Origin of the sequence: Streptomyces sp. NPDC053048, from assembly GCF_044547045.1 — a bacterium.
Lineage (GTDB): Bacteria > Actinomycetota > Actinomycetes > Streptomycetales > Streptomycetaceae > Streptomyces.
Window position 1 is genome coordinate 112,289 of sequence record NZ_JBITZS010000004.1, and the last position, 55,540, is coordinate 167,828.

Annotated in this window: 53 protein-coding genes (2 of these 53 cut by a window edge); 22 read left to right on the forward strand and 31 right to left on the reverse strand. The window is 73.2% G+C overall.

The genetic code is table 11. The features are described 5' to 3' along the window. Positions 1-1,397, reverse strand: the 5' portion of a protein-coding gene (locus ACIG36_RS11640) for an NAD(P)/FAD-dependent oxidoreductase (RefSeq protein ID WP_399925604.1). It extends 43 nt beyond the left edge of the window; the window shows 1,397 of its 1,440 coding nt (coding positions 1-1,397); it begins with the start codon at positions 1,395-1,397; its stop codon lies off the left edge, out of view. A 176-nt stretch (positions 1,398-1,573) separates the two neighbouring features. Between ACIG36_RS11640 and ACIG36_RS11645 the strand changes: the two genes are divergently transcribed. Together ACIG36_RS11645 and ACIG36_RS11650 are read left to right on the forward strand one after the other, a co-directional pair. Continuing rightward, entirely contained in the window at positions 1,574-2,386 is an 813-nt protein-coding gene (locus ACIG36_RS11645) for an aldolase (RefSeq protein WP_399925606.1), read from the forward strand. Between the two features lies 1 nt (position 2,387). Further along, positions 2,388-3,281, forward strand: a complete 894-nt coding sequence (locus ACIG36_RS11650; RefSeq protein ID WP_399925608.1) for a dihydrodipicolinate synthase family protein — start codon at positions 2,388-2,390, stop codon at positions 3,279-3,281. Between the two features lie 17 nt (positions 3,282-3,298). On the opposite strand, the gene ACIG36_RS11655 is transcribed toward ACIG36_RS11650, so the two are convergent. Beyond that, positions 3,299-3,874, reverse strand: a complete 576-nt coding sequence (locus tag ACIG36_RS11655) for a helix-turn-helix domain-containing protein (protein WP_399925610.1) — start codon at positions 3,872-3,874, stop codon at positions 3,299-3,301. A 239-nt stretch (positions 3,875-4,113) separates the two neighbouring features. Between ACIG36_RS11655 and ACIG36_RS11660 the strand changes: the two genes are divergently transcribed. The 4 genes from ACIG36_RS11660 to ACIG36_RS11675 all read left to right on the forward strand — a co-directional run bounded on the left by ACIG36_RS11660 (position 4,114) and on the right by ACIG36_RS11675 (position 9,156). Continuing rightward, the gene (locus ACIG36_RS11660) at positions 4,114-8,025 is read left to right on the forward strand and encodes a helix-turn-helix domain-containing protein (RefSeq protein WP_399925612.1); all 3,912 of its coding nucleotides are present in this window, start codon (positions 4,114-4,116) and stop codon (positions 8,023-8,025) included. Positions 8,026-8,176: 151 nt separating this feature from the next. Further along, complete coding sequence (locus tag ACIG36_RS11665; RefSeq protein WP_399925614.1) at positions 8,177-8,377, forward strand: hypothetical protein; 201 nt, start codon at positions 8,177-8,179, stop codon at positions 8,375-8,377. Positions 8,378-8,527: 150 nt separating this feature from the next. After that, the gene (locus ACIG36_RS11670; protein WP_399925616.1) at positions 8,528-8,755 is read left to right on the forward strand and encodes a hypothetical protein; all 228 of its coding nucleotides are present in this window, start codon (positions 8,528-8,530) and stop codon (positions 8,753-8,755) included. Continuing rightward, complete coding sequence (locus tag ACIG36_RS11675; protein WP_399925618.1) at positions 8,725-9,156, forward strand: hypothetical protein; 432 nt, start codon at positions 8,725-8,727, stop codon at positions 9,154-9,156. The genes ACIG36_RS11670 and ACIG36_RS11675 overlap by 31 nt, the downstream gene beginning before the upstream one ends. 186 nt (positions 9,157-9,342) lie before the next feature. Here the strand turns inward: ACIG36_RS11675 and ACIG36_RS11680 are convergent, their stop codons facing one another. Next, entirely contained in the window at positions 9,343-9,696 is a 354-nt protein-coding gene (locus ACIG36_RS11680; RefSeq protein WP_399925620.1) for a calmodulin, read from the reverse strand. 366 nt (positions 9,697-10,062) lie between these two features. Here ACIG36_RS11680 and ACIG36_RS11685 point away from each other — a divergent pair, with 366 nt between their 5' ends. Beyond that, the gene (locus ACIG36_RS11685) at positions 10,063-10,590 is read left to right on the forward strand and encodes a GNAT family N-acetyltransferase (protein WP_399925622.1); all 528 of its coding nucleotides are present in this window, start codon (positions 10,063-10,065) and stop codon (positions 10,588-10,590) included. A 146-nt stretch (positions 10,591-10,736) separates the two neighbouring features. On the opposite strand, the gene polX is transcribed toward ACIG36_RS11685, so the two are convergent. From polX to ACIG36_RS11700, 3 genes are all read right to left on the reverse strand, one after another. After that, on the reverse strand, positions 10,737-12,461 hold the full coding sequence (gene polX, locus ACIG36_RS11690; protein WP_399925624.1) for a DNA polymerase/3'-5' exonuclease PolX: 1,725 nt from the start codon (positions 12,459-12,461) through the stop codon (positions 10,737-10,739). A 309-nt stretch (positions 12,462-12,770) separates the two neighbouring features. Then, complete coding sequence (locus ACIG36_RS11695; protein WP_399925625.1) at positions 12,771-13,526, reverse strand: acyltransferase; 756 nt, start codon at positions 13,524-13,526, stop codon at positions 12,771-12,773. 31 nt (positions 13,527-13,557) lie between these two features. Beyond that, positions 13,558-14,904, reverse strand: coding sequence for a flavin monoamine oxidase family protein (locus ACIG36_RS11700; protein WP_399925627.1), 1,347 nt, complete (start codon positions 14,902-14,904; stop codon positions 13,558-13,560). A gap of 147 nt (positions 14,905-15,051) precedes the next feature. Between ACIG36_RS11700 and iscX the strand changes: the two genes are divergently transcribed. Further along, a complete protein-coding gene (gene iscX, locus ACIG36_RS11705) occupies positions 15,052-15,246 on the forward strand; it encodes a Fe-S cluster assembly protein IscX (RefSeq protein ID WP_399925629.1) in 195 nt (64 codons plus the stop codon). Positions 15,247-15,340: 94 nt separating this feature from the next. Here the strand turns inward: iscX and ACIG36_RS11710 are convergent, their stop codons facing one another. The 3 genes from ACIG36_RS11710 to ACIG36_RS11720 form a co-directional block, all read right to left on the reverse strand. Continuing rightward, a complete protein-coding gene (locus tag ACIG36_RS11710; protein ID WP_399925631.1) occupies positions 15,341-16,042 on the reverse strand; it encodes a VC0807 family protein in 702 nt (233 codons plus the stop codon). Between the two features lie 87 nt (positions 16,043-16,129). Beyond that, complete coding sequence (locus ACIG36_RS11715) at positions 16,130-17,356, reverse strand: cytochrome P450 (RefSeq protein ID WP_399925633.1); 1,227 nt, start codon at positions 17,354-17,356, stop codon at positions 16,130-16,132. A gap of 147 nt (positions 17,357-17,503) precedes the next feature. Further along, complete coding sequence (locus ACIG36_RS11720; RefSeq protein WP_399925635.1) at positions 17,504-18,469, reverse strand: GlxA family transcriptional regulator; 966 nt, start codon at positions 18,467-18,469, stop codon at positions 17,504-17,506. Between the two features lie 229 nt (positions 18,470-18,698). On the opposite strand from ACIG36_RS11720, the gene ACIG36_RS11725 reads away from it, so the two are divergent. Continuing rightward, complete coding sequence (locus tag ACIG36_RS11725; protein WP_399925637.1) at positions 18,699-19,748, forward strand: questin oxidase family protein; 1,050 nt, start codon at positions 18,699-18,701, stop codon at positions 19,746-19,748. Here ACIG36_RS11725 and ACIG36_RS11730 read toward each other — a convergent pair. The 5 genes from ACIG36_RS11730 to ACIG36_RS11750 are packed head-to-tail and all read right to left on the reverse strand — an operon-like array spanning position 19,714 to position 25,028. After that, the gene (locus ACIG36_RS11730) at positions 19,714-20,661 is read right to left on the reverse strand and encodes an NAD-dependent epimerase/dehydratase family protein (RefSeq protein ID WP_399925639.1); all 948 of its coding nucleotides are present in this window, start codon (positions 20,659-20,661) and stop codon (positions 19,714-19,716) included. The two genes, ACIG36_RS11725 and ACIG36_RS11730, sit on opposite strands and share 35 nt — an antisense overlap. Continuing rightward, positions 20,658-21,773, reverse strand: coding sequence for a cytochrome P450 (locus ACIG36_RS11735; RefSeq protein ID WP_399925641.1), 1,116 nt, complete (start codon positions 21,771-21,773; stop codon positions 20,658-20,660). The genes ACIG36_RS11730 and ACIG36_RS11735 overlap by 4 nt, the downstream gene beginning before the upstream one ends. Then, positions 21,770-23,257 carry an AMP-binding protein gene (locus tag ACIG36_RS11740; RefSeq protein ID WP_399925643.1) on the reverse strand — a complete coding sequence of 496 codons (1,488 nt, stop codon included), beginning with the start codon at positions 23,255-23,257 and terminating at the stop codon, positions 21,770-21,772. Before ACIG36_RS11740 ends, ACIG36_RS11735 begins: the two co-directional genes overlap by 4 nt. Then, entirely contained in the window at positions 23,257-24,000 is a 744-nt protein-coding gene (locus ACIG36_RS11745; protein ID WP_399925645.1) for a glycosyltransferase family 2 protein, read from the reverse strand. The genes ACIG36_RS11740 and ACIG36_RS11745 overlap by 1 nt, the downstream gene beginning before the upstream one ends. After that, positions 23,997-25,028 (reverse strand): 3-oxoacyl-ACP synthase III family protein, encoded by a 1,032-nt coding sequence (locus tag ACIG36_RS11750; RefSeq protein ID WP_399925647.1) that lies wholly within the window; start codon positions 25,026-25,028, stop codon positions 23,997-23,999. The genes ACIG36_RS11745 and ACIG36_RS11750 overlap by 4 nt, the downstream gene beginning before the upstream one ends. A 234-nt stretch (positions 25,029-25,262) precedes the next feature. Here ACIG36_RS11750 and ACIG36_RS11755 point away from each other — a divergent pair, with 234 nt between their 5' ends. Continuing rightward, a complete protein-coding gene (locus ACIG36_RS11755; protein WP_399925649.1) occupies positions 25,263-26,372 on the forward strand; it encodes a WD40/YVTN/BNR-like repeat-containing protein in 1,110 nt (369 codons plus the stop codon). Between the two features lie 24 nt (positions 26,373-26,396). Here the strand turns inward: ACIG36_RS11755 and ACIG36_RS11760 are convergent, their stop codons facing one another. The 4 genes from ACIG36_RS11760 to ACIG36_RS11775 all read right to left on the reverse strand — a co-directional run bounded on the left by ACIG36_RS11760 (position 26,397) and on the right by ACIG36_RS11775 (position 30,545). Then, a complete protein-coding gene (locus tag ACIG36_RS11760) occupies positions 26,397-28,184 on the reverse strand; it encodes a choice-of-anchor A family protein (protein WP_399925651.1) in 1,788 nt (595 codons plus the stop codon). A gap of 149 nt (positions 28,185-28,333) precedes the next feature. After that, positions 28,334-29,038, reverse strand: a complete 705-nt coding sequence (locus tag ACIG36_RS11765) for a L,D-transpeptidase (RefSeq protein WP_399925653.1) — start codon at positions 29,036-29,038, stop codon at positions 28,334-28,336. A gap of 119 nt (positions 29,039-29,157) precedes the next feature. Next, entirely contained in the window at positions 29,158-29,484 is a 327-nt protein-coding gene (locus tag ACIG36_RS11770; RefSeq protein WP_399925655.1) for a putative quinol monooxygenase, read from the reverse strand. A gap of 146 nt (positions 29,485-29,630) precedes the next feature. Continuing rightward, entirely contained in the window at positions 29,631-30,545 is a 915-nt protein-coding gene (locus ACIG36_RS11775) for a LysR family transcriptional regulator (protein ID WP_399925657.1), read from the reverse strand. A gap of 95 nt (positions 30,546-30,640) precedes the next feature. Here ACIG36_RS11775 and tdh point away from each other — a divergent pair, with 95 nt between their 5' ends. Together tdh and ACIG36_RS11785 are read left to right on the forward strand one after the other, a co-directional pair. Continuing rightward, complete coding sequence (tdh, locus tag ACIG36_RS11780) at positions 30,641-31,681, forward strand: L-threonine 3-dehydrogenase (protein ID WP_399925659.1); 1,041 nt, start codon at positions 30,641-30,643, stop codon at positions 31,679-31,681. A gap of 31 nt (positions 31,682-31,712) precedes the next feature. Further along, complete coding sequence (locus ACIG36_RS11785; protein ID WP_399925661.1) at positions 31,713-32,894, forward strand: glycine C-acetyltransferase; 1,182 nt, start codon at positions 31,713-31,715, stop codon at positions 32,892-32,894. A gap of 166 nt (positions 32,895-33,060) precedes the next feature. On the opposite strand, the gene ACIG36_RS11790 is transcribed toward ACIG36_RS11785, so the two are convergent. The 4 genes from ACIG36_RS11790 to ACIG36_RS11805 all read right to left on the reverse strand — a co-directional run bounded on the left by ACIG36_RS11790 (position 33,061) and on the right by ACIG36_RS11805 (position 36,426). Next, positions 33,061-33,240, reverse strand: a complete 180-nt coding sequence (locus tag ACIG36_RS11790) for a hypothetical protein (RefSeq protein WP_399925663.1) — start codon at positions 33,238-33,240, stop codon at positions 33,061-33,063. Between the two features lie 15 nt (positions 33,241-33,255). Continuing rightward, positions 33,256-33,996, reverse strand: coding sequence for a hypothetical protein (locus tag ACIG36_RS11795; RefSeq protein WP_399925665.1), 741 nt, complete (start codon positions 33,994-33,996; stop codon positions 33,256-33,258). Between the two features lie 127 nt (positions 33,997-34,123). Then, positions 34,124-35,104 (reverse strand): DUF998 domain-containing protein, encoded by a 981-nt coding sequence (locus ACIG36_RS11800; protein ID WP_399925667.1) that lies wholly within the window; start codon positions 35,102-35,104, stop codon positions 34,124-34,126. A 101-nt stretch (positions 35,105-35,205) separates the two neighbouring features. Next, on the reverse strand, positions 35,206-36,426 hold the full coding sequence (locus ACIG36_RS11805; RefSeq protein WP_399925669.1) for a DUF418 domain-containing protein: 1,221 nt from the start codon (positions 36,424-36,426) through the stop codon (positions 35,206-35,208). A 283-nt stretch (positions 36,427-36,709) separates the two neighbouring features. Here ACIG36_RS11805 and ACIG36_RS11810 point away from each other — a divergent pair, with 283 nt between their 5' ends. The 7 genes from ACIG36_RS11810 (at position 36,710) to ACIG36_RS11840 (ending at position 42,331) form a co-directional block, all read left to right on the forward strand. After that, a complete protein-coding gene (locus ACIG36_RS11810; protein WP_399925671.1) occupies positions 36,710-37,093 on the forward strand; it encodes a hypothetical protein in 384 nt (127 codons plus the stop codon). Next, positions 37,090-37,860, forward strand: a complete 771-nt coding sequence (locus ACIG36_RS11815) for a transcriptional regulator (protein WP_399925673.1) — start codon at positions 37,090-37,092, stop codon at positions 37,858-37,860. The genes ACIG36_RS11810 and ACIG36_RS11815 overlap by 4 nt, the downstream gene beginning before the upstream one ends. Before the next feature lie 97 nt (positions 37,861-37,957). Further along, a complete protein-coding gene (locus ACIG36_RS11820; protein WP_399925675.1) occupies positions 37,958-38,350 on the forward strand; it encodes a roadblock/LC7 domain-containing protein in 393 nt (130 codons plus the stop codon). Positions 38,351-38,478: 128 nt separating this feature from the next. Next, a complete protein-coding gene (locus tag ACIG36_RS11825) occupies positions 38,479-38,853 on the forward strand; it encodes a hypothetical protein (RefSeq protein ID WP_399925677.1) in 375 nt (124 codons plus the stop codon). A 215-nt stretch (positions 38,854-39,068) separates the two neighbouring features. Then, the gene (locus ACIG36_RS11830; protein ID WP_399925679.1) at positions 39,069-39,680 is read left to right on the forward strand and encodes a hypothetical protein; all 612 of its coding nucleotides are present in this window, start codon (positions 39,069-39,071) and stop codon (positions 39,678-39,680) included. Positions 39,681-39,763: 83 nt separating this feature from the next. After that, positions 39,764-41,278 carry a hypothetical protein gene (locus tag ACIG36_RS11835; RefSeq protein ID WP_399925681.1) on the forward strand — a complete coding sequence of 505 codons (1,515 nt, stop codon included), beginning with the start codon at positions 39,764-39,766 and terminating at the stop codon, positions 41,276-41,278. A 195-nt stretch (positions 41,279-41,473) separates the two neighbouring features. Further along, on the forward strand, positions 41,474-42,331 hold the full coding sequence (locus ACIG36_RS11840) for a geranyl diphosphate 2-C-methyltransferase (RefSeq protein WP_399925683.1): 858 nt from the start codon (positions 41,474-41,476) through the stop codon (positions 42,329-42,331). Between the two features lie 21 nt (positions 42,332-42,352). On the opposite strand, the gene ACIG36_RS11845 is transcribed toward ACIG36_RS11840, so the two are convergent. Beyond that, positions 42,353-43,225: a hypothetical protein gene (locus ACIG36_RS11845; protein ID WP_399925685.1), complete on the reverse strand. Its 873-nt coding sequence runs from the start codon at positions 43,223-43,225 to the stop codon at positions 42,353-42,355. Continuing rightward, a complete protein-coding gene (locus ACIG36_RS11850) occupies positions 43,218-43,868 on the reverse strand; it encodes a hypothetical protein (RefSeq protein ID WP_399925687.1) in 651 nt (216 codons plus the stop codon). Before ACIG36_RS11850 ends, ACIG36_RS11845 begins: the two co-directional genes overlap by 8 nt. A 407-nt stretch (positions 43,869-44,275) precedes the next feature. On the opposite strand from ACIG36_RS11850, the gene ACIG36_RS11855 reads away from it, so the two are divergent. Then, a complete protein-coding gene (locus tag ACIG36_RS11855) occupies positions 44,276-44,911 on the forward strand; it encodes a 50S ribosomal protein L25/general stress protein Ctc (protein WP_399925689.1) in 636 nt (211 codons plus the stop codon). 3 nt (positions 44,912-44,914) lie between these two features. On the opposite strand, the gene ACIG36_RS11860 is transcribed toward ACIG36_RS11855, so the two are convergent. Further along, complete coding sequence (locus ACIG36_RS11860; RefSeq protein ID WP_399925691.1) at positions 44,915-45,238, reverse strand: DUF6087 family protein; 324 nt, start codon at positions 45,236-45,238, stop codon at positions 44,915-44,917. Between the two features lie 202 nt (positions 45,239-45,440). Here ACIG36_RS11860 and ACIG36_RS11865 point away from each other — a divergent pair, with 202 nt between their 5' ends. Next, positions 45,441-46,157: an MBL fold metallo-hydrolase gene (locus ACIG36_RS11865; protein WP_399925693.1), complete on the forward strand. Its 717-nt coding sequence runs from the start codon at positions 45,441-45,443 to the stop codon at positions 46,155-46,157. On the opposite strand, the gene ACIG36_RS11870 is transcribed toward ACIG36_RS11865, so the two are convergent. The 3 genes from ACIG36_RS11870 to ACIG36_RS11880 all read right to left on the reverse strand — a co-directional run bounded on the left by ACIG36_RS11870 (position 46,148) and on the right by ACIG36_RS11880 (position 49,708). After that, positions 46,148-47,392, reverse strand: coding sequence for a cytochrome P450 (locus ACIG36_RS11870; protein ID WP_399925695.1), 1,245 nt, complete (start codon positions 47,390-47,392; stop codon positions 46,148-46,150). The two genes, ACIG36_RS11865 and ACIG36_RS11870, sit on opposite strands and share 10 nt — an antisense overlap. Then, positions 47,389-48,927 carry an FAD-binding oxidoreductase gene (locus ACIG36_RS11875; RefSeq protein ID WP_399925697.1) on the reverse strand — a complete coding sequence of 513 codons (1,539 nt, stop codon included), beginning with the start codon at positions 48,925-48,927 and terminating at the stop codon, positions 47,389-47,391. The genes ACIG36_RS11870 and ACIG36_RS11875 overlap by 4 nt, the downstream gene beginning before the upstream one ends. Positions 48,928-49,042: 115 nt before the next feature. Next, entirely contained in the window at positions 49,043-49,708 is a 666-nt protein-coding gene (locus ACIG36_RS11880) for an SDR family NAD(P)-dependent oxidoreductase (RefSeq protein WP_399925699.1), read from the reverse strand. Between the two features lie 139 nt (positions 49,709-49,847). On the opposite strand from ACIG36_RS11880, the gene ACIG36_RS11885 reads away from it, so the two are divergent. After that, entirely contained in the window at positions 49,848-50,522 is a 675-nt protein-coding gene (locus ACIG36_RS11885) for a TetR/AcrR family transcriptional regulator (protein ID WP_399925701.1), read from the forward strand. Between the two features lie 13 nt (positions 50,523-50,535). Here ACIG36_RS11885 and ACIG36_RS11890 read toward each other — a convergent pair whose 3' ends face one another. From ACIG36_RS11890 to ACIG36_RS11900, 3 genes are all read right to left on the reverse strand, one after another. Beyond that, positions 50,536-50,892 (reverse strand): nuclear transport factor 2 family protein, encoded by a 357-nt coding sequence (locus tag ACIG36_RS11890; protein WP_399925703.1) that lies wholly within the window; start codon positions 50,890-50,892, stop codon positions 50,536-50,538. A gap of 74 nt (positions 50,893-50,966) precedes the next feature. After that, positions 50,967-52,205, reverse strand: coding sequence for a cytochrome P450 (locus ACIG36_RS11895; protein ID WP_399925705.1), 1,239 nt, complete (start codon positions 52,203-52,205; stop codon positions 50,967-50,969). Beyond that, positions 52,202-55,540 carry the 3' portion of a type I polyketide synthase gene (locus tag ACIG36_RS11900; protein WP_399925706.1) on the reverse strand. The gene runs 690 nt beyond the window's last position, so the window shows 3,339 of its 4,029 coding nt (coding positions 691-4,029); its start codon lies off the right edge, out of view; it ends in the stop codon at positions 52,202-52,204. The genes ACIG36_RS11895 and ACIG36_RS11900 overlap by 4 nt, the downstream gene beginning before the upstream one ends.

Genomic DNA, 55,540 nt, shown 5'->3' on the forward strand with positions numbered 1-55,540 from the left:
CACGGGGCGGGGCCGAACAGGACGGCACGGGCGACGGACGGTGCGAACAGGGCCGTGACCGGGGAGGTCAGGGACAGCACGCTGCGGAAGGCCTCGCCGACGACCGGGTCCCCTGTGGCACGGGCCTGCACGCGCCGCAGGTACCAGTCGGCCGGCCGGTCGACGGCGCGCGGGCGCAGGGCGTTGCCCGTGGCGCCCGGCATGTTCTTGTCGGCCCCCGCCGATATGTCCCAGGCCTGGCGGACGGCGCCGAACAGGGCCTTCTGGACGCGGAGCGTCGTGGGCACCCGGCGCCGGTCGGCCAGGGCGTCGCGCAGGACGACGGCGCTGAGCGCGGCCACCGACATGCCCTGCCCGTAGACGGGGTTGAAGGAGCACAGGGCCTCGCCGATGGCCAGGAAGCCGGCCGGGCGGCGGCCGGGACGGTCGTAGCGGCGGCGGATGTTGGACGTCTTGCGGAAGCCGTGGATGGGGGTGTCCGGTTCGGCCTTGAGCAGCCAGTCGTGCAGGACCGGGTGCGGCAGGCGGGCCGCGAAGTCGATGAACCCGGCCTCGTCGGTGGGCGGTTCGGCGCCGCGCAGCCCGGAGAGGATGACCGACCAGCGGCCGTTCTCCAGGGGCAGCAGGATGCCGCCCTGGAGCTGGGTGGGGTTGGGGACGACGTAGATGCCGCGGTAGTCGGGCTCCTCGTCGCGGCCGGAGGAGCGGTAGAAGCGCGTGGCGTAGGCGAGTCCGGTCTCGAGCGTCTCCTCGTGGGGCGGTTCGGCGCCGAGGCCGGTCAGCCACACGGAGGCGCGCGAGGAGCGGCCGGAGGCGTCCACGACGAGGTCGGCGGCCAGTTCGCGGGTGCCCTCCGTGCCCGTCCGCCCGCGTTCGCGCAGGCGGACGCCCCGCACGCGGGCGGCGGTGCCGAGCAGTCCGGTGACCTCGGCGCCCTCGACGGTGGTGATGCGGGGGCCGCTCAGGACGCGGCGGCGCACCAGCCAGTCGGTCAGCGGCCGGGAGCCGGTGAGGATGTGGGTGGTGGCCCGGGTTCTGCGGTACCAGTGGCCGGCCTGCCACTGCATGACGTCGGTGGGCATGGCCACGCGCGGGGCGCCGTGTTCGCGCATCTCGTCGAGGATGCCCGGCAGCAGGCTCTCGAGCGCGCGCTGGCCGCTCTCGAGCATCACATGGGTGTGCCGGTCCTGCGGCACACCCGGGCGGGTCCCGGGGCCGTCGGGGAAGCGGTCCCGCTCCACGAGGGTGACCTTGTCGGCGTGCGCGCCGATCACGTGCGCCGCGAGGAGGCCCGCGAGTCCGCCGCCGATGACGACGGCGTGCCGGGGCGCCCGCCCGCCACCGGCGCGCGGGGCCTCCTCGTGTGACGCGACGTCCGCTCCCGTTGTGTTCTCCATGCCCACCCCATCCGGTCGTTCGGGCCCGTCGACTGCCCGTGCGGGCCACCGTACCGGTCGTGGCGCCGAGTTGGTCGCGGGCCCGGGAACGCCGACGGGATGTCAGGGGGCCTCGACGAGATGACACATGGTGTCCTAAAGTGCATGACGTTTCATCGGCAAAGGAGGAACGACCCATGACCGGCACACTCCGCACCCCGAAGGCCGAACTCGCGGCCCTCGCCCACCGGACGATGCGCGAGGTGATCCCCGACAACGACTTCACCCCCCGCCAGAAACTCGCCCTGACCTGCCGCATCCTCTTCGACGGCGGCCACGACTCCGGCCTCGCGGGCCAGATCACCACCCGCGCCGAGCGGCCCGGCACCTACTGGACGCAGCGCCTGGGCCTGGGTTTCGACGAGGTGACCGAGGACAACCTGCTGCTCGTCGACGAGGACCTGCGCGTCCTCGAGGGCACGGGCATGGCCAACCCGGCCAACCGCTTCCACAGTTGGGTCTACCGCGCCCGGCCCGACGTGGGGTGCGTCATCCACACCCACCCGGCGCACGTCTCGGCGCTGTCCATGCTGGAGAAGCCGCTGATGGTCTCCCACATGGACACCTGCCCGCTCTACGACGACTGCGCGTTCCTCGAGGAGTGGCCGGGCATCCCCGTGGGCAACGAGGAGGGCGAGATCATCTCGGCCGCCCTCGGCGACAAGCGGGCCCTGCTGATGGCCCATCACGGGATGCTCGTGACCGGCCGCACCGTCGAGGAGGCATGCGTCCTCGCCCTGCTGTTCGAGCGCGCCGCGCGGCTGCAGCTGCTCGCGGCCGCCGCCGGCACCATCCGGGAGATCCCCGCGCACCTGGCCAGGGAAGCGCACGACTGGATCTCGGTCGACAAGCGGAACCAGGCGTCGTTCGCCTACTACGCCCGCCGCGCGCTGCGCACGCACCCCGACTGCCTCACCACGGCCCCCGCTGACGCGAAGGACGGTTCCTGACATGGCACTCAACCGGCTCGAGGGCATCATCGCCTACCCGGTCACTCCCTTCGACCGCCGGACGGGCGAGGTGGACACGGCGACGCTCGGCACACTGATCGAGCATCTGATCGACGCCGGGGTGCACGCCGTCGCACCGCTGGGCAGCACCGGCGAGAGCGCCTACCTGTCGGACGACGAGTGGTGCGAGGTGGCCGAGTACACGGTCAAGACCGTCGCCCGCCGGGTGCCGACGGTCGTGGGGATATCCGACCTGACCACCCGTGGCGCGGTCCGGCGGGCGCGGTTCGCCGAGCAGGCGGGCGCCGACGCGCTGATGGTCCTGCCCATGTCGTACTGGAAGCTCGGCGAACGCGAGGTCACCGAGCACTTCGCCGCCGTCGCGGACGCCGTGGGCATCCCGGTGATGGTCTACAACAACCCGGCGACGAGCGGCGTCGACCTCTCCCCCGAGCTCATCGTGTCCCTGTGGCGGCGGATCGAGAACGTCACCATGGTGAAGGAGAGCACCGGCGACATCGGGCGGATGCGCCGCATCCACGAGCTGTCCGAGGGCGGCCTGCCCTTCTACAACGGTTCCAACCCGCTCGCCCTCGAGGCCTTCGCGGCGGGCGCCGCCGGCTGGTGCACGGCGGCCCCCTGCCTGGCTCCCGACGCCGTGATGGCGTTCCACCAGGCCGTACACGCCGGTGACGACGCCACGGCCCGGACGCTGTTCGAGCGGCTGGCGCCCCTGCTGCGGTTCGTCGTGGAGGGCGGGCTGCCGCGCACCGTCAAGGCCGGGCTGGCGCTGCGCGGCCTGGACGCGGGCGAGCCGCGCAGGCCGCTGCTGCCGCTCGGGCCGGAGGAGGCCGGCCGGCTGGCGCGGCTGCTGGAGGCGGACCCGGGCGCGTAGGCTCGGGCGGCCGCGGCTCAGGGCAGGGGCGCGACCGATCCGTCGGCGGTGCCGGCGGAGTCGTCGTGGATGACCACCAGGACGACGGCGCGCTCCCGCCCGACGCTGCGGGAGCGGTGCGGCACCTCGGCCTTGAAGTAGACGCTGTCGCCGGTGCCGAGGGCCACGGTCCGGTCGGGGAAGGCCAGTTCGACCTCGCCCTGGTGGACGAAGAAGAACTCCTCCCCCGGATGGGACTTGAACGACGCGTCGTCGAAGTCCGGTGGCGGATACATCACGAAGGGCGCGAGCGCCTTTCCGCTCACCCCCACCGCGATGCCCTCGTAGGCGGTGGCGGATCCGGTGCCGGCGGCGACGGGTGTGCGCTCGTCCGCGCGCACGACGGTGATGAGCTCGGGTTCGACCTCGTCCGAGAAGAGCCGGCCGACGTCCACGTTCAGCGCCTGGGCGAGCTTCATCGCGGTGGAGATCGAGGGCACGCTCAGCCCCCGTTCCACCTTCGACAGATAGCTCTTGGTCAGCCCGGTCCGCGCGGCCAGGGCATCCAGGCTCAGCCGGTTCTGCTTGCGCAGCACCCTCAGACGGCTGCTCATCGGGTGTCCCCCGTCCACGAACGCATGCCTCATTATCCCCGGCGCCGCCGCCCACCCGGGCTGCGGGCGCCGCGGGGCGCGACGGTGGGGTCGAGGCGATCAAGCCAGTGCACGGCGACCCACTCGAAGGACCGGTTTTCGGCGCCGTCGGAGCCCGGCTCGGCCCCCGGAGGGGTCGTAAGGGACAAGCTGTGACAACTGGCCCGTCATTGAACGCCACACACCGAAGGAACACCTCCATGCGCCAACGGGAAGACGACGCCGACCGCGCGCCGGTGCCCGCCGCCACCGTCGCTCCGGGTGAGCAGCTGCGCCGGCTGCGGCAGGAGCGCGGGATGTCGCTGGCCGGGCTGTCCGATCTGGTGCACTACACCAAGAGCTATCTGAGCCGGGTCGAGACGGGCGAGAAGCCGATGACGCCGGAGGTCGCGCGCCGGTGCGAGGGGGCGCTGCGCGCGGACGGGCAGCTGTCCGGGCTGGTGGCGCGGGCGGCGGAGCGGCGCGGCACGCGCGGGGCGGCGCTCGAGGTCTGCCCGTACCGGGGGCTGACGGCGTTCGGGACCGCGGAGGCGGGCTGGTTCTTCGGGCGCGAACGCGCGACGGCGGCGCTGGTGCACCGCCTGACCGAGCGGCTGGACGGTTCCGGGCCGACGGCGGTGGTGGCGGCGTCCGGTACGGGCAAGTCCTCGCTGCTGCAGGCGGGGCTGGTGCCCGCGCTGCGCCGCGGTGTGCTGCCGGTGAACGGTTCGAGCCGCTGGCCGGTGCTCGTCATGCGGCCCGGCGAACGGCCGCTGGAGGAACTGACGGCCCGGGTGGCGGAAGCCACCGGGGCCGGTACCGACGCGGCGCGGCTGCGGGAGGCCCTGGACGAGGGACCACGCGCCTTCGCCGGAGCCGTCCACACCGCGCTCAACGACGGGCGGCGCGACGAACGCGCGGGCGCGGGCACGCTCCGCAGGCGCGGCGGCGGGCGGACGCCGGGCGCGGAACCGGTGCGACTCGTACTCGTCGTCGACCAGTTCGAGGAGGTCTTCACCCTCTGCCCGGACGCCCGGGAGCACACGGCGTTCGTCCGCGCCCTGCACGCCCTCGCGACCGGCCCGGCCGTCGCGGGCGGCCGGCACGGCGGCTCGGCGGCGCTCGTGGTGCTGGGCATGCGGGCCGACTTCTACGGCCGTTGCCTGGCCTTTCCCGAACTGGCCGCCGCCCTGCGGGACGGCCAGCTGCCCCTGGAACCCATGCGGCCGCGCGAGATCCGGGACGCCGTGGTGCGGCCCGCCCGCGCCGTGGGCCTCGAGCTCGAACCCGGACTCGTGGAGATCGTCCTGCGCGACCTGGGCGCCGAGGCCTGCGGCGAGGGCCACGGGGACGGCCACGAGCCGGGCGCGCTGCCGCTGCTGTCCCACGCGCTGCTGGCGACCTGGCAGCGCCGCCGGGAGCGCACGCTGACCGTGGAGGGCTACCAGCAGGCCGGAGGGATCGCCGGGGCGGTCGCGGCGACAGCGGAACGGGCCTACGCGCGGCTGTCCCCGGACCGGCAGGAAGCGGCGCGCTCCCTCCTCCTGCACCTGGTGCGCGTCGACGCGGAGGGCAGGTCCGCGCGCCGCAGGGTGCCGCGCGAGCTGCTGGCGCGGCAGGCCGGGTCGGGGGCCGGGGCCGCGCTGGAGGTGGTGGAGGAGTTCACCCGGGCCCGGCTGCTGACCGCCGACGCCGACCGGGTCACCCTCGCCCACGAAGCGGTACTGCGCGCCTGGCCCCGGCTGCGGGAGTGGATCGAGACCCACGCCGCCCTGCTGCACGGCCGGCAGCAGCTGAGCGCCGCCGCCGAGCAGTGGGACGCCGAGGGCCGCGATCCGGCTCTGCTGCCGCGCGGCAGCCGGCTCACGGCCGTACGGGAGCTCGCCGGCCATCCCGTCGCCCCGGTGAGCGACGTCGAACAGGCCTTCGTGGACGCGGCGACCGCGCAGGCCGCCGCCGAGCTGGAGACCGAGCGCCGCCACACCCGGCGGCTGCACCGGCTGCTGGCCTGCCTGGCCGTGCTCCTGGTCCTGACCCTGGCCGGGGGCGCGCTGGCCTTCCACCAGAGCCGGCAGGCGCTCGCGGAGCGCGGCGCGGCCCGCGCCGCCGAACTCGCCTTCCGGGCCGCCTCGCTGAGCACCTCGCGCCCGGAGGTCTCGATGCTGCTGGCGACCGCCGCCTGGCGGCAGGCGCACACACCGGCCGCGGCCGGCGCGGTGCTCAGCTCGCAGGCGCAGTCCTACGCCGGGCGGCTGACGGGGCACCACGGGCCGGCGCTCGCCGTCGCCTGGCAGGCGGGTGGCCCGCGCGGCGGCAGGCTGCTGTCGGCCGGGGCGGACGGCACCGTCCGCGAGTGGGACACCACCCGGACCCGGCAGACGCGCGTCGTGGCGCGCGCCGGTGAGCCGGTGCGCGCGCTGGCCGTCGCACGCAACAGCGATCTGGCGGCGTGGGGGGACGACGCGGGTGCGGTGTCCGTGTGGGACGGCGGCAGCGGCCGTCCGGTCGCGACGGCGGCGGGTGCCGCCCACCGCGGGCCGGTGCGGGCCGTGGCGCTGTCCGGCCGCGGCGAATTGCTGGCGTCGGCGGGCCGCGACGGCACAGTCAGGCTCTCCCACCCCGCCGGGGGCGCGCCGGGCGCCGAGGTCAGGGACACCGGGCTCGGTCCGCTGTACGCGGTGGCCGTCACCGGCGACGGCAGACGGGTGGCGGCCGCCGGGCTGGACGGGCGGGTGTGGCTGCTGGACGTACCCGGCCGGCGGAGCAGAGTCGTCGGCAGCCGGGAGCACGGGCGGATCCGTTCCCTGGCGTTCTCCCCCGACGGCCGGCACCTGGCCACCGGCGAGTGGAACGGCACGGTCGGTCTGTGGAACTGCGCCACCGGAGCGCGGGAGGCGTCGCTGCGCGGCGCCCAGGACTCGGTGTTCGCCGTCGCGTTCTCGCCCGACGGCGGGCGGCTGGCCGCGGCCAGCCAGGACGACACCGCGGCCGTGTGGGACGTCGCCGGTCGGCGCAGGATCGCCGTCCTGTCCAGTCACCTCGGCCCCGTGCACGGCGTCGCCTTCGCGCCGGACGGCCGTTCGCTGGCGACGTCCGGCGAGGACGGCACGCTGCGCCTGTGGTCCCCGCAGTCGTCGGCCGGCATCCCGCTGCCCGGTACGGCCTGGCTGGACGCGGCGCTCAGCCCCGACCGGTCCCTGCTGGCGGCCGCCGGGCGCGACGGCACCGTGCGGCTGTGGCGGCCGCGGGAGGCCGGGCATCTGCCGGTGCGGACACTGCGGGTCTCGCGGGAGCCGGTGCGGGCGGTGGCGTTCAGCCACGACGGCGCGCTGCTCGCGGCCGGGGACGAACACGGCGGGGCCACCGTGTGGCGGACCGCCTCTCCCGAGCGCCCGGTGCGCCGCTGGCGGGCGCACGCCCGCGCCGTGACGTCGGTGGCCTTCCGGCCCGGGGACCGGCGGACGCTGGCCACCGGCGGCGAGGACCACACCGCCAAGGTGTGGCGGGCCACCGGCGGGGACGCGGGCGGAACGCCGCGGCTGCGGCGGACCCTGACCGGGCACGGTGACGCCGTCTACCGGGTGCTCTTCCTCGACGGCGCCACCCTGGCCACGGGCAGCCTGGACAACACCGCCCGCGTCTGGCGCGTCTCCGACGGCCGCGAGCTGCAGCGGCTGGCGGAGCACGCCGACACCGTGCTCGGCCTGGCCGTCGGCCCCACCGGCATCCTGGCGACCGCCGGACGCGACCACACCGTCAGGCTCTGGGACCCGCGCGAGGGCCGCGGCCTGCGCACCCTGGCGGGGCACACCGCTCCCGTCACCTCGGTCGCCTTCAATCCCTCCGGCACCCGGCTGGCCACGACGGGCCGCGACAACACCGTACGGATCTGGGACGCCCACGAGGGGAAGCTGCTGCTCACCCTGACCGGCCACACCGACCGGGTGCGGGCGGCGGCCTTCCTGGCCGACGAGGGACCGGTGGTGTCCGTCGCCGAGGACGGGTCCGTGCGCTGGTGGCGGCTCGACGTGCCCGCCGTGCTGGCCGGTACCTGCCGCGCGGTGGGGCGCGTCGACGCGGCCACCTGGCGCCGACTGCTGCCCGATGTGCCCTACGGGCCCGGTTGCCCATGAAGAACCCGCAGGTCACGTGGTGTTGCCCGGCGCCCACTCCGGTACGGGCAACGGGAAACCCCTCATGCCCGCCCGGCTCCCCGGCCGAAACTCACAGTGTCGGACGAATTGGTTCCGCATTCCTGCGGCCGCCACGGGAGGAAGCCCGCGCATGAACCCCAGCACCCGCCCCCTCGCCACCACCCCGCCCGTGCCGGGAACCGACCACCACGAGCTGTACGCCTTCGCCATCACCATGGCCGCCTGTCTCGTCCTGGCCCTCTCCGGGCGCAGTGGCCCCGCCGCCCTCACCGACTACGCCGCCACCCTGACCGGCCTCTACGCCGCCTGGCACAACCGGCCACGGCGGTGACCCGCCATGCGCCGCACGGCCCCCGATGGCACGCTGGAGCCATGGCCCGGCCCAATGAGGGGGTCGAGGCGCTGCTGCAGGAGTACGCCGACCTCGTCACGGTCACCGACGCCGACGGCAACACCAAGACCGTGACGACCGTTCCTGCCCGTGGAAATCTCCTGGGCCATGGACGCCGGCTCGAACTTCGAGGGCGTGCTGTCGGCCACCGGCGTCAAGCCCGGTGTGACGGTGGACTGGGACGACGGCTCCCCGCCGGCCACCCCCGCCGTCTCGGCCGGCAAGCTCACCGAACGGCACGCCTTCACCGCCGACGGCGAGAAGACCATCACGGTCACCGTGCCGTCGTGGACATCCCCGGAGTCGACTCCGCGGTGACCTGCCACCACACCTACGCCGGCACCACCACGCGCTTCGAGGGCACTTTCGAGGACCGTGCCGGCCGGCACTTCGCCTTCACCGTGACCCTGTCGGCACCGGCGGCCGAGGCGCCCAGGGACGGGCAGGTCTGGCGTGACGGCGGCGCGCCGAACGAGGTGCACGTGATGTGGCTGCCCGTCGAAGGGGCGGAGGACTACACCATCCGCATCTTCAAGAACGGCGACGTGATCCGCACCGTCACCGCCCCCGGCCGGCCCCCGAACGAGAACGGCTACCGGCAGGTGCACGTGGCCCCGGGGCCCTACCCCGTGGTGGGCCAGGTCTACGAGTACGACGTGTCGGTCAAGGGCACGGACGCCTGGTCGACACGCGTCGCCCACCGGGGGGCCGGCTCCTAGGCGTTTCTCTCAGACCATTTGCTGACCAAGTGAAGACGGCGGTGAGGTGGATGATGTCGGTCTTACAGTGCCCGCGGTTGGCCAACGCGTCGTCCGGGAGAGAGCCAGCGGGAACTGCGGCTCGTCCCGGTGTCCCTGACACGCTGGCCATGCCGGTGCCGGGCCCCGGCTCGCTGGCGCCCGCAGCTACGGCGTGGGGAGCTGGACCTCGCGGACGACCCTCGAATCCCAGGGGCACCAGTCGCAGCCCGGGAGGAATGCTCCGCATGCCTCAGGCAGGTGGTCTTCGACTTCCTGCATGTTGGCGTCGCAGACTTCGATCGCGTAGTCGAAGAAGTGGATGGTGTCCGGGTCGAGGTGGAAGGACCACCGCGGGTTATAGGGCGCCTGCCGCTTGATGATCCTCCCCATGACGTGCACGCGCTCACGCTCTTCGCCCGACACGATCCTTCGGGCGTGGGCGATCCTTTCATCATCATTGAGTTGGAAAACGAACTCCTGATCCGGCCGCTGCAGGAATACGAAGTACGCTGTCGCCACGTTCCCTCCTCAGCTCGTCCCCGTCTGTATGCCCCGTTCGAGGCTATTGACCCGTTCGGCCGATGGATGTCACTCGATCGGGTTGCCGGGAGGATCGACTTACGCGTGCGCTGGCCGTACGGCAGGAGAACAGCCTTGGGGACCAGCGGTACAGCGGTTATCGGTGAGGTTGACGAGGCAACAGGCGTGATCCGGGGGCGTTCCCACCATGCCGCAGGTCGGCGGCGTGAAGTCCACGGCTGGGCGGGACGTTGGCAACACCTCGCTGGAGAACGGCATGGACGGCGACGCCCAGCTCCTTGAAGTACTCGACCTCCACTTCGCCGCCCAGGCTTTCCTCTCATGACGCCACGAAACAGGAGAGATATGTTCACCATGCGCCCGGCCGCCGCCGCCGACGTCCCCGCCGTTGAAACCATGATCCTCGCCCGCTCCGCGTGGCTGGAGGAACGCGGCCTGCCGAGCTGGCGGGAGAACGCCGCCGACCTTGCAGGGCAGGCGGAGAACCCGGACGGTGACGTGTGGGTCCTCGCCGACGACGACACGGGGAAGGTCATCGGCTTCATCACCGTGCAGGACCAGACCCCGCAGTGGGGCTGGACGGACGAGGAACTGGCGGAGCCGGCGCACTACCTCTATTCCAGCGTCACCGACCCCGCGTACCGCCCGCACAAGCCCGGCACGACCATGGCGCTATGGGCCGTGGACCGGGCCGCGCATGAGGGGAAGGTGTGGGTACGCCGTGGCTGCACCTTCCCCGGACTCGTCGTTTACAACGAGACCCAAGGGTTCACACTGCTCCACGAGGTACAGCGCACCCACACCAAGGTCTATCTGATGAGCCGCCGAGCCGAAGCGGTCCCGGACCTGAGCGAACGGTTCGTGGCGCTCTGAGAGGCCCCTTCGAGGGGCTGCCCCGGCCGCGTTCCTTCGAGCGCCGGCCGGGGTCTTCCGCGTCTGGACGGCTGAGCCCTGCCCGCTCGTCCTCAAGGTCCAGCGCACCTGGCGCACGTTGTAGCCCGCCGCCCGGGGCGGTAGGTTCAGCGGCCCCCAGGCCGAAGGAAGCGGCGCAACTTCTGCATCGGCCAGGTGTTGATGACGTCGTCCTTCGTCAGCCAGCCGCGCTGGGCCGTTCCCACCCCGTACCGCATGTACGGCAGGTGCGTCACCGAGTGGGCGTCGGTACTGACGGCGAACTTCACGCCGTAGCGCTTGGCGCGCAGGATGTCCTCGTCGCACAGGTCCAGCCGCTGGGGGTGGGAGTTGATCTCCAGCGCCGTGCCGGTGCGGGCGCACGCCTCGAAGACCGCGTCGAAGTCGGCGTCGATGCCGGGGCGCTTACCGATCTGCCGGGTCGTGGGGTGGCCGATGATCGCCACGTTGGGGTTCTCGCAGGCGCGTACCAGCCGCCGGGTCAGCTCCTCCCGGCTCTGATTGAAGTGGGAGTGCACGGACGCCACGCACAGGTCGAAGCCGGCCAGGAAGTCGTCGGGCCAGTCCAGATCGCCCTCGGGGCCGATGTTCAGCTCCGTGCCGTGCAGGAGCCGCATCTTGCGGTGTTTGCCGTCCAGCTTCCGTACCTGTTCCCGCTGAGCGAGCATCTTCGCATCGGTCATCCGCTGCATGTACAGGTTGGGCGCGTGATCCGTGATCGCGTAGTACGCGTAACCCAGCTCAGCAGCGGCCGCGATCATGTCTTCCAGGGATGCCAGTCCGTCTGTGAGATCTGTGTGGGTGTGCAGGTCGCCCCGGATATCGGCCTCTTCGATCAACGTCGGCAGCTCGTCCCGGAGGCCGGCCGCTACCTCCCCACGGTCCTCGCGCAGGGTGGGCGGTATCCACGGGAGGCCCAGCTTGGCGTAGATCGCCTCTTCGGTCTCGGAAGTGATCTTCTTGCCACTCTTGCCGTAGAACAGGCCGTACTCCGAGAGCTTCCAGCCCTGCCTGACGGCGATTTCTCGTATCCGAATGTTGTGGGGCTTTGAGCCTGTGAAGTACAGCAGCCCCGCGCCCCACGCGTCGGGCGGCAGCACCCGCAGGTCGATCTGGAGCCCGTCGACGGTGCGGACCGACGTCTTCTTCGAGCCGCGGGCGATGACCTCCGCGGTGTACGGGAGGGTGCTGATCGCCTCCATGAACGGCTCGGCGCGGGCGGCGGCCACGAGGACGTCGATGTCCCCGATGGTCTCCCGCATGCGGCGCAGCGAACCGGCGAAGGAACAGCGCTCGCAGCCGTCGATTCGCGAGAGGTCGGCGACGATCCGCTCGGCGGCGCCCGTGGCGGCGGACAGCAGGATCCGGCCGCCCGCCTTCTTCATCAGCTCGATGCCGTGCAGGATGTTCTGCTCGGTCTTCTCGCCGAACCCCTTGAGGTCGCGCAGCCGTTCCTCGTGGATCGCGTCGAGGAGTCCGTCGACGGAGGAGACGCCCAGCTCCTCGTAGAGGACGAGGGCCTTGTGGGGGCCCAGGGTCGGGATGGTGAGCAGCTCGCGGACGCCCGCCGGGACGGACGTCCGGGTCTCCTCGAAGGCCGCGACCCGGCCGGTGCCCAGGAACTCGACGACCTTCTCGGCGATCGACTTCCCGACGTTGGGGATCTCGCGCAGGCCCTGGAGATCCAGCTTGGAGACGTCGGAGGGGTGGCCGCCGATGGCGCGGGCGGCCTTCTCGTAGGCGCGCGCCTTGAAGGCGTCGCCGCCGGTGATGGCGACGAGATCGGCGTACTCCTGGAGCACCGCCGCGACCTCTTCGTTGGGCCGGGCCATGGTTTCAGCGTGCCACCGGAGCGGTCGCGGGGCGAGGCGGGCGGGGGAAGTGTCAGACCCCGGTGCGAGCCGGGCAGAGCCCCCGCCCGGTCCGCCAGGTGGGGCACAGCCTCTGACCTGCGACTATCCTAGGTGTCGGAGTGTTACCGCCACCAAGGCCCATGCAGCGCATGACCGACGCCAAGATGCTCGCCCAGCGCGAACGGGTACGGGCCCTGGACGGCAAGCACCGCAGGATGCGGCTGCTGCAACACCTGGCCGTTGCAGAAGCTCCGGCGCTTCCTGCGCGCGGGCTGAAGCGGCGCCCCGTCACTGCTCCTGGTCGGTGCCGGCCGCTTCCAGCAGGGCCAGGCCCTTGAGCTGTTCGGCGGTGAGGTGGGCGGGGACGGGGACCGGGGGCGGGGTGCGCAGGGGTGGTTGCCAGCCGGACTCCTTGTCCCAGGTGCGGACGATCCTGGCCGGGGCGCCGGCGACGACCGCGTGGTCGGGCACCTCGCCGCGGACGACCGCACCGGCCGCGACCACCACGTTGCGGCCCAGCCGGGCGCCCGGGAGGATCACCGCGTTGGTGCCGATCCAGCTTCCGGGGCCGATCTCCACGGGACCGCTGCGGGGCCACTGCTTGCCGATGGGGACGTCGGGGTCGTCGTAGCTGTGGTTGGTGGTCGTCAGGTAGACGCCGGGGCCGAAGAAGCAGTCGTCGCCGACGGTCAGCGGCGCCTCGGCGACGACGTGGCTGCCGCGGCCGAGGACGACGCCGTTGCCCAGCCGGACGACGGTGTCCCGGCCGAGGTCGAGGTCGGGCATCATCCCGGCGGTCAGGGTCACGCCCTGGCCGATGATGCAGTGGTCGCCCAGTTCGATCCACTGTTCGCCGAAGATCGTGCCCTGCGGGAAGGCGAGTCTCGTGCCGGTGCCCAGGCAGCGGAAGCGGTACGGACCGGGGCGCTCCGCGCTCACGGCGCCGGCCTCCCGTACCCAGCGTGTGCCGCGGTGCACGGCCCGGGAGACGGCGCGGCGCCTGAAGGACGCGAGGGATTGGAACAGGTTCTGCTGAGTCGGCACCCGCTCACCGTACTCAGCGCTCCGCCGCCCGCTACCCGCCCTGACCTGTGATCTTCGCCCCACGCCCGGTGGCGTCCAGGATGCGGCGGGCCTCGCGCAGGCCGGTGAGCAGGGCGCCGTGGACGGTGCTGCTGTGGTCGGTGCTGGTGGCCTCGCCGGCGAAGTACAGACTCTCGCCGACGGGCTCGGCCAGGGTGTCGTGGTCGCCGAGGAGGGTGGTGGTGGCGGGGAAGGAGTAGGCCCCCCGGGCGTAGGGGTCGGCGGCCCAGCGGGTGAGGCGGTGGGCGACGGGCTCGGGCACGGCGTCGCCGTAGATGCCGCGCAGCGCGGTCAGTGCCTCGCGGACGACGCTCGCGTCGTCGAGGGACTCCAGGCGCCGGGCGACCGGGCCGCCGTGCAGGGCGGCCAGGACCGGGGCCCCGAGGACGTGCCGGAGGCTGAACCAGTTGGCGAAGGCGCCGTGCGGGGTGTCCTCCTGGCGGACGATGTCGCAGTCGTCCCAGAACGCTTCGGGGAAGAGCAGGTAGAGCTTGTCGTAGACGCCCATGCCGAGGCGTTCGACGGCTGCCCGCTTCGGCTCGGGGAGCGCGGGCGCGAAGGTGACGGTGCCGGCCTTGAGCACGCCGAGAGGGAGGGTGAGCAGGACACGGTCGGCGGTGAACGTGCCGTGGCCGTCGGTGTGCACGATGACGCCGTCGCTGCCGTGCTCGACGCGGTCGACGGGGTGGCCGAGCCGTACGTCCAGCCCTTGGGCGAGGTGGTCCGTCAGCTGCCCGTATCCCCGGGGGAAGACGACTTCCTCCCCCTCGTAGTCCTTGCCCCAGGCCATGGCCGCCAGGGCCAGCTCGCCGATGCCGGCTCCCCAGTCGTCCTCCGTCATGCGGCTGAACGCCTCGACGACCCGCCGGGAGCGCCGCAGGCCCAGGCCTCCGACGTGCAGCACGGCGGGCAGTCCCGCGGCGAGGGACTCCCCGGGTGCCGCGCGCCCGGCGAGCTCGTACAGCTCGGCGCCGGCGGCCGTCAGGTCGGTGCTCAGCTGCCGCGTCTCCTCGGGGGTCAGGCGCCGGCCGTCGGCCGCGTAGGAGACCGTGCCGGCCTGGTCGGCGTAGTCGAGGGTTCCGACGTCGTAGAGGGCTGTCGCGGCTCCCGCCTCCCGCGCCAGCGCGGCGACGGGGTTGTCGTCGACGCCGTGGATCCAGGAGGCGCCCAGATCGATGCGCAGGCCTTGCCATTCGCTGGTCCACAGCCTGCCGCCGACGCGGTCGCGGGCCTCGAGCACGATGACGCCGTGCCCGGCCCGGTCCAGCTCCCGGGCGGCGCGGAGCCCGGCCATGCCCGCCCCGACGACCAGGGTCTCGGTTCTGCGGGGAAGCGGCATGGCGGGGTACCTCAGACCTCTGACGGGGTGACAGCTGTGCGGATACTGCGGATGTTACGGATGTTGCGGATGTCCACAAACTACCCCCCGGTGGGAGCGGTGACCGCCCCCTGGACCTGGCACGCCCGTTCGGACACACTCGAGGCCATGCGATGGACTGACATCGACCAGATCGCGGCCGACCTCGCCGCGCAGCACCCCGGCACCAAGCCCCTCACCGTCAAGCCCACCGAAGTCCGCGACCGCGTCGCGCAGCTGAGCGGCTTCACCGACGACCCCACGCTCTGCAACGCGCGCATTCTCGAGTCGATCCAACTGGCCTGGAGCGACAGAGCCGGATGAGTCGGCGCGCCCGGCGCCCGGCGGAGGGAGCGAACGCTCGTTCCACCGGACGCCGGGCGCGGTCGTGGCCGTGGCCGTGGCCGTGGCCGTGGGGTCAGACGGCCGCCGGTGCCGGCTCGGCCGCCGCCGCTGCCGCGGCTGCCGCTTCTCCCCTGGCGCGGGCGCGCTTGCCGCAGGCGATGGTCCAGGCGATCAGGACGGCCGGCACGCCGTAGGCCAGTACGGAGTTCACGACGACCATGGCGCTCGTCGGCAGGGCGTAGGACAGCGCGATGCGGGCCGTCGCCTCGAGGACGTAGCCCACGCCCCACACCAGCGTGATCAGGGTCAGCGTGCGCCGGAAGCCCTCGAGCCGCCACATCCCGTTCCAGCGCTCGAGGCCCTCCTTGCTGCCGTCGGTGCCGAACTTGCGGCCCAGGTAGAACATCAGCGGGCGGGGTGTGGCCAGGCTGGCCAGGCAGACCACCCCGAACAGGCCCGTGATCGCGGAGTCCTTGACCAGCAGCAGATGGCTGGAGTGCGGGCCGACCGCGGTGACGACGAGGGTGAGCGTCATGAAGACGAGCGTCACCACGGCGAATTCGTCGATGCGCCGGTGCCAGACCAGGTACACCACGGTGTCCGCGACCGGCCAGAGGCCGGAGACGGCGAGGGCGGCGAACTCGCTCCAGCCCCGGTCGGTCAATTGGTTGTACGTCAGGATCGGCAGCACCACGTTGAAGACGATGGACACGATCCAGCTGAGCACGGTGCTCGCCCCGGCACGGCGGCCGGGCGCGTGTGGCTGAGCAGTCATGGAAGCCCCCCAAGGAAGATCAACAACAAACCGGAGGACGGTAAGGGGAACGCTGTCTTCCGGGCAACTCGGCTCATTCGGGCCGGGTCACCAGGCCACCCACAGCGCCTCGGGCCCCCGGTTGATCGAGCCCCGCCGCCACCGCATCTCCTCCGTGCCCGCCGCGAGCCGCAGCCCGGGGAAGCGGTCCAGCAGGGTGGCCAGCATGACCTCGGCCTCCATTCTGGTCAGCAGGGCGCCCACGCAGTAGTGCGCGCCGTGCCCGAACGACAGGTTGGGGGCCTCGTCCCGGGAGAGGTCGAGCCGGTCGGGCTCGGTGAAGACGGAGTGGTCCCGGTTGGCCGCCAGGTACGACACGTAGACCACGTCGCCGTCGCGGATCGTCGCCCCGCCCACCTCGAGCTCGCCGGTCGCGATGCGCGGCAGCCCGACTCCGTTGCGGTGCGGGATGTAGCGCAGCAGTTCCTCCACCGCCTGGGGCAGCAGCGCCCGGTCGGCGCGCAGCCGGTCGAGCTGTTCCGGGTGGGTGAGCAGCGCGTACACCATGTTGGAGACCTGGTTGCGCACCGCGTCCATGCCGTTGAGCACCAGCATCACGGCGAGCGAGACCAGTTCCGGCATGCTGAGGCCGCCGTCGGCCTGCGCGGCCACCAGGGCGCTGTAGAGGTCGTCGCCGGGGTGCTCGGCGCGGTGCCCGGCCAGCTCGCGGAAGTAGCCGGCGATCTCGCGCTTGACGGCGTCGCTCTCCTCCTGGGAGTGGTTGCTGGAGAGGATCACCGCGCGCCAGCCCTGCAGCCGGCCGATGTCGTCGGCGGGCACGCCGAGGAGGTCGCCGATCAGCTGGGCGGGCAGCGGTCCGGTCAGGCACTCCGTCAGGTCGGCGGGCGCGCCGTCCTCCAGCATCCGCGTGGTCATCCGTTCGGCGAGCTCCTGGGCCCTGGGCCGCAGGGCCTCCACCCGCTTGCGGCCGAAGGTCTGGGCGACCAGGCGGCGCAGCCGGGTGTGGTCGGGCGGGTCGGTGCGGCCGATACCGCCGGCGGGTGCCACCACGTGCGGGGTCATGCTGGTGACCGGGCGGTCGACCGTCAGGGCGCGGCTCATCCGGGGGTCGGCGGCGACGGTCTTGACGTCCTCGTACCGCGTCACGAGCCAGGCGTGTCCCTCGCCGAAGCGCATGCGGATGCGGGACACCGGCTCCTCGCGCAGCAGGCGGTGCAGGAGCGGGTCGAACTCCAGGGCGGGCAGGTGGTCCACGGGCCAGTCGTGGACCGCTTCGCCGGGCGCGCGCCGGGCGGGACAGGCTTCCTCGGTCATGCGGTCGCTCCCTGTCTCATGCCGGAACCGGTCATGGGCCGCGCAGCGGACAGCCCCGTACAAGATGGATATTCCCTCCTGTCCAGGGCATCCTCCCGCGACAGCGGATTACACCCACATGTGTGAGTCGATTCTCGCCACCGGGCGTCAGCGTGCGCTCCGGCGCACTCTGCCGGGGGTGGTGTCCAGTCGTTCGCGCAGCAGGGTGGTGAGCGTGGTGGTGTTCTCGTAGCCGACGCGGTGAGCGACCGTCTCCGTCGGCAGGCGGGTCGTGCGCAGCAGGTGCACCGCCTGTTCCAGGCGGACGCGCTGGGCGAAGCGCAGGGGCGAGACGCCCAGGACGCGGTCCACGGCGCGCTGCAGGGTGCGTTCGCTGGTGCCCAGCGCACGGGCCGCGTCGGCGATGCGCAGCGGTTGTTCGAGGTGGTCGCGCAGCCAGCGTTCGAAGGCGCCGACCGTGGGGTCGCTGCGGGCGAGATGACCGGGGACGGCGTAGTGGGCCTGGAGGGGGCGGTGGTCGGCGATCAGGTAGCGGGCGGTGAGGTCGGCCAGGGCGGGGCTCGCCTCGCGGACCAGGCCGAGCGCCAGGTCCAGGTGGGCCATGGCCGCTCCGGCCGTGGTGATGCCGGGCGCGTGCGCGAGCAGCCGGTTCTCGTCGAGGGCCACCCCGGGGTAGCGCCGGCGGAAGTGGGGGGCCAGCCACCAGCTGGTGGTGGCGGGCAGTCCCTCCAGCACGCCGCTCTCGGCGAGCAGGTACGTGCCGGTGCAGGCGGCCGCCAGCGGGATCCCGTCGGCGCGGGCCCGCCGCACCGTCTCCAGTGCGGGCCGCCGTTCCGGCGCGGTCAGCCACGCGGTGAGCGGATCCGGCCGCTTGTGCCCGACGCCGGGCACGACCACGGTCTGCGGTGGCCCGGCGGAGCCGGGCGCGACGGCGTCCACCAGATGACCCGCCGCCGTGCGGACCGGGCCGTGCGGGCTGACGCAGCTCACCCGCCACGGCGGCGGGGGCTGCGGAAGTTCCTCACGCAGTTCGCCGGCGGTCTTCAGGACGTCGAGCACCGCCGCGAGCCCGGAGTCGAAGACACCGTCCATGACCAGCACAGAGATTCTCACGGCGGGACGGTAAGCGATGGGCCGCGCCCGCCGGCGGGCGGCGCGGCCGGACGATCCGTAAGTTGATCACACCGGCCCGGTGAACTCACCCGGCCGACGGACCGGGGCGCCTCCGATGGGCCGGCGCGGCGCGGCGTACGGCCTTCGGCCCAGGCCGCCGGCCGTACGACGCCCGGCGTAGGGCTCTGGACCGTTACGCGACGGACAACCGGAGGCCTAGTCTCGGTTCATGGAAACGACGAGCGGCACACTCGACGAAGCCCTGCACCGACTCCACCTCCGCGGCCCCGAGTTCCGGGGCTTCCTGGCCAACCACGGCCCGATGGCCGTGGAGGCCCTGGTCCGGCACGGCCGGGCCGACACCGTCCACCGCTGGCTCGACACCTACGAGACCAAGCTCGAGGAGACTCCCCCGTTACGGGCCCGCATCACCGACGCCGACTGGCGGGAGGCGCTGGGCGACCCCGCCCGCGTCACCGACTGGACCGGCTACTTCGCCGAGCGGATCGCCGAACGCCCGTGGCGGGACGTGCTCGCCCAGTGGTGGCCGCGGCTGCTGCCCGGCATCGCCGGCGCGGCGACCCACCCGGCCATCCGCGTCGGCCACGTCGTCCGCGCCCTCACTCAGGACGGCGAGGACGCGCCGCGCCTGGCGGAACTGGCGCACGCCCTCGGCTACTGGGCGGCCCGCCACACCCTCCTGCCCGTCACGGTGACCCCCTCGGGCGGGGCCTCCCCGGCCGAGGCGATCGCCGCGCTCCCCCACGTCCCCGAGCGGAACGTCATGCCCCTGCGGGGATACGATCAGCTGCCCGGCACCCCCGGCTGGCTGGGAACCGTCGAATCCCTGCGCGTGCCCGGCACCCCCGAGGCGGTCCCCGAGCAGCTGGCCGCGCTCGTGGAGGCCGCCACCCTCCACTACGGCGCCCACGGGCACGGCAACGGCATCATGCTCGTTCACGCCGCCACCGCCCCGAACGCGGTGCTGCGCACCTTGCCGGCGCTGCCCCACGAGCTGTGGGGGCCGTCGCTGGCAGTGGCGTGGGCGGCGACCGCCGCGATCGTCTCGATCTACGCGGCGGACGAACCCGTGACCCCGCCGGACGCGTCCTCGCTGACCCCCGAGGAGGTCTTCGGGCTGGCCACGGCCCACGGCGACGAACACGTCATCAAGTTCGCGGACACCGCCCTGGACGTGGCCGCTGCCGCGCCGGACGGCGACGACCGCGCCCTGGCCGCCGCCCTCAACGCCGTGCGGCTGATCGAGTCCGGGGACTGACGCCGCCCTCCGTCCCGAGAAAGTCCTCCAGCGTGCGCCGCGGAGTCCAGCCGCGCGCCCGCGCCCTGCCGGTGTCGAGGACGACGGAGTGGGCGAGCTGGTCGACCGCGTAGCGCGACAGGGCGGCCTCGGCGCCCGGACGCAGACGGGCCACCGTCTCGGCGGCCCGTGCCGCCGACAGCGCGACGCCCAGGGGCAGATGCCGGATCCGCACGCGCACGCCGTTCGCGCCCAGCACCCGCCGCAGGGTCTCGTCGCGCCCGTACGGGGTGGCGTCGGCGATGTTGTACGCCCCCGGCGGCCAGTCGGCCGCGGCCAGGCAGGCGTCGGCGAGGTTCTCCACCGCCGTCAGGCTCAACTGCACGTCCGGGCCCGGCAGCAGCAGCGTGCCGGCGCGGACGCGGGAGCGCAGGCGGGGCAGCAGGTGCGGGTCGCCCGGACCGTAGACGGCCCGGGGCCGCAGGACCACCGCGCCGGCGTCGAGGGCGAGCCGTTCGCCGGCGGCCTTGGTGCGGCCGTAGGCGTTGAGCTGCCCGGAGACCGGATGGTCCTCGCCGACCAGGCTCCGGTCCCGGCGCGGGTCGTAGACGCTGGCACTGCTCACCCACACCACGGGGCGCCGCCCCGCGGCCTCCATCAGGCGCGCGGTGCCGTCGACGTTGACGGCACGCATCGCGGCCTCGGCCCATGAGCCGGGGGCGGGATCGCCGACGGCCGCCGCGCAGTGCACGACGAGATCGGCACCCGCGAGGTCGGGCACGCCGCGCGCCGCGTCCCAGGGGATGTGCCGGCCGACCGGACCGGGGCGGCGTCCGACGCAGACCACGTCGGCGAAGGCGGCGGCCGCGGTGGCGACATGGCCGCCGCAGAATCCGCTCGCGCCGGTCACCGCGATGCGCAGCGCCGGCTTCACGCCGCCTCCCCGGCGCGGACGACGAGCGAGCGCCAGCCGGGCAGCGCGGCGCGGCGGTCGGCGCGGGCGCTGACGACGACGGGCCGGTGCGGGGCCAGGGCCTCGAGGGTGTCCTGGAGCTGGGCGCGCGCCAGCCGGGCCCCCGGACAGGCGTGCGGTCCGGCGCCGAAGACCAGCTGGGAGACGGCGGGTTCGGCAGGGCGCCGGCAGTCGGGGTCGTCGCGATGGGCGCGTACGGCGTGGCGGGCGACGAGCAGCAGCCGGTCGCCGGCCCGTACCGGGCAGCCGCCGACCGTGCCGTTCCCGGCGGCCACGCGCGGCAGCAGCGGGGACGGGGCGGTGACCCGCAGCAGTTCGTCGGCCAGCACCGGGCGCCGGGCGTCGTCCGCGGCCAGGTCCCACCAGCCGGCGTCCGCGCACCACGCTGCGGCGCGCGGCAGGGCGGCGACGACGGTGGTGACGGCCGCGACAGCCAGCATGGCCCGCGCGGCGTGGTCGTCCGCGGCACCGGCCGGCCCGCCGTCGCCGAGCAGAGCCCGCAGCCGGTCCACGGGGTCGGCGGTGGCGCGGCGCCGTGGCCGGTGCGGGCCCGGCAGGTGTTCCCGTACGGCCGCGTAGGCGCTGTCGCCGGCCGCGGCGGCCAGCCGCAGCGGGTCGGCGTCGGTACCCAGCAGCGCGCCGGCCGTGGCCCCGGCGAGTTCCCGGGCGAGCGGCACCAGATCGACGGTACGCCCCTCGGCCAGGGGCGCGAGGCGGTGTTCGAGCACCGCGGCCCATACCGGGCGCAGCCGTTCCACGCCGGTGGACGACAGGTCGTCGGCCAGGGCGCGGCGTGCGGCGCGGTGTCCGGCGCCGTGCTGGTCGAACAGCATCCCGCCGGCGGGGCCTTCGTTGCCACCGAGGGCCGACCGGGCCGCCCGTCCGGTCGTGCCGGCGGCCTCGCGGTCGAGCGGCACCCGCGTCAGCGCCTGCCGGAAGGCGTCGGCGTCGTGGACGAGCACGGTACGGCCGAGGCGTACGACGGGCCGGCGGCGCGAGGCGGCGAGCAGGGAGAAGAGGAAGGGGTGCCCGGCGAGGTAGACGCGGCGGTCACGGCGGCGTGCGGCCGTCATCGCGGCCCTTCCTTCCGGCCGGCGGCGAGCCGGGCCGTGGCCAGGCGTGCCGCTGCCGCGCGGTCGGGTTTGCGGGAGCGGCCCGACAGGGGGATGTCCGCGAGGAGCACCGCGTCGGGGCGGGCGGCGCCCATGCGGGCCAGGGGGCCGGCGAGGGCGGCGCGCAGGGCGCGGTGGTCGGTGCCGGGGCGCGGCTGGACGAGGGCGGCGAGCCGTTCGTCGCCGTCCTCGCCGGGGACGCCGACGAGGACGGCCAGTTCGACGCCGGGCACGTGCAGGGCGGGCTCGTACAGGCCGGGGTAGATGTTCTCGGCGCCGCGCAGCACCATGTCCTTGCGGCGGCCCTCCAGGACGAGGCGTCCGTTCTCGAGGCGGGCCCGGTCGCCGGTGGGTATCCAGGGGTCGGGGTCCTCACCGAGGTAGCGGTGGCGGGCGGCGGGGCTGGACAGCAGCAGTTCGCCGGTGTCGTCGACGCGCGCCGCGACCGCGGGCAGGGGGGCGCCGACGAGGTCGCCGTCGCCGGTGAAGGCCGCCTTCTCGGCCTGTTCGACGGCGGCCGCCGGGAACAGCTCGGTCAGCGCGTACACGCCCCAGGCCCGTTCGGCGCCGGCCTGCCGGACGCGGGTGAGGAGTTCGGCGCTCGCGGGCGCGGAGCCGGTCCACACGCTGCCGGTGAAGCGGGCGCCGGCCGTCAGGGCGGCCCGCAGCTGGGGTGGTGTCAGGTAGGTGGCCTGGGGCCGCAGCCGTGCCAGTTGGCGGGCCAGGACGCGGGGCGAGCGGGCGGGCAGGGCGACCGGGGCGCCCTGGGCGAGCGAGGGGACCAGCACGAAGAACGTGCCGCCCAGTACGGGCCGGTGCGGGCGGGGCGCGACGAGGCCGGTGACGGCCTCCATGCCGGCCGCGAGGGAGGAACGGGTGTGGACCACGGCGCGCGGCCGGGAGGTGGTGCCGGAGGTGAAGACGACGACGGCGTCCGCGTCGTCGTCGGTGCGCGCGGGCAGGGCGGTGCGGGACGTCGCCAGGTCCAGGGCCGGGGCGCAGCCGGGCAGGCGGGGTCCGAGGGTGGCCACGGGGCCCAGCGCCGCGAGGTCGGGCAGGGCGAGGTGGGCGCGGCGGGCCAGCGGGCGGGCCCAGCCGGCGACGGCCTGGGCGGTCGCGTCGGCGAGCACGAGGGAGGGCCGGGCCAGGGCGAGGCGGGCGCGCAGGACGTCGGGGCCGGCGCCGGGGTCCAGGACGGCGGCGCGCAGCCGGAGCCGGTCGGCGGCGAGCAGGACGGCGAGGGCGCGCGGTCTGGGTCGTACGGCGACGCCGAGGGTGTCGCCGGCGCGCAGGCCGCGGGCATGCAGGGCGGCGGCGCAGGCGTCGGCGAGGCCGGCGAGATCGCCGCGGGTGGCGCGGACGCGTACGGCGCCGGTGCGGGTGGTGGCCAGTACGGCGGGGTGGTGCGGGTTCGCGCGCAGGGCGGCGTCGAGTCGGGCGAGCATCAGCGCGGGTCCTCCCCCAGGGCGCCGCAGCCCTTGTCGAGGTACCAGCGGGCGGTGCCGAGGATGCCGTAGGCGCGCAGGCGCCGGGTGGAGTTCTCGACGACCATCGCCGGGGCGTGGGTGATGTCGGCGGTGTGGCGGCGCACCCGGTTGAGGAAGGTGCGGTCGGTGGGCGAGGGGCGGCGGGGCATGCCGCCGACCCGCAGGTAGAGGCCGGCCGTGATGGCCATGTTGTTGCCCGCGTGCATGCGATAGGGGGCGAGGAAGCCGTGCCGGCGGGCGTGTGCGGGGCGCAGCCGGCCGAAGAGGGCGGCGGCCGCGACCATGGTCCGGAACGCGGCGCGGCCCAGCGGCCCGTGCTCGTCGCGACGGGCGTCGACGCGTCCGCACACCATGCGTTCGCCGGGTGCGCGGAGCGCGGAGCGCGCGGCGGCCGTCCAGCCGGGGCGGGGCAGGCAGTCGGCGTCGGTGCGGGCGATGGCGGTGGCGCCGCGGGCGATGGCGTAGCGGAAGGCGGTGTCGCCGGCGCAGCCCACGCCCTTGTCCGTCTCCTCGATGACGTGGACGGGGAAGGGGGCGCGGCCGGCGAAGTCGCGGGCGATGCGGCCGGTGCCGTCGGTGGAGGCGTTGTCGACGACGACGAGCGTGAAGTCGCGGTCGTGCTGGGCGGCGAGGGCGCGCAGCGTGCCGTCGATGCGGGCTTCCTCCTGGTGGGCGGGTACGACGACCCACAGGTCGCTCATGACTTCTCCCAGACCGTGGTCATGACGCTGGTGCCGCCGCCGAGTCCGACGAACAGGACGCGGTCGCCGGGCAGCAGATCGTCGTGGACGCGGTCGAGCTGGACGCCGAGCGTGGCGCTGGCGATGTTGCCCAGCTCCGGCACGGTGATCACCAGCTTGTCCTCGGGGACGCCGGTGAGTTCGACGAAGCGTTCCAGGTAGGGCAGCGTCACCTGGTGGACGAGGATGTGGCGGAAGTCGGCCCAGTCCAGGCCGGTGCGGTGGCGCATGCGGTCGAGGACGGCGGTGCCGCTCTTCTCGAAGACCTCGCGCAGTTCCCGGCCGTCGCCGTGGAAGTAGGTGTGCTCCTCGGAGCGGGGGTGGCGCGAACCGCCACCGAAGATGCCGCCGACTGCCCAGTGTTCGGAGTGGGTCTCGGTGCCGGTGTCGAGGATGCCGCCGCGCTCGACGGGTTCGAGGAGGACGGCGGCGCCCGCGTCGCCGAAGGTGTAGCCGGCGAAGCCGTCGCGGAACTGGGCGGGGCCGGCGGGTGCGCGCCGGATGGCGCGGCTGGGGGTCTCGCCGGTGACGACGAGCGCGCGGCGGGCGCGTCCGGCGAGGATCATCGCGTGGGCGGTGTCGATGCCGTTGACGAAGCTGTTGCAGGCGTTGCCGACGTCCAGCGCGTGGGCCCTGGAGCCGAGTTCGTCCTGGACGACGTGCGCGGTCGCCGGTTCGGCCACGTCGCGCGTGGCGGAGGCGTAGACGAGCAGGTCGATCTCGAGCGGGTCGGTTCCGCGGGCGGCGAGCGCCTTGCGGGCGGCGCCGACGGCGAGGGTGGAGGCGTATTCGCCGTCGGCGGCCACCCGCCGGGTGACGATGCCGGTCGCCCGCTCGAAGAGTCCCCGGGGCAGCGTCAGGCCGCCCGCACGGGCGACCTCCTCCTGCAGTTCCTCGGAGGTCAGGACGTGTTCGGGCAGGTACGACCCGGTGGCGGTGATGCCGACTCCGCCGCCGGGACGCGCCCCGGCCTTGCTGTGCTTGGACATGTGCCCAGCATCGGCGGGGCGGGGTGCGAGCGGCGTGAGTACTCGTACTCATATGCGACTGGGGAGATACCCAGCGGCGGTTCGTCACCTCGCACACGCGAGGGAATTCCTTCGTCAAGCTCCTTTCGCGTCAGGAAGACTGACGTCCGGTCGCGTTCCGGGACGGAAGATCGACCGGCTAGAACATGATCGTCGACCGACATCGTCATGTCCGCGCCCCACAAGGGAGAGATCATGAAGCGCCTCGGTGCCGCCGTCACCACGGCCGCCGCCCTCGTCCTCGCGTCGTCGCCCGCCGCCGGAGCGGCCGGCGCCACCGGCTGGACGGCCCCGTCCTGCAGCCGGGTCACGGGCGACGGCGGCGTCACCTTCACTACCGACGACGGCACGAGCCTGGCGCCGACCACAGGGACACTGCGGACCACCAGCTACACCCATGGCCTGGTCGCGCTGGACACCCCGAACACGCTGCTGGCCACCCGCAACGGCGAACTCCAGCGCTCGGCGGACGCCGGCTGCACCTGGAGCCGGGTGGCGGCGCTCGGCAGCGGCTCCACCCGCCTGACGGCCGCCCCCGGCGGGCGCGCCTACGCGTGGGAGATGAGCGGCAACTATCTGGCCCGTGTGGACGGCGGATCCGTCACCCGCCTCGCGGCGCCCACCGCGGACATCGTGGGTCTGGGCACCGACCGGGCGCGCCCGGACCACGTCCGCCTGGCGGGACGCGACGGGCGGCTCCATGACTCCACGGACGGCGGCGTCACCTGGAGCCGCGTCGGCACCCCGGCGTTCGGCGGCGGGACGAGCGTGTACTCCGTGGCCTTCGACCCGGCCGACCTCTCCCACGCTGTCGCCGGCGGCATGGCGCGCGGGGGCGAGGTGACCACGGACGGCGGCATCACCTGGCGACCGTCCACCGGCCTGTCCGCCTCCGGCGGGGCGGCGAACCTGTTCTCCGCCGCCGTCTCCCCCGCCGACCCCTCGGTGGTCCACGGCCTGGGCATCGACCTGGCGGAGGCCGTGCCGGGCTCGGGCAACGAGGGCCGCCACCTGTACCGTTCGGCCGACGGAGGCCGGACCTTCACCCGGATCGTCGACGACTCGGCTGACGCCAAGCTGACCAACGGCACGCTGCTGGCACCCAGCCCCGCCGACGCGAACGTCCTCTACTTCGAGTACGGCACCTACTACGCGAACTACGGCACCGACCTGTTTCGCTTCGACGCGGCGACGGGCAGGGTCACCAGGACCCACAACGCCTACGACGGCATCTCGGCCATCGCCTTCAACCCCGCCCGGCCGAACGTGATGTACCTGGGCGTGGAGGAAGTACGCGTCGACTGACGGCGAGCCGGCCGGGTCCCCGCGCTACTTGCCCTTGCCGGGCTCACCCGGGGTGTTGCGGGCGGTGACGGTGATGCCGGCCTTCGCGTTGGCGGCGGTCAGTCCGTAGGGGCCCAGGACGCGCCTGGCCGGCAGCCGGTAGCCCTCGGGCACGGCGGTCTCGCGCAGGTAGTAGGCGGCCGCCGGCTGGTTGGCGAAGGTGCAGCGGCCCTGCCGGTTCGTGGCACAGCCGTTGCCGACCCGGCGGTCGGCGCCCGCACCGCTGATCTGCAGACCGGGTCGGTTGTTGGTCTCGCGCCACAGCTCGAAGACCGCTCCCGCCAGCGCCCGCCCGGTCCGTGCGTCCCTCTTCACCAGATGGACCGCGCCCCGGGGCACCGGCCGGGCGTTGGTGACGTCGACCGAGACGCCCCGGGGCGCGTTGGCCACCGTCAGCGCCAGCGGCCCGAACACGTCCCGGGCCTGCCTGGGGTAGCCGGCCGGGGCCTGGAGCTCCTGCCAGAAGTACCGGCCGGGCTCCACGGTCCTGCGGCACAGGCCCTGGGCGTTGGTGACGCACACGCCGCCGGATCTCGTGTCGGGGCGGGCGCCGGTGGTCTGCAGGCCCGGCGTTCCGTTGGTGTCCCTCCACAGCTGGAAGCGTGCGCCGGGCAGGAGACGGGCGGTCGCGGCGTCCCTCTTGACCAGCGAGACGGCGCCGGTGGGCTGCGCCTTCGCGCTCGCGCTCGCGCTCGTGCCGGCGCAGTCCGGCAGGTTTCCGGTGAAGGGGTAGGCGTGGAAGGCCTGGCCGCCCGCGCCTGTCGGGGCGGAGGTGTGGGTCAGCGAGCCGGTGGTGAAGAACCGCCCGTTCATGCCGGGCAGGGTGACCGTCGACTCGCTGCCGGGCTCGCCCACCAGGACGCTGCCCTGGAACTGGCCCGTGCCCGCGAACTCGGCCCGCCGGGCCTCGGGGAGGTTCCACAGCAGCCGCTCGCGCAGCCTGTTGAACGGGCTGTCGTCGGTGATGCCGCCGCTGTGGGTGTTGACGACGCGGGCCGTCCCGTTGAGGTTGACCAGGACGGTGGCGGCCTCGGGTACGCGGGTGAAGCGGATGCCCTGCGGGGTGCCGCCGGGGCCGACGAGGTCGAAGTCGACGTTGAACACCTGCAGCGCGGAGGTGCCGTCGCCGGTGAAGAGCGTCTCGGAACCGGTGTTGCGGGCGGTGCCGGTGGCCGGGCGGCCCCGGCCGTCGGGGCCCTGGGCGTAGCAGCGGCTCGCGGCCGCCAGGCCCGCGCGCAGCGCGGTGTAGGGGCCGGCGGCGGCCGCGTCCCTGACGCCGCGCCGGACGATGGTTCCCTCGGCCGGGCCGGCGTGCCGCACGACGCCGCGTTCGGCGTCCAGGCGCTGGCCGGGGGCGACGGTGACGGCACCGCCGGTGGTCAGGAAGTCCGTGCCGTCGGCCGGGGGCACGCGGGAGCCGGTCGCCGTCACGCCCACGCCGTACTGGGGGCCTCCGGAGGACTTGTGCAGGTCGAAGCGGCCGAGGGTGACGACGCGGCCCTCGGCCCCGGCCGCCGCGCCGCGCACCCGGTAGTCGCCGCCGACGAAGACGTTGACGTTGTTGTCGCGCCCGGCGAACGGCCCGTTGCCGACGGCCGGATGGGAGGCGGGGCAGCTGCCGGGCAGGCACGGTCCCAGGCCGCCGGGCAGGGGGGCCGCCGTGGCGGGCACGGCCAGGCCGCCGACCGTGGCGACGGCGGAGACGACGCCGACCGCCGCACGCCACAGGCGGTGGGCGCGGTGGCCGGGGGGCCGGGGCGGGTGTGCGTTCACGGTGTCCTCGCCAGCTCGGAGTCGGTATGTCGACGTTTCCGTCGTACCGATCCCGACTATGACCACCGGCGGACCGTCGGCATCTCATCCGATATTCCGACGCGCCGGTCCGTTGCCCCGAACAGCCCAGCCCCCACCACCTCCGCGGCTCAGGTTCCGGGCTTGCGCCCCCACACCCACACGCCGTCGTTGAGTCCGATCACATCCCACAGCCGGCGTGCGTCGGGGACGGTGAGGTTGACGCACCCGGCCGACCCGCCGCCGTCGAACAGGCTGCCCGGACGGCCGTGGAACGCCTGGCCGCCGGAGAAGAACTGGGAGTAGGGCATGGGCGAGTTGGCGTAGAGGGTGGAGACGTGGTTCTTGCTCCGGAGGTAGACCTTGAAGCGCCCGGTGCGCGTGGTCTGCCCCGCCCGGCCGGTGCGCACCGGTACGGGCCCGAAGAGGACGCGGCGCCCCTGCTGCACCCACATCAGCTGCCGGCCGAGGTCGACGCAGGCGGTCTTCCGGGCGCTCACCGGGCACTTGCCGGCCGCGTTGGGATTGCCGCGTGCCTGGACGACGAGCATCGTGCGGTAGGTGGCCAGCCCGGCGTACCCGTCGGCGGGCCGGATGCCCTCCTTCCGCTGGAAGGCGGCGATGGCCGCGCAGTCCGCCGCCGACTGCCGCCCGTCCTGCGGCCGGTGGAGGAACGCCTCGAGCTGCCACTGGTACGGCCCCGTGTCCGCCCGGCACGCGGCCGCCGCGGCGCGGGCGGGGCCCGCGGCGGGCAGCACTACGGCCACGGCCATCAGCAGGGCCGCCGCGAGGGCGCCGGGCCGGCCGGCCCGGCGCACCGTCTGTCGGATGCTCATGAACGACAGCTACCGGCCGCGGCGGCGCCCCGCATCCCGCGCGGTCCGAACAGGTGCCGCGTTCACCGGGCCGCGCCATCGCGCCCGCACCGCACGTCGCCGTCCGGTGTTCCGAAGAACTATCCGCGCGGCTGGACCTCGGCCATGGCCGACCAGTCGGTGCCGGGCACCTCGACGTTGATGATCCGGGGCGTCTCGGCGACGGCGTCGGGCATCCAGGCCATGGCGGCCCTGAAGTGCTCGGAGTTCACGTGCGTCTCGCCCGCCGCGGCGTCCGCGAAGGCCTCGAGCAGGACGTACTCGTGCTCGTTGTCCACGCTCCGGGACCATTCGTAGAAGAGGTTGCCGGGCTCCTCGCGGGTGGCGCGGGTGAACTCCTCGACGTCCTCGAGCCACCGGGCGCTGCGCTCGGGGCGGATGACGAACTTGACGGCGATGAAGATCATGCGTGCTCCAGTCTTCGGTCGAGGCGTTCCGGGCGGAACCGGGCACCATCGTGCCGCCCCGGGGGCGGGCCCGCGAGCGGGGTCGCCGCCGATTCCGGCCCTGCCGGAAAATCCGCCGTCCGGCGGTCAGGTCGGCAGACTCCGGGTCAGGTCGTGAGGGCGGCAGCCTGGGCGCGCAGCGCGTCGAGGGCGAGGCCCAGCAGGGGGTGGCTCTCGCTGCCCCGGCGGACCGCGGTGAACACGCGCCGGGTGGGGCCCGACCCGCTGACCGGGCGGACGGCGGGGGTGAGCGCCGGGCGGATGCCGTGCAGCGCCGACCGGGGCACCAGGGCGACGCCCGCGCCGACGGACACCAAGGCGCACACGGCGGAGAAGTCGTCCGACAGGCACTCCACGCGCGGCTGGAAACGCGCCTCCTCGCAGGCGCGCAGCACCGCCTCGTGGACGGGGTTGCCGGGCCAGGGTGTGATCCACAGGTCGTCGCGCAGGTCGGCGAGGTCCACCTCGGGGGCCCCGGCCAGGCGGTGGCCGGGCGGCAGCACGGCGTCGAAAGGCTCCTCGTAGAGCGGGGTGCGCAGCAGTTGCCCGTCCGTCGGGCCGAGGGCGTCGCGCTGTTCGACGGCGACGGCGATGTCGACCTCGCCGTCCATGAGCAGGCGCGCGCTGGTGTGCCCCTCGGCGTCCTTGACCCGGACGCGGACCTGGGGCGCCCGCTCGCGCAGCGCGGCGACGGCCGGGGCGACGACCTCGGTGATGGAGGTGGCGAACGCGGCGACGGCGACGTCCCCGGCCAGTCCGGTCGAGCACCGGGCCAGGTCGGCCTCGGCCCGCTCGAGCTGGGCGGCGACCTCGGTGGCGTGCCGGGCCAGGACGCTGCCGGCGGCGGTGAGCCGGACGGTGCGGCCGCGGCGTTCGAGCAGGGTGTGCCCGGTCTCGGCCTCGAGGGCGGCCAGCTGCTGGGAGACGGCGGAGGGCGAGAGGTAGAGGGCGTGGGCGGCCGCGGTGACGGTGCCGTGGTCGGCGAGGGCGCGCAGCACCCGGAGGCGGCGGGGATCGATCACTTGTCCACTATCGCAGATCATGAAGCGGAGCTTCACAGGCAGTGCCGGGAATGGTTGATGGACTTCACAGTCATCAGGCGTCACAGTGATCCCTCATGAGGGCATTGGTGAAGACCGCCGCTGGACCGGGTCTCGAGCTGACCGAGGTGCCGACGCCGAAGGCCGGCGCCGGACAGGTGCTGATCAAGGTGCTGCGCACCGGCATCTGCGGCACCGATCTGCACATCGACAGCTGGGACGAGTGGGCGGCCCGTGTGGTCCGCGCCCCCCTCGTGCTGGGTCACGAGTTCGCCGGCGAGGTCGTCGAGACCGGGCCGGGCGTCGTCGGCGTGCAGCCGGGCGACATCGTCAGCGGCGAGGGCCACCTGGTCTGCGGCAAGTGCCGCAACTGCATGGCCGGCCGCCGCCACCTGTGCATCCGCACCGTCGGCCTGGGCGTGAACACCGACGGCGCCTTCGCCGAGTACGTGGTCCTGCCCGAGTCGAACGTCTGGGTCCACCGCCACGACATCGACATCGACGTCGCCGCGATCTTCGACCCGTTCGGCAACGCCGTGCACACCGCCCTGTCCTTCCCCGTCCTCAACGAGGACGTGCTCATCACCGGCGCCGGCCCCATCGGCATGATGGCCGCGGCCGTCGCCAACCACGCCGGGGCCCGCTCGACCGTCATCACCGACGTGAGCCCCTACCGGCTCGCCCTCGCGGAGAAGATGGGCGCGACCGTCGCCCTCGATGTCAGCAGCCGCCGCATCGCCGACGTCATGCCCGAGCTGAGCATGACCGAGGGCTTCGACGTCGGCATGGAGATGTCCGGCCGGGCCGACGCCCTGCAGGACATGATCGCCACCATGTCGCCGGGCGGCCGCATCGCCGCCCTGGGCCTGCCCGCCGGCGACGTGAGCATCGACATGGCCACCGTCGTCACCCGCATGCTGACCCTGCGCGGCATCTACGGCCGCGAGATGTTCGAGACCTGGTACGCGATGTCCGTCCTGCTGCGCAGCGGGCTCGACATCTCCCCGGTGATAACGCACCGCTTCGGGTTCGAGCAGCACGCCGAGGCCTTCGCCGTCGCCCGCTCCGGCCAGTGCGGGAAGGTCGTCATCGACTGGACCCGGCCGACCGCCCCCTGACGCCGCCACGACCACACGACGAGGAGTCCCCGTGTTCGACAGCATGCGCGAGCACCTGCGCACCGAGCTGCAGGACATCCGCGACGCCGGGCTGTACAAGTCCGAGCGCGTGATCACCAGCCCGCAGTCCGCCGGCATCAGCGTCGGTGAGGAGCGGGTCGTCAACTTCTGCTCCAACAACTACCTCGACCTCGCCGACCACCCCGACGTCATCGCCGCCGCCAAGACGGCGCTGGACGAGTGGGGCTTCGGCATGGCCTCGGTGCGCTTCATCTGCGGCACCCAGACGCCGCACAAGGAGCTCGAGCAGCGGATCTCGCGGTTCCTGGGTACCGAGGACACGATCCTCTACAGCTCCTGCTTCGACGCCAACGGCGGCGTCTTCGAGACGCTGCTCGGCGCCGAGGACGCGGTGATCTCCGACGAGCTCAACCACGCCAGCATCATCGACGGCATCCGCCTGTCGAAGGCGGCCCGCTTCCGCTACCGCAACCGCGACATGGCCGACCTGGAGCGCTGCCTGAAGGAGGCCTCCGGCGCGCGCCACAAGCTGATCGTCACCGACGGCGTCTTCTCCATGGACGGCTACATCGCGCCCCTGGACGAGATCTGCGACCTGGCCGAGCGCTACGGCGCCCTCGTCATGGTCGACGACTCGCACGCCGTCGGCTTCGTCGGCGAGGAGGGCCGCGGCACCCCGGAGCTGTTCGGCGTGACCGAGCGGGTCGACATCATCACCGGCACCCTCGGCAAGGCGCTCGGCGGCGCCAGCGGCGGCTACGTGGCCGCCCGCGCCGAGATCGTCGAGCTGCTGCGCCAGCGCTCGCGCCCGTACCTGTTCTCCAACTCCCTGGCCCCCTCGATCGTCGGCGCCTCGCTGCGGGTCCTCGACCTGCTCACCGAGTCCGGCGACCGCCGGGCCCGGCTGCGGGAGAACACCGCGCTGTTCCGCAAGGAGATGACGGCGGCGGGCTTCGACATCCTGCCCGGCGAGCACCCGATCAGCCCCGTGATGATCGGTGACGCGGCGCTGGCCGCCCGGATGGCCGCCGCCCTCCTGGAGAAGGGCATCTACGTGATCGCCTTCTCCTACCCCGTCGTGCCCAAGGGCAAGGCGCGCATCCGCGTCCAGCTGTCCGCCGCGCACTCGCGCGAGGACGTGCTGCGCACGGTCGCGGCGTTCCGCGAGGTCCGGGACACCCTCGCGGCCTGAGCCGGCCGCGCCACCAGGCACGAGGCCCCTCGCACACCGGTGTGCGAGGGGCCTCCGCCATGACGTCACCAAGTGACGTTGTGCACCATTCCGTTGAGGACGAGGACGATCAGCAGGGCCAGTACGGCGATCGTCACCTTCTCCCCGGTGGTCGCGGACAGCCGCCTCATACCAGGGCTCCTTCCCGGACGACGGAGACCGCAGGCGCACCGCCCACCTTGCGGTCACCACCGCCGCCGTCGCCGTCGTCGGCCGCGAAGAGGGCGATTCCGGCGATGGCCAGGGCCACCAGGACCGCGAGGATCACGGCCAGTACGGTGATGACCGTCTTTGCGGTCATGGTCATACGGTCCCCCTCGGATCAGATGTTCTTCAGGTACCCGCCCCGGTAACCGTACTCGTTGGCCCACACCTTCTGGCGCTTGTCGATCTGGATACCGAAGCCCTTGTAGATGATGCTGCCCTCCCAGACCACGGAACCGTTGGCGTAGGAGCCGTCCTTCCAGGCCTTGGGTACACCCATGGAGATGGACACGGCGGCGTTGAAGTTGCGCTTGGCGCCGTCGGCGAAGTTCACGCGCGTGATCTTGTTGCCGTCGGTGTAGTAGTTCACCCACACCTTCAGCTTGGTGACCGTGACGCCGAGGATCTTCTGGGAGGCCTGGTACCAGGACTCCCACGTGCCGCGGGACAGCTTGCCCAGGGCCGCCGAGCCGGCGGGGGCATCGGGGGCGAAGGTGGCCTGCTGACGGCTCTCCACGACGACGTCGCCGTCGAACATGGACGTCCGGCTCTCGGCCCTGTCGGCCCGCGGCGCGTCCTCCATCAGGGCCTTGAGCACCTTGGGGTCGTTGAGGTAGTCGAGGTACTTGTTCTGCTTGGCGACGGGAAGGGCCTTGAACTCCTTCAGGGTCTGCGCCGCGCCCTCCTCGCGGGAGGCGGACAGGTAGGTGATGTAGGCGGCCGGGGTGGCCGTCTGGGCGTTGCGGGTGGTGCCGGTCCCGGCGGTGTCGGCGGCGGTGGCCGTGCCCATGGTGCCGCCCGCGAGGATGGCGGCGGTTCCCAGCGCGGCGATGGTTCTGGCGGCGGTACGACGGTTCACTTGTTTTCTCCCCGTTCCCCCAATTGGTCATCCAGAGCGGTCCGTTGGGGGTGTCCGGCCCGCCTGCGGGAACGATCCTGCAAGGGGTGACCGACGGGGGACAAGTGATTTGAGAGCTATCTGAGAATCAAGTGGCGGTCCTCCGGTTCCGCTTCCGCCCGGCCACCCGGCGGCGGGCGCACTGGATCAACAGCACGGCACCGGTGGCCAGTACGGCGTTCGCGACGTAGTCCGCGGCCTGTTTGGGGGCCGATTCCGGCTGGGTGACGAAGCCGGTCCAGGCGTAGGCGAGCAGCGCGCCGGAGGCGAGGGCCAGGCGGTGGCGCGGCCCCCAGTCCGCACGCCGCGACCAGCGCGTTCCCCAGGCCACCGCGACGGCTGTGAGGCCCACCGCCACCGCGAAACCCCACCAGCCGGGCAGGAACTCGGTGACCAGGAACAGGCTCCCCGCCACCAGCGCCCCGGCCCCGGCGGCCCATGGAGCCGGCGCCGCCCCCGCACGGGGGCGAGCGGGCGGCAGCCGGAAGGCGGCGACCACCAGCGCCACGACGGCCAGGGCCGTTCCGCCCAGTTGCCAGGGCGTGGCGACGAAGCGCTCCTCGAGGTAGTGGCCGTAGCCCACCAGCGCCGAGCCGGCGACGAAGACCATGGCCGTGACGGCCAGTTGGCCCCGCCCCAGCCACGGCGTCTGCGCGTGCCGTGGAACCAGGGCCTCGACGAGGGCGATGGCGACGTTGATGCTCCACACGGCGTGCAGGGTCAGCACGGCCACGGTCAGCCATCCGCCCATGCCGAGCGCCGGTATGAAGGTGTCGCCCATCAGGTCGTGCCCGGCGTAGTACCGGTTGAAGAGCATCTGGTCGGCGAGCCCCTCCTCCACGAGGCCGTAGGCGACACCGAGCACCAGCATCGTCGCCGGCCCTCGCCCCGCCCGGCGGGCGGCCTCCCGCACCAGCAGCGCTCCCGCCCCGTACATCGGCGCGAGCAGGGGCAGCAGCAGCGCCATCTCGGACACCGTGAGGTTGCCCAGCAGCCCCTCGCCGATCAGCGGGGCGAGCACGAACAGCCCCAGGGCGGGGGCGAGTCGGCGCGGCGGCGAAGGCGTCATGCGACAAGGGTGGCGCGACGTCGGCCACTGCCGACAGCGCCGAAAGTCTACGGAGCCGCGACGAAGGTCTACGGCTCCGTAGCGGGGCGGTCGTCCGGAAGTCAGCGCCGCAGTGCCCATCGCTGGACCGACTCCAGCGGTCCGGTGGTGAAGCGGCGCAGCCACAGGGCCGATCCGGCCATGAGCAGCGCGGACACCACGGCCCACAGGGCCATCACCCACCACGGCCCGCTGTCGCCGAGCCGGGCGGCCAGTCCCAGGCCGATGCCGTACGAGGCCAGCATGCACAGCACGTTCTGGGCGACGTAGCAGGACAGCGCCGTGCGGCCCACGGAGGTCAGGCCCGTCATGAGGAAGCCGCTGTCGCGCAGCCGGTCCGTCAGCACGCCGATGAGACCGATGTAGCCGATGGCCACCACCGGTGCGGCACCGTAGCGGCCCATCAGGTAGAAGTCGGGGCCGGCCAGCGACGTGGCCAGGTTCAGCGGGAGTCCCAGGCCGAGGCCCCAGGCGAGCATGCGGGTCCGCAGGCGGCGCCCGGCGGCGTCGGAGCCGAAGGCGCCCGCGCGGTAGAGCCGTACGCCGAGCAGGAAGAGGAAGACCAGCAGCCCGAAGGAGAGCACGGGCTCCATGCGCAGCGCGATCGCGTTCTGCAGGCGGAAGGCGATCTGGTCGAGGTAGCCGCCGTCGGCGTAGAGGTCCACCACGCGCTGCGAGGTTCCCTCGCCGTCACCGGAGCCGGACGAGGCGACAGCCGCCAGCGTGAGCAGGGACATCAGCGCGAGGTGCAACCCCGCCGCCGTCCACATCACCACGCGCCGGAAACGGTCGGTCCGGGTGAGCGTCCAGGCCACCAGGAGCGCGGTGACCGCGTACCCCATGAGCACGTCCCAGGCGAAGACCAGGACGAAGTGGAGCGTGCCCTCGGCGAACAGGAACAGGGCCCGCCATCGGTAGCGGCCCGGCCAGGGCTGTCCACGCCGGGTGGCGGAGCCGAATTGGATGGCCAGTCCCACGCCGAAAAGCACGGTCAGCATGGCCAGGAACTTGCCGTCGGCGAGGAAGCGGAAGATACTCTCCGCCGCCGCGGGCAGCGAGGGCTCCGAGAGCAGCCCACGGAGCGAGGAGGTGGCCGTGCTGCCGTCGAGGACGCCCCATTCCGCTCCGCGGCCGGTGAATATCCAGACGTTGGTCATCAGCGTGCCCAGGATCGCCGCGCCGCGCAGCACATCGAGCAGCGGCAGCCGTCCCGCCGGGCCGCCGGCCGGCCCGGCCGAGGCGTCGGTGGCGGTCGTGGGGGCCGGTCGTACGGTGTCCGACATGGGAACCTCCGGAGTGGTCGTGTCCCCTTCATCGTGGGCGCGCGCGGGCCGGTGGACCTCGTAAGCGGAGATGAAACCGGGCTACATCCTTCGATGTAGCGTGAGCGGAATCCGGCCATCCTGAGCGGCGCGGAGCCCTCCACATGTGCCGGAAGAAAATGCCAAACCCTGGCCACACGCTGCCGATTTCGATTACCTTCCGTCGCAGACGACACGCCAGTGGTGACCGCCACCCGTACGGAGTCGCGGCGCCCCCTGCCGCCGCGTGGCTGGAGAGGATCGTGTGACCGGTATCGACGGGTGCTTAGCGGAGGCCATGGCCGTTCCCGGCGCTCGGGGCGCGAGCCTTGTGGACTGGACCAGTGGGCTCACCCTGGGGGCGGTGGGCGAAGCGCCGGAGGGCGACCACGAGAGCGCGGCGGCGGACGCCGCGGAGCTGGCCAGGCTGGCCTTCGAGAACGGCGCGTTCACCAGCGCCACGCCGGACAACGGGCCGGTGGAAGACCTGATCATCACGGCGCGGGGCAGCTACCACCTGATGCGCTTCGTGCAGACCTCGTTCGACAGCAGCGTCTTCCTCTACCTCTGGCTGGACCGCGCCGAGGCCAATCTCGCGGTGGCGCTCTTCCGGCTCAAGGATCTGACGGCCCGGCTGGTGCCGGCATGAACTCCCCCGAGCTGGACCGGCTCGCCGCCCAGGGGGCGACGGGCGCGCTGCACGGCCGGGCGGGGGCGCTCTATCTGGCCGACGGCGTCGTGACGCACGCCGAGAGCCCCGCGGTGCCGGACGTCGGCTGGCGGCTGACGGCCGGGGGCCGGCTGTCGCCGGAGGCCTGGGAGGAGGCGGTGGCCGAGGCGGGCCCGTCCTACCGGGCCGGCCGCTTCCTGGTGGAGCGCGGCCGGCTCAGCCGGGGCGAGCTGGAACTGTGCCACCTGAGCGCCCTGTTCGACGCCGCCTGGTTCGTCCTGCGCCCGCCGGACCGCGCCCAGCGCGCCCCGGACCGCTTCCTGAAGGAGGCCCGGCACTGGCTGGGCCCGGTCCGGCCGGTGCCCGTACCGCTCCTCCAGCGCGAACTGCGCCGCCGCGAGGGCCTGCTGGAACGGGCCTGGCCGTGGCCGGAGGTGGACACGGCCCCGGTCGTGCCCGTCCCCGGCGCCGCCCCGGCCGGGCGGCCCGGCGGCGGGCCGACGTGCGGCCGCCGGGCGGTCCTGGAAGCGGCGGACGGGACGCGCACACCGGTGCAGATCGCGCGGGCGCTGGGCCGTTCGGCCTTCGCCACCCTCCTCGACGTCCGGCGGCTGGCGGCCGCGGGCCTGGTCCGTACGCCGGCCACCGGCACCCCGCCGGTGCGTTCGCGGCCGCCCGGCGCCCCGGCCGCCGCTCCGGAGATCTCGCTCCTCTACCGGATCCGTGACGCCCTGGAGGCCCTGTGACCCCTGCCCGTCCCGTGACCGTGCCGCGCACCGGTCAGGTCCCACCGATCACATGATGAGGCGCGCTTTGAGGCAGTTCGCCGGAAGGAGACAGTCGATGACCGCGGCACCCGAAGTGCTCGCCGAGCTCCAGGGGTTACGTGTCCGGGTACCGCACCTGACCGGTGCGATGGTGGCGAGCACGGACGGGCTGGTGATCGCGCATCTCGTCACCGACATGGAACCGGACGGCGTGGCCGCGCTCACCGCCGCCGCGCTGGGGGTGGGCGCGCGGCTGACGGACGCCGTGGGACACGGCGCCTTCCGCGAGCTGATCGTCAGCGGCGAGCGGGGTTACGTGGCCACCTACGCGGCCGGAGGCTCGTGCGTGCTGACCCTGCTGGCCTCGGCCGACGCCAACGTGGGCCGGCTCAACCTGGAGGCGCGCAGGGCGGGCGCGCGCATCGCCGCGCTGGCCGGGGAGGCGCTGGAAGGCCGGCGCCGCCCCTGACGGCGAACGGCCGCCGGACGCGGATCACCCCGCACCGACACCGATACCAACCCCCCGTACCGACCTACCGACCCCGACACCGACCTACCGACACCGACATATCGACCTCTACCGAAGCGGAAATTCTCATGGCGAACACCGAAATGGCGCTCAAGGACGCGATGGGCTCGATCGACGGAGCCCTCGGCGTGGCCCTCGTCGACTACGGCAGCGGCATGGCCCTGGGCACCCTGGGGGGATCCCAGTCGCTCGACCTCAACGTGGCCGCCGCCGGCAACACCGATGTCGTGCGGGCCAAGCTGCGGGCGATGGAGATGCTCAACATCCAGGACAGCATCGAGGACATCCTCATCACCCTCGGCAGCCAGTACCACCTGATCAGGCTGCTCACCGGCCGTGGCGGCAACGGCCTGTTCCTCTACCTCGTCCTGGACTCCAAGCGGGCCAACCTCGCCATGGCCCGGCACCAACTGCGGCGCATCGAGGGCGAACTGGAGGTCTGAGAACACGGCAGGCATGGCGGGCATGGCTGGCATGGCGGGCACGGCGGGCACGGCGGGCACGGCCGTCATGGGTTTATATGTCGACAAACCGCCCATCTGACGGCACTTCGGCTGATCTCCTGTCAACTGGCGCCCAGTCAGACTCCTTCCGATTGCGGGGGTCACACACCCGACGCAGTGTGATCGTGACGATCCCCGCTCGAAGGAGTACAGCCATGCGTGCCTCCCGAAGATCCAGCCTGCTCGTCACGGCCGCCGTGTGCGGTGCGCTCGTCCTGGGCACGGCCGCCCCCACGGCCACCGCCGAACCGGTGGCCGTGGGGACCGACTCGACCGGCGCCCGCGTCGCCGTGCGGCAGCCCGCCCCCGCCGCGTTGCGCAAGGCCGCGGGCGAAGGGGTCAAGGCCATCGACGACAACATCATCGGCAAGGAGGCGGCCGGGGCCCTCGAGCGGTGCCGGCCCGCGCAGGCCCCGGACGCGGCGCGCCTGGAGCACTGCTCCGCGCTCGAGGGCCACCTCGGCGAGCTGCGCCGGGCCCGCGCGGGCCTGGCACGGCAGGCGGCCGCCGAGCGGCCGGACCTCGACGCCGTCACCACGGCGACCACCGACGCGGTCGCGGCGACGGCCCGCCTCGCCAAGGAGCGGGCGGACCACGAGCGTGAACACGAGCACGGCCACGACGGCGGCGGCCGGGGCAACAACGGCTCGAACGGCCTGCTGGGCGTCGTGACGAACCTGGTCGGCGGCCTGGTCAATACGCTGGGCGGCGTCGTCGGCGGCCTCGGCGGCCTGGTCAACGGCCTGCTCAGGGCGCTGCTGGGCTGACCGGTCATACGGTCGGGCCCGGTCGTTCGGCCGACTGCACGCTCCGCGTCGCGGGCCGGGCCCGGATACCCGATCGTGGCCCCATGAGGTCAGCACGCCTGGCCCCCGGTCCGGTGGGCCGGGAGCTCCGGGCACCGGCGGGCCGGGGACCGGGCGCCCCGGCCCTGCCGTGGCTGGCCGCCGTGGCCGCCGGGTACACCCTCGCCCAGCTGGTCCTCGTCGTCCCGGGCGCGGGGCTCGGCTGGGACGAGACGGTGTACCTCAGCCAGGTGGGTTCGCGGGCCCCCGCCGCGTTCTTCAGCGCCCCCCGCGCGCGGGGCATCACCTTTCTGATCGCCCCCGTGGCCGCGGTGACGACCTCGACCACGGCCCTGCGGATCTGGCTGTCCCTGCTCTCCGGCGGCGGCCTGTTCCTCTCCCTGTGGGTCTGGCGCCGGCTGCTGCCGGTGCGCGTGCTCGTGGCCGCGGGGGTGCTGTTCGGCGGGCTGTGGGTCACCGTCTTCTACGGGCCGCAGGCCATGCCCAACCTGTGGGTGGCGTTCGGCGCGCTGTGCGCCACCGGCTGCTTCCTGCGCGCCGCCCGCGACCGCACCGACCGCCACGCCCTGGCCGCCCTGCCCTGCGCCGTCGCCGTCACCGCCCTCATGAGGCCGGGCGACGCACTGGCACTGGTGGTGCCGCTGGCCCTCGCCGCGCTGTGCGTACGCCGCTGGCGCCGGCCCGCGCTGCTGCTCGTCCTCGCCGCGGGCGCGGCCCTCGGTGCCGCCGAGTGGGTGATCGAGGCGTACGTGCGGTACGGCGGGCTCGCCGCGCGCCTGGACCGGGCGTCGGAGATCCAGGGCGGCATGGGGGCGCACCTCGCCCTGGACGATCACGTCCGGGCCCTGGAGGGCCGGACGCTGTGCCGCCCGTGCGACGTTCCGTGGCGGCACCCGGTCACGGCGGTCTGGTGGTTCGCCATTCCGCTGCTCACGGCCGGCGGAGTGCTGTGGGCCGTGCGCCACCGGCGGGTCGCGGTCACCGTGCTGCCCGCGCTGGTCGGGTTGAGTCTGGCGGTCCCGTACCAGTTCGTCGACTACGCCGCGCCCCGGTTCCTGCTGCCCGCCTACGCGCTGCTGGCGCTGCCCGTGGCGGTGTGCCTGCTCGGGGCGGTCACCACGGGGCGGCGGGCGCGGCGCCCGTACGTGGCAGGGGTGCTCGCCCTCGCGCTGCTGGGGCACTTCGCGGTCCAGTACATGGTCCTGGACCGGGTCGTCGCCCGCAGCGGCGCCACCCACGCCGCGCTCGACCGCGTCGTGGCCGAGCTGCGCCGCCAGGGCGTGCGCCCTCCTTGCGTCGTCGTGGGCACCGAGGCGGTGCGCCTCGCCTACCGGGCCGGCTGCGCCTCTCGGCAAACGAGCGGGCACGACGGCAGCATCACTCCGCCGGAGCTCCTCGAGACGGCCCGCCGGCAGCCGGTGGCGGTGGTGACGGACGGCGGCCGGGCGGCTCCCTCCTACGCCCGGGGCTGGCGCGCCGAACCGCTGCCGCGCCTGCCCGGGACGTCCGGCGACTGCCGCGTCTTCCTCTCGCCCGCAGGCGGCCTCGCCGCCCGCTGACCGGGCCCGCCGCGCCGCCGGAGGGGGCGGGCTGCCGGGGCGCGCGGGCGCACAGGGCAGGCACAGAATGCACCGGGTACGCCAGTTCGCCCCGGAGTGCGCCTCCCGCCACGTCGCCGGGGTGGTGTCCAGTGGAGCTGGTACCGGGGCGAATACGAAAAATCAGGCGTCACTTCGGAGAAAGCGAACAGCACCATGGACATCCCCCGGCAGGAACAGAGCCTCCCCGTCGGCCGTCACCGGGACCTCGCCGCCTGGTGGCACGCCAGGCGGGCGAGCCACACCGGCGTGGCCCTCGGCGAGGTCGGCGACCTCTACCACCACCACTACGGCCTGGGCACCTACGACCCGTCCGTGCTCGACGGGCCGCCGGAGACCCGGGACGACCGCATCGTCGACGAACTGCACCGGCTGGAGACGGCCCAGGCCATGGCCCTGCTCGACCGCCTCGGCGACGTGACGCCCGAGGACCGGCTGCTGGACGCCGGGTCGGGGCGCGGCGGCACGAGCTTCCTGGCGCACGAGCGGTTCGCGTGCCGGGTGGACGGGGTGTCCGTCTCCGACCACCAGGTCGACTTCTCCAACAACCAGGCACGCGAACGCGGTTGCCGGGGCAAGGTGTGCTTCCACTACCGCAACATGCTCGACACCGGCTTCCCCGACGGCTTCTACCGGGCGGTGTGGACCAACGAGACGACCATGTACGTCGATCTTCCCGCCCTCTTCCGCGAGTTCGCCCGCCTGCTGCCGCTGGGCGGGCGCTATGTGTGCGTGACCGGCTGCGCCAACGACGCCCTCGGCCGGCGTTCGGCGGCCGTCTCCCGCATCGACCGGCACTACATCTGCGGCGTCCACCCGCGCAGCGACTACTTCCAGGCGCTGGCGGCCAGCGGGCTCGCCCCCATCGAGGTCGTCGACCTGACCGACCGGGCGGTGCCCTACTGGGAGCTGCGCGCCCAGTCGCCGGTGCGCACCGGGATCGAGGAGGCATTCCTGACCGCGTACGGCGAGGGGAGCTTCCAGTACCTGCTCATCGCCGCCGACCGGGTCTGAGCCCGCCCCGCCGCGCCGCGCTCACCAGGCGCCGAAGGGGATCAGGTCGGGGCCGGTGCTGTGCCAGTCGTCGCCACCCTCGCTGACGCGGTGGAAGAGGTGCCCGGCGTACCAGACGACCAGGTCCTGGCCGTTGGTGTCCTCACCGCCGAGGTAGGCGCCGAGCCCGTCGTCCGCGGCGCTGCCCTGCCTGCCGTAGCGGTCCTCGGTGCTGCGGTAGCGCAGCAGCCACAGGTCGGAGGTGGAGAAGGCGTCGGCCGTGCCGTCGTCGGGCCCCGGCAGGAGGTGGTACCCGCGCCCGCTGTCCACGTCGAGCACGGCCCAGCTGCGGCGGGAGGGCGGGTTCTTGACCCGGCTGGTCTCCGTGCCGAAGGGATGCCAGCCCGCGCCCCAGCCCTCGTCGGGGGTGTAGGTGTTGTACTCCAGCAGCAGGTCGCGCCGGGAGCCGTCGATGTCGAAGTCCAGCCGCCAGTAGGAGTGGTGGCGGTGGTCGAACGGGCACTGAATGCCGGTGCTGAAGAGCCGGGGCATCACCACGCCGTTCTCCCAGAAGACCCACCGGTGGGTCAGCCGGTAGGCGCCGATGGTGTGGTAGGACTCCAGGCTCAGCGCGCGCAGTCCGCCGCTGGTGTACTCGTAGACGCACACCCGGGTCTGCGGACAGCGGCTGGTGGGGCGGGAGTTGTTGTAGTTCAGCGGGTCCTTGTAGGGGCCGCAGGGGCCGCTGTACTGCACCCGCAGCGACGGCAGGCTGGCCTTGGCGAAGACCTGGTGGCCCCGGTAGAAGGCGCCCAGGATGACGATGCCCTCCTCGTCGGGGGCGTCCGCCAGGCGCCAGTCGAACGTCCACAGTGGCTGGCCGCTGGGCCAGGAGACACGGCCCGACTCACTCATCGCCCTTCCCCTCCGCTCCCAGGACGCGCTCCTCGCCGAGGTCCACCACGACCCGTACGCCGGGCAGCCGGCGGGTGGGCGAGCCGAATCCCACATAGGCGCGCCGGCGCCCCTGCCGCCCGTCGTCCTCACCGTCGTCGCCGGTCAGGAGCACCATCGGTACGGCGTCGGCCGGTGCGCGCCGGACGACCGAGGAGTGCGTGCGGGCGATGGCCGTGGCGCGCTCGACCTCGGCGTCGGACAGGCCCGGCCGCGCGGGGCTCTCCGCCATCGTGGTGACGCGCGGCGGCTCGCCCTCGTCGAGGACGAACTCCAGCGCGCGTTCGTCGGTGTAGTCGTAGACCAGGACGAGGGTCTGCGGCGTCGTCCGGTCCTTGTCGTCGGCGAGGAGGCTCGCGCCGAGGAAGACGTACCGGTGCCCGTCGAGTGCGGCCCGCGCGCGCTCGTCGGCGAGCAGGGCGGGGGCGGCCCGGCCCAGCAGTTCCTCGCTCGAGGGCGTCCGGGTGCGTTCCCAGGCCACGGGCTGTGCCGGGCCGGGCGGGGCGGGTGGTCGGGGGATGTCCTCGACCGGGGGCTCGACGACGGCGGGGAACTCGCCGAGGCCGGGCCGTTCCGGTGGTGGCCCGAGGCGGAATTCTGGCATGGTCCACCCTTTCCTCACGGAGCGGGAACGCTCCGGTCGGCTGCCGTGCATGTGGCGCAGGGATGATGATTTCACCCCTTATTACGACAGTCACCCGTCGTGACCGTCGGATCGAAGCACGGCCGCCCGTCCGCGCTCCGGCGCACCTCGAGGGCGCGCGGGCGGACCCCCGCGCCGACGCCGGCCGGAACTCCGGGTACCGCGCGGAAAATTCGCGACATCACCACTCGGCCGAATGGAGTAATGCCGGGCCGAACCGCTTTCCCGGCTGGATACACTCGCGGAGTTGCTCGGCGAGGGAGGCCGTACGAATGGGGTGCGGCTTCCGCTGTCGGCCGTGCTCCGGGGCAGGTCTGTCGTGGCCCGGGTAACGGCCACTGGACAGTCTGAGTACAAGGAGTGCCGTCATGGCCGAGGTAAAGCTGAGCGCCAGTAAGCGTACCGACTTCGGCAAGGGTGCCGCCCGGCGCACCCGCCGGGAGAGCAGGGTTCCCGGCGTCATCTACGGCCACGGCGCCGAGCCGAAGCATGTGGCGCTCGACGGCCACTCGCTGATGATGGCCCTCAAGACACCGAACGTCCTGCTCCGCCTGGATATCGAGGGAAAGAGCGAACTGGTCCTTCCCAAAGCCGTCCAGCGCGACCCGCTCAAGGGATTCCTCATTCACGTGGATTTCCTCGCCGTGAAGAAGGGCGAGAAAGTCACGGTCGAAGTCCCCGTGCACACCGAGGGCGAACTCGCCCCCGGCGGGAATCTGCTCGAGCACATGCTCGACGCGCTGCCGGTCGAGGCCGAGGCGACGCACATCCCCGAAGGGTTCACCGTCTCCATCGAGGGTCTGGAGGCCGGTCACACCGTCCGCGCCGAGGACATCGAGCTGCCGCGCGGCTGCAGCCTGGCCGTCGACGGCAGCACGGCGCTGCTGCAGGTCGTCGCGGCCCAGACCGAGCCGATCGCCGAGGAGGAGGAAGAAGCGGAGGAGGAGGCGCCGGCCGCCGAGGCCGAGAAGGCGGCTCCCGCCGAGGAGGGCGCCGAGGGCTGACGGTCAGTCGTCCCGGTTCTCCGAACGCGAGGATTTGCGATGCCGCCCTGCCCCGGGCTCCGGGGCGGGGCGGTCCCACTCCGCCGGGCGCTCGCCGGCCGGCTCCGGCGGATAGAGCACCGTCTTGGCCACGGCCAGGTCCTCCACGACCGCCACCGGCTGCCAGGCGTAGCCGTCCCACCGCACGATCAGGCGCGGCGCGTCCGGGTGCACATGGGCGCCGCGGTGCGGTCCCGGGGCCAGGGGAATGGCCCGCAACCGGCCCTTCTTGCGCTCCCGGTCCGCCTCACGCCGCCGCGCCCAGTGCTCCAGGGATTCATCGTCCATCCCGTCAGCATGGCCCAGCACTCCCCGCCCCCGCCAGCATCGGCCAAGGCTGGGCGGGAGCCCCGGCCGTGTGGTACGAGCGCGGGGCCACCGGCGTGTTCCACGGCGTGTTCCCGGGCCCCTCCGCCGGTCCTGGGTCACAGTGGTGCGCAGTGGTGCGCAGTGGTGGCAGGACAAGCGGAGTGCGGCGAGGACGGTGCCGGTGGAGACCAAGGTCACGGAGATCGCGCCCGACATCTACCGGCTGTCCACCTACATCCCCGACGCCGACTTCATGTTCAACCAGTTCCTGGTCGACGCCGAGGAACCGCTGCTGTTCCACTGCGGGCTGCGGGGGCTGTTCCCACTGGTGTCGGAGGCCCTGAGCCGAGTGGTTCCGGTGGAGCGGCTGGGGTGGCTCACCTTCGGCCATGTCGAGGCCGACGAGATCGGCGCGCTGAACTCCTGGGTGGCCGCCGCGCCCAGGGCCAAGGTCGCGCACGGCGCGATGGGGTGCCTGGTGTCGGTGAACGACATGTCGGACCGGCTACCGGTGCCGCTGAACGACGGCGAGGTCATCGACCTGGGCGGCAGACGGGTGCGCCGCCTCGAGACGCCGCACATGCCGCACGGCTGGGACGCCGGGCTGCTCTACGAGGAGACGACCGGCACCCTGCTGTGCGGCGATCTGTTCACCGCCATCGGCGACTCCCCCGCCCTGACGGAACAGGAGATCGTGGGCCCCGCGCTCGCGGCGGAGGACGTCTTCGGTGCGACGTGCCTGACGGCGGCCACCGCACCGACGATGCTCCGGCTGGCCGACCTGGAACCCACCGCCCTGGGCCTCATGCACGGCCCCGCCTACACGGGCGACTGCGGCACCGCGCTGCGCGAACTGGCCGCCGGCTACGCGCAACGGTTCGAGCGTTCTCAGGTCTGAGGCCCCTCCCCCGACCCATCCCACGCCACCATGAGCTCCTCCAGGCCGAAGAAGAGCCCCTGCTTCACCGGCACCTCCTCCGCCGGCACCGCCAAGCGCAGCGAGGGCACGCGCTCGAAGAGGGTGCGCAGGGCCACGTCCATCTCCACGCGCGCCAGGTTCTGCCCGATGCACTGGTGGACGCCGTAGCCGAAGGCGACGTGATTGCGGGCCGAGCGGCGCACGTCCAGCTCGCGGGGGTGGTCGAAGTGGGCCGCGTCGTAGTTGACGGCGCCACTGGCGATGAGGACGCCGTCGCCCGCCCTGATGAGCCGACCGCCGATCTCGATGTCCCGCGTGGCCACCCGGGCCAGGCTGCCGATGATGGACAGGTAGCGCAGCAACTCCTCGATCGCGCCGGGCAGCAGCTCCGGTTCGGCACGCAGCGCGGCGAGCTGGGCGGGGTGCTCGAGCAGGGTCAGGACGCTGAGCGCGATCATGTGCGCCGAGGTGTCGTGCCCCGCGAGGAGCAGCGTCATCGCGTAGCGGACCAGCTCCGACCGTTCCAGCCTGCCGGGGACGACCTGTTCGGTGACCAGGTCGTCGAGGAGGCCGTCGCCGGGCGACTTCTCCTTCGCCCGGATCAGCCCGTCCAGGTAGTCGGCGAGCGCGGTGAAGGCGTCGACGACCTGGCCGGGGGTGAAGCGGCGGCGCGCCTGTTCCTCGAAGAAGTCGTGGTCCTCGTACGGCACCCCGAGCAGTTCGCAGATGGTGCCCGAGGCCACCGGCAGCGCGAAGGCGGACACCAGGTCGGCCGGCGAGCCGTGGTCCAGCATCGCGTCCAGCCGCTCGTCGACGATGCGCTGGATGTCGGGGCGCAGCGCGGCGTTGCGGCGGACGGTGAAGCTGGGGATGAGCATGCGCCGCTGGGTGGTGTGCTCGGGCGGGTCGGTGCGGACCAGGGCTCCGACGGGCAGGCCGGCGCTGCGGTCCTTGAGGGCGGCCATGGCGGGCTCGGCGAACGGGAAGTTCGGGCGGTGGTGGTCGGAGGACATGGTGGGGTCGGCGAGCAGGGCGCGGGCCTCCGCGTGGCCGGTCACCGCCCAGGCCGTTCGTCCGCCGGGCAACCGCACCTTGGTGACCGCGCCGCGGGTGCGCAGCTCCTCGTAGCCGGCGGGCGGGTGGAACGGGCACTCCCGCGCCACCGGGAATTCCGGCAGGGCCTCGCCCGTTCGCACCGTGTCGCCGTCGTTCATCGGCGTACCTCCTCGGGAGTACCGATCGCCTGGGGGAAGTGGAAGAACCGGTCGGGGTCGTAGCGCTTCTTCACCTCGGTCAGTCTTCGGTAGTTCTCGCCGTAGTAGGCGCGCCGCCAGTCGGGCAGGGCCGGGTCCGGCATGTTCTGGTACGTCTCACCGTTCGAGTACCGGTCGACGGAGCGGAACAGGGCCGTCGTCCACGCCTGGGCCGCGTCCCGGTCGGCCTCCGCCGGTTTCCCGGTGGCCATGGTGTCGGCGAACATCAGGGTGAATCGGGTGTCGCGGTGCACATAGGCGGTGTCGGTGCGGGCGGGTTCGTTGGCCCGTCCGCCGAAGGACACCCCGGTGACGGAACGGCCGTGGCCGGCCCGGCGGTCGGCGTCGAAGGCGGCCAGCAGGGCCTGGGTTCCGGCGGTGGGCAACGGGCGGGTGAACATGCGGTTGCGCAGGCGCAGGAAGTCGCCCCGGCGCAGCATCGCCTCGGGCGTCCAGCCGATGCGGTGGCACTGCTCGACGGTCCTGTCCGCGCAGCCGTACCAGCGCATCATCGCGTCCCGGTACGCGAGGGTCTCCACCGTGCGTCCGGTGGGCGGTGCGCCGACGCGGGCGGCGAGTTCGTCGAGGACCCGCTCGAGAGCCTGCTGGGAGCCCGTCCAGGCGCCGGTGACCGTGACCACCGGCACCGCCCCGGGGGCGGCGTCGGGCAGGGCCACGGCCAGGTTGGTGCCCAGTTCGGCGGGGCCGTCAGCGACCCAGCCCTGCCAGCCGTCGATGACGGCGGCGGCCCGCGGCCAGGGCCAGGTCAGCGTGAAGTTGACGAGCCGGGAGATGCGGACGGGGGTGCTCTCCAGCCGGGTGACGATGCCGAAGTTGCCGCCGCCTCCGCCGCGCAGCGCCCAGAAGAGGTCGGGCTCGCTGGTGCGGGAACAGGTCACGATCCGCCCGTCGGCGAGGACGACGTCGGCGGAGACCAGCCGGTCGCACGCCATGCCCTCGCCGCGGGTCAGCAGCCCGTAGCCGCCGCCCAGCAGATAGCCGGTGACGCCGACGGTGGGGCAGGTACCGCCGACGAGGGCGACGCCGTGCGGGGACAGGGCGTCCAGGACGTCGATCTGCTGGGCCCCGGCGCCCACGGAGACGGTGTCCCGGCCCACGGAGACGGACCGCAGCCGGGTCATGTCGATGACCAGGCCGCGCGTCGAGGAGTACCCCGCCTGGCTGTGCCCTCCCCCGCGGGGCACGGCAGGCAGTCCGTGGTCCTGGGCGAATCGCAGGCAGAGGCGGACGTCCCGCACCGAGGCGCAGTAGGCGACGCCCTGGGGGCCCGGGGTGTCGAACTGGCTGAAGAACGACTGCCGCGCCTGCTCGTACGCCCGGTCCGCAGGCAGCACCAGGTCTCCCTCGAGCCTGCGGTGCAGCTTCTCCCACGGTGTCCTGTCCGCCGGGCCGCCTCGCGCGGCTGCCTTCGTGGCTGCCAGGGTGGCGCCCACGGCGGCGCCGGCGCCCAGGCTCAGTGCGGTCCTGCGGTCCATGCGCATGTCGTGCGTTCCCCGTTCCTCGTGGCTGGTCCGTGCTCGCCCGCCCCGGGTGCCGGCGGCCGCTCCCCGCCGGCACCCGGGACGCCCACCGGGTTCCGCGGCCGGCCGCTCAGGGCTGGAAGATGAGCTCCGCCTTCTCCCGCTTGGAGTAGGCCTCCCAGTACAGCTGCGCGATGGTGTCGGCCTCGGTGCCGGGCTCGGTGTTGATGTAGGCGTGCACGGAGATGTGGGCGACGTGCACGCCCTTCTCCGCCAGGACCTCGTTAAGGGTCCGCGCGTAGTAGCGCACGGTGGAACCGGCGAGGCCGAAGTTCGCCACGAAGGCCAGCGGCTCCACCGACGCGTAGGCCGTGGTGAACAGCAGGGTGCCGGTGCCGCGCTCGACCATCTCGGGCAGCACCTCGCGCACCGTGCGGATGGCACCGTGCAGCTGCACGTCCAGCTGGGCCTGGGTGTTCTCGACCGTCATCGCCTCGGGCCCGACGATGTCGACCCCGAGGTTGGGCGTCTTGGTGACGGGCGAGAAGGAGACCACGTCGACGGCCCCGAAGCGCTCCCGGATGCGGGCGAAGGCGCCGGCGAGGGAATCGGCGTCGGTGACGTCACCGGTGAAGCCCGCGGCTTCCACGCCCAGCTCCGCGAGCTCGGCGGCCAGCTTGTCCACGTTCTCCTGGGAGCGGGAGACGAGAGCGACCTTGAAGCCATTGCTGCCGAAGATCTTTGCGGCCGACAGTCCGAGGATCGGGCCGGCGCCGACGATCGCGATGGTGGGCATAGCGGTTCCTTGTCTGTGACGTGGTGCCTGACGTGGTGCCGATGCCCCGCAAAAGTCGAGGCATGCCTCATGTAATCCCCGACACTAGCACAAGTCGAGGGGTGCCTCGAGATAACGGGGTGTGGACTACAGTGACGCCATGACCCCCGATCCGAGCGCGGCCAAGGACACCGGCCGCCCGCTGCGCCGCGACGCCCAGCGCAACCGGGACGCGATCGTGGCCGCGGCGCGCACCGCCTTCGCCGAGCAGGGCATCAGCACCTCCCTCGAGGGCATCGCCCGCCGGGCCGGCGTCGCGATCGGCACGCTCTACCGGCACTTCCCGCGCCGCCTGGACCTGATGCGGGCGATCTTCGACGACAAGCTCGAGGAGTGCGTCCGCGCCGGCGAACGGGCGCTGACCGTCCCGGACGCGTGGGAGGCGTTCACCGGCTTCCTGGAACGGCTCTGCGAACTGCAGGCGGCGGACCGCGGGCTGAACGACCTGTTGTCCATGACGTTCAGCTGCGACTGGACAACCGAGGCCCACGAGCGCATCCAGGAGCTGTTCCGCCGGGTCGTGGCGCGGGCGCACCACGACGGCCGGCTGCGGAAGGACGTCACGGCCGAGGACCTGGCCCTGCTGGTCTGGTCCCACACCCGCGTCATCGAGGCCACCCGCACCTCCGCCCCCAACGCCTGGCGCCGGCACCTCGCCCTCACCCTCGACGGCTTCCGTGCCGACCGGGCGCACCCCCTGCCCGAGCCGCCGATGGCCGCCTCCGAGGTCCGGGACGCCATGGCGGCGCTGGGCGAGTCGATGGTCTGGCGCTGACGGCCCCGGGCTCTCACGCCTTCCGGAAGACATCCTTCACCGCGATCCGCCCGCCGCGCAGGGTGAAGATGTCCACGCCGCGGTCGAGCACGCTGCCGTCCGGGGCCTCGAGGGCGTACTCGAGGACCACCTTTTCCCCGGCCACCACCTGTTCGCCGTAGACGATCCGGATGCCCTGGCTCTCGAGTTCCTTGCGCTTTTCGATCATTTCGGCGAGCAGCCCCGGAAGCTCCTCCCGCCGGTAGGTGGTGCCCGGTTCGGGCCCGTCCCACGAGATCCAGACCCCGTCGTCGGTGAAGCACGCCACGGCGCCCGGGACGTCGTCCGCCTCGCCCGCCGTGAAGAACCGCGTCACCACGTTCTCGGTCATGCTCGATCCTCTCCTCTTCCCGCCCGTCCCCGGTCGACTCGCTCGACCCTTCTCGACTCGGCGTCGACGCCGTCTCAACCCAGCCTCACCGGCAGCCTGTCCAGGCCCCGGAACTGCAGGCTGTACCTCCAGCGCAGGTCCTCTTCCGGCACCGCCAGCTCCCACGACGCGAAACGGTCCAGCAGCCTGCGGAAGACGACCTCCCCCTCGAGCCGGGCGAGCGGCGCCCCCAGGCAGTGGTGGATGCCGTGCCCGAAGGCCAGATGGCCGGCGGCGGGACGCTCGACGTCGAAGCGCTCGGGGTCGGCGAACCGCGTGGCGTCGCGGTTGGCCGACAGCAGCGACACGAACACGATCGCGTTCTCGGGAACGACGACGCCGCCCACCGCGACCGGCGCGGTCGTGTACCTGATCGTGGCCAGGTTCAACGGCCCCTCGTAGCGCAGGAACTCCTCGATCGCGCCCGGGAGCAGCGCCGGTTCGCTCCGCAGCCGCTCGCGGGCCGCGGGGTGCCGCAGCAGGGCCAGCACACCGCTGCTGATCATGTTGGCGGTGGTCTCGTAGCCGGCGTTCATGACGAGGAAGACGGTGGACAGCAGTTCGCCGTCGTCCAGTCCCGTCCCTCCCGTCCCCTCGTCCTGGGCGCCGATGAGGGCGCTCACCATGTCGTCGCCCGGTTGTGCGCGCTTGCTCGCGATGAGCGCGCCCATGTAGCCGTACATCTGCGCGAGCGCGTCGCGCTTCTCCTCGGCGCCCGTGTCGACGTTCGTCAGCACGCCGTTCCAGTGCCGGATGTCGGCGAACCGGTCGGCCGGGACGCCGAGGAGGTTCCCGATGACGTAGATGGGGAGGGCCAGCGCCAGTTCCTCCACCAGATCGAAGGTGCGGCCGGGGACGACGGCGTCCAGGAGGCCGTCGGTCGTCTCCTCGATCCACGGCCGCATCTTCTCCACCCGGCGCATCGTGAACGCCTTGCCGATCAGCCGGCGCAGCCGGGTGTGGTCGGGCGGATCGCTGAAGAGCATGTTCCGTGGGTTGGGCGGGGCGGCGGCCGACGGCGCGTCGCCGGTGGGCACGGAGTTGGCGGCGATCACGTCCGGCAGCCCCCGGGCGTCCTTCGACAGCCGGGGGTCGGCGAGCAGTTCGCGGGCCTCGTCGTAGCCGGTGACCACCCACGCGTCCATCTCGGCGGCGAACGTCTTCACCACGTGCCTGCTCACCACCCCCTCGCCCCGCAGCTTCCGGTAGAACACGTGCGGGTCGTCGATGAACTCCCGGCTCAGCAGGGACCGGTGGTCCGTCGGCTGTATCACTGCTTCGTCATCCCTTCCGTCGTCGCTTCCGTCGTCCGGATCCGCCCGGCCAGCCAGTCCGTCACGGCACCGGCGGTGGCGTCCGCGAAGGCGTCGATCACGCTCAGGTGGTCTCCGGGGACGTCCACCCCGAGGTGCGGCAGCGGCCAGGAGGCGCGGTAGGGCAGCGGCGCCGACGGTCCGGCCAGGGGGTCCGTCGCCCGTAGGTGCAGGACGGGGCAGTCGAGGTCACCGGGGGTCCAGTCGCGGAACATCCGCAGGTACCAGCCCATCGCCGCGAGCTTCCGGTCGTCGACGAGACCGGCGACCATGGGATCCGCGGCGAGCCGACCGAACAATTCTTCCTGCAGAAGGGCCAGTTCACGGCTCCGGGGCAGGGACGAATCGATCAGGACGATGCCCTCGGGTGCCGTGCCGTCAGCGGCGGCCTCGGCCAGGGCGTGCGCGAGCCACCCTCCGGACGAGTATCCGACGAGTACGTACGGGGCCCCGTCCGCGCACCGCCGGACCGCGGACGCCTGGAGGGCGATGAGCTCGTCGAGGGAGCGGGGCAGGGTCTCGGCGTCCTGATAGCCCGGCGGGGCGATCACGGACACGTCGCGCGCGTCCCGGTGGGCGGCGGCGAAGCGGGCGTACTGATACGGGCTGGCCGGCGCGGCGAAACTCGGCAGACAGATCAGGGCGGGAGTTGCCGGGCCCTTCGAGAACCGGGCGATGCCGGGCGTGTGCCGCCCGTCCGGGGCGGCGGCCGTGGCCACAGGGTTGGCGGGAACCGCTGGATCGTGCAGGGCGTCAGCGGCAGCGGCGAGCAGCTCGATGCCTTCCCGCGTACGTCCACCGGCGCAGGCCTGCTGGAACAGGGAGAGAAGCGGTGACGTGGGCGGTACGGCCGGGGTGGGCGACGGCGCGGCATCCGTGAAGGTGGTGGCCAGATGAGCGGCGAGGGCGCGAGGCGTTTCGTGGTCGAGGACGGCGGTTGCCTCGAGCAGCACTCCGGTGGCTTCGACGAGCTCGTTGCGGAGCTCCACCGCCGTGAGGGAGGTGATACCGAGCTCGGTGAAGGAATGCGACGGATCGACGTCGTCCAGGGGGTGGCCCAGGGTGCGGGCCGTCCGGGTGCGCACGAGGTCGAGCAGGGCGCCGTCGCGGTCGTCGGCGGTGAGGGCGGCGAGCCGGTCGACGGCGGCCGGCTCGGTCGCGTCCGGTTCCGGGTGCGCATGCCGGTGATGCCGGTGATGCCGCGGATGCGTGTCGGCGGCCGTGTCCACGGTCACGTCCGGCCAGTAGCGCCTGCGCCGGAACGCGTAGGTCGGCAGATCGACGCGGCGGGCACCGGTGCCCTCGTAGAACGATGGCCAGTCGACGGGGACGCCGCGCACATGGAGCTGGGCCAGAGCCGCCATGACCGCGTGCGGCTCGGGTCGGTCCCGGCGCAGAGCGGAGAAGGCGGACGAGGTGCTGTCGGGACCGGCGAGGCATTCGGGGACGAGAGCCGACAGCACGCCGTCGGGGCCGAGCTCGAGGAACGTCCGGACGCCTTCGTTCTCCATGGCCTGCACGACGTCGGCGAAGCGCACCGGGCGGCGTGCGTGTCCCACCCAGTAGTCGGCCGAGGCGATCTCGTTGGTGACCGGTTTTCCGGTGACGGACGAGACGACCGGAATGCGGGGAGCCGAGAACCTCAGCCCGCCGATCTCGGCTCGGAAATTCTCGAGCATCGAGTCCATCAACGGGGAGTGGAAGGCATGGCTCACCGTCAGTTCTTTTGTCTTCCGGCCTTCTTCCTTGAACAACGCGCCGATTTCCCGGACCGTGGGCGCGTCACCGGCTATGACGACCGACCGGGGGCCGTTCACCGCCGCGATGCCCACCCGTTCCTCACGGCCGTCCAGCAGCGGCAGGATTTCCTCCTCCGTGGCCTGTACGGACACCATGGCGCCACCGGCGGGCAGGGCCTGCATCAGCCGGCCTCGAACGGCCACCAGATGCGCCGCGTCCTCGAGTGAGAACACGCCGGCGACGTGCGCGGCCGCGATCTCGCCGATGGAATGGCCCGCCACCATGTCCGGCCGTACGCCCCACGACTCGACCAGACGGAACAGCGCCACTTCGAGTGCGAAAAGCGCGGGTTGCGTCACACCGGTCGCGTCCAGCCCCTCCCCCGACCACACGGCCTCACGCAGTGACGAGCCGAGGTGCGAGCACACCTCGTCGAACGCCGCCGCGAACACGGGAAAGGTCTCGTACAGTTCCCGGCCCATACCGGCACGCTGCGCGCCCTGTCCGGTGAACAGCACACCGAGCCTGCCCTGCAGCACTGCACCTTTCAGCACGCCGGGGTCGGGGGCATCGTCCGCCAACGACCCAAGACGGCCGAGAATTTCTTCGCGGCTTTCTCCCAGCACCACCGCCCGGTGCTCGAAGGCCGATCGCGACGTCGCCAGCGACCACCCGATATCAAGGGCCGAAAGTCCGGCGTTCGCGCGTACGTGCGCTCGCAGTCGTTCCGCCTGCGCCGTGAGTGCCGCTCGTGAGCGCCCGGATATCACCCAAGGGACCATCGCTGGACGGGAAGCCTTCGCCGTTTCCTCGCTCTTCCCACTCCCCTCTTCCGGGGCCTGCTCGAGGATCACGTGGGCGTTGGTTCCGCTGATGCCGAACGACGACACTCCTGCCCGGCGGGGGCGTCCCGTCTCCGGCCATTCGCGTGCCTCGCGCAGCAGCTCCACCGCGCCCGAGGACCAGTCGACGAACGGCGACGGCTCGTCCACGTGCAGGGTGCGGGGCAGCGACCCGGCGCGGAGCGCCATCACCGTCTTGATCAGGCCCGCGACACCGGCGGCGGCCTGCGTATGGCCGATGTTGGACTTCAACGAGCCCAGCCACAGCGGCCGTTCGGCCTCCCGACCCTGGCCGTACGTGGCCAGCAGCGCCTCGGCCTCGATCGGATCGCCGAGCCTCGTACCCGTACCGTGCGCCTCGACGGCGTCGACATCAGCGGGCGACAGACCCGCCGACGCCAATGCCTGCCGGATCACCCGCTGCTGCGAGGGACCGTTCGGCGCGGTCAGGCCGTTCGACGCCCCGTCCTGATTCACCGCGGATCCGCGCACCACCGCGAGCACTTCGTGCCCGTTCCGCCGGGCGTCCGACAATCGCTCGACCAGCAGCATTCCGACGCCCTCGCCCCAGCCGACGCCGTCCGCCGCGGCCGCGAACGGTTTGCACCGGCCGTCCGGGGCGAGTCCGCGCTGCCGGCTGAATTCGACGAAGCTCGTCGGCGTGCACATCACCGAAATGCCGCCCACGAGCGCCAGGGAGCAATCGCCGGCCCG

Excerpts from the sequence above, each read along its gene's own strand:
- ACIG36_RS11645 (WP_399925606.1), top strand. The coding sequence starts at position 1,574 with ATGACCGGCACACTCCGCACCCCGAAGGCCGAACTCGCGGCCCTCGCC.
- ACIG36_RS11650 (WP_399925608.1), top strand. The coding sequence starts at position 2,388 with ATGGCACTCAACCGGCTCGAGGGCATCATCGCCTACCCGGTCACTCCC.
- ACIG36_RS11655 (WP_399925610.1), bottom strand. The coding sequence starts at position 3,874 with ATGAGCAGCCGTCTGAGGGTGCTGCGCAAGCAGAACCGGCTGAGCCTG.
- ACIG36_RS11660 (WP_399925612.1), top strand. The coding sequence starts at position 4,114 with ATGCGCCAACGGGAAGACGACGCCGACCGCGCGCCGGTGCCCGCCGCC.
- ACIG36_RS11665 (WP_399925614.1), top strand. The coding sequence starts at position 8,177 with ATGAACCCCAGCACCCGCCCCCTCGCCACCACCCCGCCCGTGCCGGGA.
- ACIG36_RS11685 (WP_399925622.1), top strand. The coding sequence starts at position 10,063 with ATGTTCACCATGCGCCCGGCCGCCGCCGCCGACGTCCCCGCCGTTGAA.
- polX (WP_399925624.1), bottom strand. The coding sequence starts at position 12,461 with ATGGCCCGGCCCAACGAAGAGGTCGCGGCGGTGCTCCAGGAGTACGCC.
- ACIG36_RS11700 (WP_399925627.1), bottom strand. The coding sequence starts at position 14,904 with ATGCCGCTTCCCCGCAGAACCGAGACCCTGGTCGTCGGGGCGGGCATG.
- iscX (WP_399925629.1), top strand. The coding sequence starts at position 15,052 with ATGCGATGGACTGACATCGACCAGATCGCGGCCGACCTCGCCGCGCAG.
- ACIG36_RS11710 (WP_399925631.1), bottom strand. The coding sequence starts at position 16,042 with ATGACTGCTCAGCCACACGCGCCCGGCCGCCGTGCCGGGGCGAGCACC.
- ACIG36_RS11715 (WP_399925633.1), bottom strand. The coding sequence starts at position 17,356 with ATGACCGAGGAAGCCTGTCCCGCCCGGCGCGCGCCCGGCGAAGCGGTC.
- ACIG36_RS11725 (WP_399925637.1), top strand. The coding sequence starts at position 18,699 with ATGGAAACGACGAGCGGCACACTCGACGAAGCCCTGCACCGACTCCAC.
- ACIG36_RS11735 (WP_399925641.1), bottom strand. The coding sequence starts at position 21,773 with ATGACGGCCGCACGCCGCCGTGACCGCCGCGTCTACCTCGCCGGGCAC.
- ACIG36_RS11740 (WP_399925643.1), bottom strand. The coding sequence starts at position 23,257 with ATGCTCGCCCGACTCGACGCCGCCCTGCGCGCGAACCCGCACCACCCC.
- ACIG36_RS11745 (WP_399925645.1), bottom strand. The coding sequence starts at position 24,000 with ATGAGCGACCTGTGGGTCGTCGTACCCGCCCACCAGGAGGAAGCCCGC.
- ACIG36_RS11750 (WP_399925647.1), bottom strand. The coding sequence starts at position 25,028 with ATGTCCAAGCACAGCAAGGCCGGGGCGCGTCCCGGCGGCGGAGTCGGC.
- ACIG36_RS11755 (WP_399925649.1), top strand. The coding sequence starts at position 25,263 with ATGAAGCGCCTCGGTGCCGCCGTCACCACGGCCGCCGCCCTCGTCCTC.
- ACIG36_RS11765 (WP_399925653.1), bottom strand. The coding sequence starts at position 29,038 with ATGAGCATCCGACAGACGGTGCGCCGGGCCGGCCGGCCCGGCGCCCTC.
- ACIG36_RS11770 (WP_399925655.1), bottom strand. The coding sequence starts at position 29,484 with ATGATCTTCATCGCCGTCAAGTTCGTCATCCGCCCCGAGCGCAGCGCC.
- tdh (WP_399925659.1), top strand. The coding sequence starts at position 30,641 with ATGAGGGCATTGGTGAAGACCGCCGCTGGACCGGGTCTCGAGCTGACC.
- ACIG36_RS11790 (WP_399925663.1), bottom strand. The coding sequence starts at position 33,240 with ATGACCATGACCGCAAAGACGGTCATCACCGTACTGGCCGTGATCCTC.
- ACIG36_RS11800 (WP_399925667.1), bottom strand. The coding sequence starts at position 35,104 with ATGACGCCTTCGCCGCCGCGCCGACTCGCCCCCGCCCTGGGGCTGTTC.
- ACIG36_RS11805 (WP_399925669.1), bottom strand. The coding sequence starts at position 36,426 with ATGTCGGACACCGTACGACCGGCCCCCACGACCGCCACCGACGCCTCG.
- ACIG36_RS11815 (WP_399925673.1), top strand. The coding sequence starts at position 37,090 with ATGAACTCCCCCGAGCTGGACCGGCTCGCCGCCCAGGGGGCGACGGGC.
- ACIG36_RS11820 (WP_399925675.1), top strand. The coding sequence starts at position 37,958 with ATGACCGCGGCACCCGAAGTGCTCGCCGAGCTCCAGGGGTTACGTGTC.
- ACIG36_RS11825 (WP_399925677.1), top strand. The coding sequence starts at position 38,479 with ATGGCGAACACCGAAATGGCGCTCAAGGACGCGATGGGCTCGATCGAC.
- ACIG36_RS11830 (WP_399925679.1), top strand. The coding sequence starts at position 39,069 with ATGCGTGCCTCCCGAAGATCCAGCCTGCTCGTCACGGCCGCCGTGTGC.
- ACIG36_RS11835 (WP_399925681.1), top strand. The coding sequence starts at position 39,764 with ATGAGGTCAGCACGCCTGGCCCCCGGTCCGGTGGGCCGGGAGCTCCGG.
- ACIG36_RS11840 (WP_399925683.1), top strand. The coding sequence starts at position 41,474 with ATGGACATCCCCCGGCAGGAACAGAGCCTCCCCGTCGGCCGTCACCGG.
- ACIG36_RS11845 (WP_399925685.1), bottom strand. The coding sequence starts at position 43,225 with ATGAGTGAGTCGGGCCGTGTCTCCTGGCCCAGCGGCCAGCCACTGTGG.
- ACIG36_RS11850 (WP_399925687.1), bottom strand. The coding sequence starts at position 43,868 with ATGCCAGAATTCCGCCTCGGGCCACCACCGGAACGGCCCGGCCTCGGC.
- ACIG36_RS11855 (WP_399925689.1), top strand. The coding sequence starts at position 44,276 with ATGGCCGAGGTAAAGCTGAGCGCCAGTAAGCGTACCGACTTCGGCAAG.
- ACIG36_RS11860 (WP_399925691.1), bottom strand. The coding sequence starts at position 45,238 with ATGGACGATGAATCCCTGGAGCACTGGGCGCGGCGGCGTGAGGCGGAC.
- ACIG36_RS11870 (WP_399925695.1), bottom strand. The coding sequence starts at position 47,392 with ATGAACGACGGCGACACGGTGCGAACGGGCGAGGCCCTGCCGGAATTC.
- ACIG36_RS11875 (WP_399925697.1), bottom strand. The coding sequence starts at position 48,927 with ATGGACCGCAGGACCGCACTGAGCCTGGGCGCCGGCGCCGCCGTGGGC.
- ACIG36_RS11880 (WP_399925699.1), bottom strand. The coding sequence starts at position 49,708 with ATGCCCACCATCGCGATCGTCGGCGCCGGCCCGATCCTCGGACTGTCG.
- ACIG36_RS11885 (WP_399925701.1), top strand. The coding sequence starts at position 49,848 with ATGACCCCCGATCCGAGCGCGGCCAAGGACACCGGCCGCCCGCTGCGC.
- ACIG36_RS11890 (WP_399925703.1), bottom strand. The coding sequence starts at position 50,892 with ATGACCGAGAACGTGGTGACGCGGTTCTTCACGGCGGGCGAGGCGGAC.